The organism is Arenibaculum pallidiluteum, from assembly GCF_017355985.1.
Taxonomy (GTDB): domain Bacteria; phylum Pseudomonadota; class Alphaproteobacteria; order Azospirillales; family Azospirillaceae; genus Arenibaculum; species Arenibaculum pallidiluteum.
In genome coordinates this window covers 1-55,197 of the sequence record NZ_JAFIQU010000021.1, presented here as the reverse complement: position 1 = coordinate 55,197, position 55,197 = coordinate 1, and the positions used below count along the sequence as shown (strand labels likewise).

Below are 55,197 nucleotides of genomic sequence, written 5' to 3'. Positions count from 1 at the left end.
AGCGGTCCCGGATCTCCTGCGCGACGGTCACGCCGTCCCCGTCGGCGGCCAGCCGGATGTCCATCAGGACCAGGTCCGGCCGCTGCTCCTCGGCCAGGGCGACCGCGTCGGCGGCGTTCGCCGCGCCGCCGCAGACCTGATGGCCCAGCGCCTCCAAGAAGCAGATCAAGCCCATCTGCACGAGGATCTCGTCCTCGACAACGAGCACCCGCAGCATCACGCCCCCGCCCTTCCCCTGGCGTCGAGCGAACCAGAAGACGCGCCCCGCGTCGAGACCGCGCGGCTACCAACTTGGTGATAGTTCCTAAGTACTCCGCCCCGCTGGGCTTTCCGCGCGGGCGGCCAGGGGCCCGGACACGGCGGTCCGGGCCCCCGGGGTCACGACTGGCTCCGGCCGTAGCGGTCGATGGATTCCTGGATCACGCGAGCGGCCTCGTCGGCGTCGCCCCAGCGCTTGATCTTCACCCACTTGCCCTTCTCCAGGTCCTTGTAGTGCTGGAAGAAGTGCGCGATCTGGTCGACCAGGATGTCCGGCAGGTCCTTGTAGGACTGGATGTTGGTGTAGAAGGGATGGAGCTTGTCCACGGGAACCGCCAGGACCTTCTCGTCCTCGCCGGACTCGTCCTCCATCAGCAGCACGCCGACCGGCCGCGAGCGCAGGACGGCACCGGGGATCACGGCGTTGCGGCCGACCACCATCACATCGCAGGGGTCGCCGTCGTCGGACAGCGTATGCGGGATGAAGCCGTAGTTGGTGGGGTAATACATGGCCGTGTGCAGGAACCGGTCCACGTAGAGTGCGCCGGACTCCTTGTCGACCTCGTACTTGATGGGCTCGCCGCCGAGCGGAATCTCGATGATGACGTTGACGTCCCAAGGCGGGTTCTTGCCGACCGGGATCTTGCTGATGTCCATGTTCTGAGGTCCTCTGTCACCCTGGGCGGCGGTCGCGTCCGAAGCAGGCATGGCCGGGACCGCCGAAGCGCGGCGCAGTCTAGGGGAAAGGCCCGTTCCCGCCAACGTTCCGCTTGACGCGTCGCAGCAAAGGGAGGCGGCCGCATCCGGCGGCCTGCGATGCCGCCCGCACCCGCCGCCCTGGCTTGCGAACGGACGGGCCCGGCGACATGTTCCCGCGCATGAGACGGCGCTCCTTCCTGGCCGCGATGATCGCGACGCTCGTGCCCGCCGCAGCGCCACGTGCCCGCGCGCCGGGAGCGGACGACCCGCCGCCGCGGCACGGGCTCGCCATGCACGGCGAGCCCGCCTACGGCCCGGGCTTCGCCCATTTCCGCTATGTCGATCCCGAGGCGCCCCAAGGCGGGACGCTGCGCATGGCCGTGACGGCCGGCTTCGACAGCCTGCACCCGCACATCCCGCGCGGCCGGCCCGCGCCGGGCCTGAGCCTGACATACGAGACGCTGCTCGGCCGCAGCCTGGACGAGCCGTTCAGCCTCTACGGCCTTCTGGCCGAGACGCTGCGGACGCCCGAGGACCGCTCCTGGGTCGAGTTCACGCTGCGGCCCGGCGCGCGCTGGCACGACGGCCTGCCGGTGACGGTCGAGGATGTCCTGTTCTCCTGGCGGGTCCTGCGGGACCATGGCCGGCCGGGGCCGCGGCTGAGCTACGCCCGCGTGCGGGACGCCGGGCCCTCGGGCCCGCGCAGCCTGCGCTTCGGCTTCGGCCAGGGCGAGGATCGCGAGCTGCCGCTGATCATGGGGCTGATGCCGATCCTGCCGCGCCACCATTGGGAGGGGCGACGATTCGACGAGACGACGCTCGATCCGCCGCTGGGCAGCGGGCCCTACCGGGTCGAGGCGGCGGAGCCCGGCCGCAGCGTCACCTATGCGCGGGTGCCGGGCTGGTGGGGCCGCGGGCTCGCGATCGGCCGCGGGCAGCACAATTTCGACCGGGTCCGCTACGACGTCTACCGGGACGAGCATGTGGCGCTGGAAGCGTTCCTGGCGGGCCAGGTCGACTTCCGGCGCGAGACGGACCCCGTCCGCTGGGCCGGCGCCTATGAGGGGCCCGCGCTGCGGGCCGGACGCATCCGCCGCGAGGCTCTGCCCCATGGGCGGACCGAGCCTCTGCGCGGCTTCGTCTTCAACACCCGCCGGCCGCTCTTCGGCGACATCCGCCTGCGCGAGGCGCTGGGCTTCGCCTTCGACTTCGAATGGATCAACCGTACGCTGTTCCGGGGCGCCTACCGGCGCACGGCCAGCCTCTTCCCGAATTCGGAGCTTGCCGCCGCCGCGGCTCCGGACGCGGCGGAGCTGCGGCTGCTCGATCCCTGGCGCGCGGTCCTGCCGCCGGACCTGTTCGAGCGGCCCTTCGCACCGCCGCGCACCGACGGCAGCGGCCCCGCGGGACATCGCGCCAACCTGCGCGAGGCGGACCGGCTGCTGCGCGCGGCGGGCTGGGAGGTCCGTGACGGCCGGCGCCTGGACCCGGCGGGCACGCCGCTGTCCTTCGAGATCCTTCTGGCCGATCCCGCGGACGAGAAGGTCGCGCTGGAATTCGCCCGCGGCCTGGACCGGCTTGGCGTCGCCGCCCGGGTGCGCACCGTCGACAGCGCCCAGTACCAGGCCCGGGCGGCAGCCTTCGACTTCGACATGACCATCGGCCGGTGGGGCTCCACCCTGTCGCCGGGCAACGAGCAGCTTTCCTACTGGTCGGCCGCGGCGGCCGATGCGCCCGGAGGCCGGAACCTCGCGGGGATCCGCAGCCCTGCCGTCGACGCGCTGGCGGCCGGGCTCGCGACGGCACGCACCCGCGCCGAGCTGGTCGCTGGCGCCCGCGCCCTCGACAGGGCCGTGATGTGGGGCCATTACTTGATCCCGCTGTATCACCTGCCCGAGGACCGCGTGGCCTATCGCGACAGCCTCCGCCGCCCGCGGACCGTGCCGCTCTACGGATTCGCGGTCGAGACCTGGTGGTCCCGGCCATGATCGTCCTTCCGATCCCGTTCCGCGACCCCGCCGACGCCTTCCTGCCCTTCGCGGGACGGCCATGGTCCATGCTGCTGGACGGCGCCGTCCCCGAGGCGGGGCGCGGACGCTGGGCCTATCTCTGCACCGATCCCAGGCACCGCGTCACGGCGGAGGACGACCGGGTCCTGCTGGACGGCGAGGCCGTGGCCGGCGACCCCTTCGCCGCGCTCGAGGCCGCGCTGGCCCGGCTGGGCCCCCTGGAAGGCGATTGCCCGGCCCCCTTCCGCGGCGGCGCCGTGGGCTTCCTGGGATACGAGCTCGGCCGCTGGCTCGAGCGGCTGCCCGCGCGCCACGGGGGCGCCGCGGGCCTGCCCGACATGGCGGTCGGCCTCTACGACACGATCGCGGCCTTCGACGTGGTGGAGCGCCGCGCCTGGGTCGTCTCGGACGATGCCGGAAGGGCGCGGCGCCTGGCCGATGCGCTGGAGAGCGCGGGATCCCGGGCGGCGCCCCCGGATGCGGATCCGGGCGCCCTGCCCCGGTCGTCCTGGCGCCCGGACCTGACGCGGGACGAATACGCGGCCCGGCTGCGCCGGGTGCTCGGCTACATCGCGGCAGGCGACATCTACCAGGCCAACTTCACCCAGCGCTTCACCGCGCCGCGCGCGCCCGACCTCGACGCCTATGCCCTGTACCGGCGGCTGCGCGGGCTCAGCCCCGCGCCCTTCGCGGCCTTCCTGAACCTCGGGCCCGGACTGCAGGTCGCCAGCGCCTCGCCCGAGCGGTTCCTGCGCCTGGATGCCGGCGGGCGGATCGAGACCCGGCCCATCAAGGGCACGCGCCCGCGCCGCCGCGATCCCGCGGAGGACCGCGCCGAGGCCGAGGCCCTGGCCGCATCGGTCAAGGACCGGGCCGAGAACCTGATGATCGTCGATCTCCTGCGCAACGACCTGTCGCGAGTGGCCGAGCCCGGCAGCGTGCGGGTTCCCGAGCTGTGCCGAATCGAGAGCTTCGCGAGCGTTCACCACCTGGTCTCCTCGGTCGAGGCCCGGCTGCGCGCCGGGCTGGGGCCGGTGGACCTGCTGCGGGCGAGCTTTCCCGGCGGGTCGATCACCGGCGCGCCGAAGATCCGGGCCATGGAGATCATCGACGAGCTGGAGGCCTCGCGCCGCGGCCCCTATTGCGGGTCGGTGCTCTGGATCGGGCGCGACGGCGCCATGGACAGCAGCATCGTGATCCGCACGCTGGTGCTGACCGCCGGGACCGTGACGGCCCAGGCGGGCGGAGGCATCGTCGCCGATTCGGACCCCGGGGCCGAATGGGAGGAGATGCTGACCAAGCTGCGGCCGCTGCTGGCGACCCTGGGCGGTTGGCCGTGACGCCGGTCTGGCTCGACGGCGCGCTGCTGGATGCCGCCGCGGCGCGCATCGACCCTGCCGACCGCGGCTTTCTGCTGGGCGACGGGCTCTTCGAGACGATCCGGGTGCTGGACGGCCGCCCCGACCGTCTGGCGGCCCATCTGGCGCGGCTGCGCGCCGGCGCCGCGGTGCTGGAGATCCCCCTGCCCTATGGCGACGACGCCCTGGCCTCGGCGCTGGCCGGCCTCGCCGGCGCGGCCCGGATCGGCAGCGGGTCGCTGCGGCTGACGCTGACCCGCGGGCCGGGTCCGCGCGGCCTGCTGCCCCCGGGCACCCCGCGGCCGACGGTGCTCGCCACGGCGGCACCGGCGGGCCCGTCCCTGCCGCCGGCCCGGGTTGTGGTCGCCACCGTGACCCGCCGGAACGAGCGCTCGCCGCTCTCGCGCCTGAAGACGCTGAACTACCTCGACGGCGTCATGGCCCGGCAGGAGGCCGCGCGGCGCGGCGCCGACGACGCGCTGATGCTGAACGGGGCGGGCCGGCTGGCCGAGGCGACGGCCGCCAACCTTTTCGCCGTGATCGACGGCCGCCCCGTGACGCCGCCGGTCGAGGAGGGCGCGCTGCCCGGCATCGCGCGGGCCGAGGCGATCGCACGGCTCGGTGCCGTGGAGCGGCCGGTCGCGCTTTCGGACCTCGCGCGCGCCACCGAGATCGTGCTGACCAGCAGCCTGTCGATTCGCCCTGTCGTGGCGGTGGACGGCCGCCCCGTGGGCGACGGCGGCCCGGGCTCCATGGCGGCCGCGCTGGCGACGTGACGCGCTAACCGGGGAAGGGATCGGGCGCTGCGGCGGGATCCCAGCCGAGGGCGGCGAAGCTCTGCGCCATGTGGGGCGGCAGCGGCGCGCGGACGGTCACGGGGCCGGACTCCGGCCGGAGCCGCAGGCGAACGGCCCTGGCATGGAGGTGCAGCGGACATGGCGCCGGGCGTTCGGGCCCGTAGATGGGATCTCCCAGGATCGGCGTGCCCATGGCGCGGCAATGGGCGCGGAGCTGGTGGGTGCGGCCGGTGCCGGGCCGCAGCTCCAGCCAGGCGCGACCCCCGCTCCTGGCCAGCACGCGGTAGTCCGTGACCGCCGCCCGGCCCTCCGGCCGCACCTCGACCATGGCGCCGGTGGGCCCCGCGACCTTCAGCAGCGGCAGGTCGATCCGCCCCTCGGCCTGCGGCGGATCGCCCAGGACGAGGGCCCAGTAGACCTTCTCGACCCGGTTGCCCTTGAAAAGGCGGCCGAGTGCGGACAGCGCCGCGTCGGTGCGTCCGAGGACGAGGCAGCCGCTGGTGTCCTTGTCCAGCCGGTGGGCGAGGCGCGGCGGCGCCTCAAGGCCGAAGCGGACGAGGTCCAGCAGCTCCTCGAGGTGCTGCTGGATCTTCGTGCCGGCATGGACGGGCAGGCCCGAGGGCTTGTCCAGGACCAGCATGTCCGCGTCCAGGTGAAGGACGCGGTCCCGGATGTCCTCGGGCGTCAGGGGCAAGGGTGGCTGCGGCCCGCGCTCAGCCGAGCCGCGCGCGGACGAGCTCCGCCAGCGAGGCGTCCGGCCGCGCGCCGATGTGGGAGATCACCTCGGCGGCCGCGATGGCGCCGATGCGGGCGCAGGTCGCCAGGTCGCGCCCCGTGGTGTAGCCGTGCAGGAACCCGGCTGCGAAGAGGTCGCCCGCCCCCGTCGTGTCGACGAGCTTGCTCACCGGCTCGGCCGGGATCGCCTGCACGGCATCGCGGGTGACCACCACCGATCCCTTCTCGCTGCGCGTCAGCACGGCGATCTCGCAGCGTCCACGCACGGCGGCCACCGCCGCGTCGAAGTCGTCGACCTGGTAGAGCGACTTCACCTCGTGCTCGTTGCCGAACAGGATATCGATCCGGCGGTCGACGAGATCGGCGAACTCGTCCCGGTAGCGCCCGACGCAGAAGCTGTCGGACAGGGTGAGCGAGACCTTGCGCCCGGCGGCATGGGCCAGGTCCGCGGCCTTGCGGAAGGCCTCCTTCGCGCGCGGCGGATCGAACAGGTAGCCTTCCATGTAGGTGACCTGGGCCGACTGGATCAGCGCGGCGTCGATGTCCTCGGGGCCGAGCTCGACGCAGGCACCGAGATAGGTGTTCATGCTGCGCTGGGCATCCGGCGTGACGAGGATCAGGCAGCGCGCCGTGGGCGCCCCGGAATTCGAGGCCGGCGTTTCGAACCGAACGCCGATCGCGCTGATGTCGTGGCGGAACACGGTACCGAGCTGGTCGTCGCGCACCTTGCCGATATAGGCCCCCTTGCCGCCCAGCGAGGCGATGCCCGCCATCGTGTTGGCGGCGGAGCCGCCCGACATCTCGATGCCGGGACCCATGCGGCCGTAGAGCTCCTCGGCGCGGGCCGTGTCGATCAGGGTCATGGCGCCCTTCTCGATGCCGTTCGCCGCCAGGAAGGCGTCGTCCGCTTTGGCGATCACGTCGACGATGGCGTTGCCGATGCCGACGACGTCGAGGGCGGCCTGGGTCATGAAGCGGTTCCGTTCAAGGTGGGGGCGCGCGGGACTATAGCCGCGCCGTCCGGGCCGACAAGCCACGATTCTGGCAGATGCGGCCGGGCGAAGCCCGGAAGGGCTGCCGGATGGCGGCCCATGCGCTACAAAGAGGGATGATCAGAGCGCTCTTTCTCGCCTTCGCGCAGCTCTCCGACGGCGCCGTCCGCCGCGTCCTCTGGCTGGGGATCCTGGGCGCGCTGCTGCTTTTCCTCGCGGTCGCCACGGGGCTGGGCTGGACCTTCGCCCATATCGGGATCACCGGCATCGGCTGGCTCGACGCCCTGATCGAGGTGCTGGGCGGGGTCGGCGTCCTGGTGCTGGCCTGGATCCTGTTTCCGGCCGTGGTGGTCTCGATCTCGGGCCTGCTGGTGGACGGCATCGTCACGGCGGTGGAGCGGCGGCACTATCCCGGCCTGCCGCCCCCGCGCGAGCAGGGGCTGGGCGAGCAGGCCTGGCTGGCCCTGCGCTTCTTCCTGGTGGTCGCGGCGCTGAACCTCGTGGCGCTGCCCGTCTATCTGGCGATGCCGCCCCTGGCGCCCTTCGTCTTCTACCTCCTGAACGGCTACCTGCTGGGGCGCGAGTACTTCGAGGCCGTGGCCTTCCGGCGCCTGGAACCGGCGCGCGCAAGGCTGATGCGGCGGGCATACGGGGTCAGGCTGCTGCTGGGCGGCATGGCCGTCGCCTTCCTGTCGACGCTGCCCCTGCTGAACCTGCTGGTTCCCGTCGTGGGCACTGCCTTCATGACCCATGTTTTCCACGGCCTAAAGGAGCGGCAAAGGGCTTCGGGTTCATGGTAAGTGTGCGTTAACCATGGCGGCCTAATGTACTCGTCGCCGCAGCCGCACCGAATGGAGGCCTGAGCCGATGTTGTTCCGCAAGAACCCGCCTGCCGGGCCGTCAGTCGGGCCCGACCGTCCGGGGCCGATCGATATGCCCATCAAGACCGATAGCCTGGCCTCCGAGCCGACGCCGCGCAGCCCGTTCGCCGACAAGGGACCCGAGATGAACCCGATCAGCAAGCCGCCCGCCCCGCCTGCCCCGACCGCCCCGAGCAGCCTGAAGCAGCCGGAGGTTCCCCGCCGCGTGGTGGACATCCCCGGCACGCCGCCGCGCCGGGCCGGCCTTGACGGCCCGGGCTCGCTGCCGGGCCAGGCCACGGACACGCGCAAGCTGATCGTCGGCCGCGACATCTCGCTGTCCGGCGAGATCGCCGCCTGCGACGTGCTGGTGGTCGAGGGCACCGTCGAGGCGCGCCTCAAGGACGGCCGCAGCATCGAGATCGCCGAGACCGGCCTCTTCAAGGGCAGCGTCGAGATCGACGAGGCGGACATCGCCGGCCGGTTCGAGGGCGACATCACCGTGCGCGGCCGCCTGAGGGTCCGCAGCAGCGGCCGGATCAACGGCTCGATCCGCTATGGCGAGCTCGAGGTCGAGGCCGGCGGCCGCCTCAAGGGCGACATCCAGGTGATCGAGGCCGGCTCGGCCCCCAAGGCGGTCCCGGCCGCCCCGGCCGCGGCTCCGGCCGCGCCCTTCGTGTCGGTTCTGGCGGACGGCACCAACGCCTGACCGCGCTCGCCGCCGGCGGTCCCGCTCCTGGGCCGCCGGAGGAACGAGGACCAATGATCCCCGCCCGGCCCGCCGGGCGGGGATCGTCTTTTCGGGGCCGGTCAGAGGACCGGGACGGGACCTGCCGGCGCCGGAGGGCCCGGTGTCTTGTCGGGATAGGCGCAGAGGTCGTGCACCGGGCATCGGAAGCAATCCGGGCGGCGTGCCTTGCAGATGTAGCGGCCGTGCAGGATCAGCCAGTGATGGGCGTGCAGCCGCCATGCCTCGGGGACCACCTGCAGCAGGCCGCGCTCGACCTCCTCGGGGGTGCGGCCCGGCGCCATGCCCGTCCGGTTGGCGACCCTGAAGATGTGCGTGTCGACGGCGATCGTCGGCTCGCCGAAGGCGACGTTCAGCACGACGTTGGCGGTCTTGCGCCCGACGCCGGGCAGGCGCTCCAGGCTCTCGCGGTCGCGCGGCACCGCGCCGCCATGCTCGCGCACCAGGATCTCGGACAGCGCCATCACGTTCTTGGCCTTGGTGTTGAATAGGCCGATCGTCTTGATGTGCTCACGCAGCGCCTCCTCGCCCAGGGCCAGCATCCCGGCGGGCGTCGTGACCTTGGCGAAGAGCGGCCCCGTCGCCCGGTTCACGCCGGCATCCGTCGCCTGGGCGGACAGCACCACGGCGACCAGAAGCGTGTAGGGGTTCACGTAGGACAGCTCTGACCGCGGCTCGGGATCGCGGGCGGCCAAGCGGGCGAAGAAGGCGTCGATGTCCTGGGGCGTCATGGGACCGTCGTGGGGGCGTCGCGTCCGGGACGGTAGCAGCGCCGGCGGCGCCGAGAAAGGCCCGGGAACGGCCAGGCAACGGCGCGACGCTTGCTGCCGGGCCGGGACGTACTTAGCTTATTCGGATGATCGAGCCCGTCCCAGCCGCCGGCGAGGACCCGGTCCTCTTCGATGCCGTGCTGCACCCCAACCGGAGCCTGAGCCCGCGCGGCTTCGGGATCCTGATGGCGTGCCTCGGCGGCGTCTCGCTGGTGCTGGGCAGCGCCTTCCTGATGATCGGAGCCTGGCCGGTCTTCGGCCTCCTGGGGCTGGACGTCCTGCTGGTCTGGCTGGCCTTCCGCATCAATTACGGCCGCGCACGCCTGCACGAGCGCGTGCGCCTGACCGAGCGGGCGCTGACGGTCCAGCGCATCGATCACCGGGGCCATGGGCGCACCTGGCAGTTCCAGCCCCATTGGCTGCGCGTCAGCATGGACGACCCGCCCGAGCACGACAGCCAGGTCCTGCTGAGCAGCCACGGCCGCCACCTGGTGGTGGGGTCCTTCCTGTCGCCGGAGGAGCGGCTGGACTTCGCCCGCGCGCTGCGCGCTGCGCTCGACCGCATGCGCAGCCCGCTCCTGACCTGAGCCGCGGGCCGGCGGTCGCGCCGGCCCACCGCCCCGAATGCCCGCAAGAAACGGGTTGGGCGGCCGCGCGCGCAGCGGCAAGCTGGCGGCCGACCATTTGCGAGGACAGCCATCATGGCCGCAGAGACCCTTCCCTTCGAGCCCGACCAGGCCTCGTCCTACCGTGCCATCGGCCGCGCGCTGCGCTACCTCGTCGAGCATGCCGAGGACCAGCCGTCCCTCGACGACGCGGCCTCGGCCGCCGGGCTCAGCCCTTTCCACTTCCAGCGGCTCTTCACGCGCTGGGCCGGCGTCAGCCCGAAGCGCTTCGGCCAGTTCGTGACGCTCGGCCGCGCCAAGACGATGCTGGACGAGCAGGCGAGCCTGCTCGACACCGCGCTCGAGGTCGGCCTGTCGGGGCCAGGCCGGCTCCACGACCTGTTCGTGACCTGGGAGGCCATGACCCCCGGGGACTACAAGGCGGCCGGGGCCGGGCTGACGATCCGCTGGGGCGTCCAGGACAGCCCCTTCGGCCCGGCGCTGATCGGGCTCACCGAGCGCGGTCTGTGCTGGCTGGCCTTCCTCGGCGAGGCGGGCACCGGCCGCGCCCTGGCGGAGATGGCCGGGCAGTACCCGGCGGCTCGCCTGGTCGAGGATCCCGGCGCGGTGGCCGAGGCGGCGGCAAGGGCCTTCGCGCTGCAGGGCGCCCCGGGCCCCCTGCCCGTCCTGCTGCGCGGCACGCCGTTCCAGCTGAAGGTCTGGGAGGCACTGCTGCGGATCCCGCCGGGGAGTTGCACGAGCTACGGCGCCCTCGCCCGCGAGATCGGAAGCCCGCAGGCGGGCCGCGCCGTCGGCGCCGCCGTGGGCCGCAACCCGGTGTCCTGGCTGATCCCCTGCCACCGCGTGATCCTGCAGAGCGGCGCCGTTCACAACTACCGCTGGGGCGCCGGGACCAAGCGGGCGATGCTGGCCCTGGAGGCCGCCCGCCGCGCCTGACCCGGCGCGTCCTTCAGGTCGTCATGCAGCGCGGTCGATGCGGCAGGCATAGCATCCGTACCGCGCCCAGTGGGCGTGCATGTAGGCGGTGCGCGGGTCGGCGAGAAGCCGGGCGATCAACGTCTCGACCCGCGCCCCCTCCACCACGTCGGCGTCGATGATCCAGTCGCGCCCGTCATAGGCCCGCAGCGATACGAGGCGCCGGCGCATCTGCTCGGGAACCGCGTTCACGCGGTCGTAGGTCTCGCGCGCGGCCTCGCGCACGAAGATCGGCCCCGAGGCCCGGTAGGGCGAGGCCGCGGGCTGGTGCTGGTAGGGCAGCAGGATCAGGGTCTCCCCGGGCGCGGCGTCGCGCAGGCTGATCCGGCAGGGGTAGCCGCGGCTATCCTCGGCGGTGACGCGTTGCGCCCCCATTTCGGCGAGGCGCACCTCGTCCAGGGCGAAGAGCGGCAGGAAGGGGCCGGCCTGCAGCCCCCTGATGCGGAAGTCCATGGATGTCCTCCGGCGTTGCTGGCCGGAGGATCCTGCGGCGGAGAGGAGCGGCGCGGACACCCGCTTCTTGCTGTCCGCCCGTCCTGCCGGTCCTCAGAGGCCGAGCACGTCGCGCATGCCGTACAGCCCGGCGGGCTGGGTGCGCGCCCAGAGCGCCGCGCGCACGGCGCCGGATGCGTAGATCTGCCGGCCGCCGGCGCGGTGCGCGATCTCGATCCGCTCGCCCTCGCCGGCGAAGGTGACCACGTGGTCGCCCACGACGTCGCCCCCGCGCAGCGTGGCGAAGCCGATGTCGCCGGGCCGGCGAGCGCCGGTATGCCCGTCGCGCACGCGCTGGGACACCGCGTCGAGATCGACACCGCGACCGGCCGCCGCGGCCCGGCCGAGCGCCAGCGCCGTGCCCGACGGGGCATCGACCTTGTTCCGGTGGTGCATCTCGAGGATTTCGACGTCGAACTCGGGCCCGAGGGTGCGCGAGACCTGCTCGACCAGCGCGAGGACCAGGTTCACCCCGAGGCTCATATTCGCGGACTGCACGATGGCGGTGTGCTGGGCGGCCACCGCGATGGCGTCGAGCTGCGTCCGGTTCAGCCCGGTGGTCCCGATCACCAGCGCCGTCGTCGCCTGGGCCGCCAGGGCGGCGTGGCGCTCGGTCGCCTCGGGCGTGGTGAAGTCGATCACCGCCTCGGCCTCGGCGAACAGGGGCACCGGGTCCTCGGTCACCGTCACGCCCAGGCTGTCCTGACCCGCGAGAAGGCCGAGGTCGCGCCCCAGCACCGGGCTGCCGGGCCGGTCGGTGCCGCCCACGAGGGTGCAGCCGGGGGTCGCCAGGACCTCGCGCAGGAGCATCTGGCCCATTCTTCCCGAGCAGCCGACGATACCGACCTTCATGCCGTCCTCCGAGTCTTGGCGGGGATCCCGGCTTAGCACAGCACCGCTGCCGACGGCACCCCGGCTGGGTAAGCCGCACGGCTGCAACTGTGTTGCTTCGATGCATCACCGCCCCGCAGAATTGGTCCCAAGGGGCACAAAACGGCGGAAAACCTCGTTCTATCAGGGATTCCGTACACCGATAGGACGGCTGGCCGGCTTGTGGCAGTACGGGGTTCTGATATAACGAAACGCAACTCCGGGGTCCAAGCCACGGAGATTCGGCTTGTGGCTGTGCCTTCGGATGTGGGTTTAGGTCTGGTCGGATACGGTTCGGATGCGGGGATCAAGACCCCGCTTCGGACATCCGGGCGGAAAGGGTTCTACGCTCCATCCGGCGCGTACCGACACTGTTCTTCCACTGATGGGGGGTCACCTCGTGCAGCGCAACTTCAACCTCGCTTCTTCCGCCTTCGCCCTGGTGGCGCTCGCGACGGCCTTCGGCGCCGCGCCGGCCAGTGCGCAGACCGCCGCGACGGTCTGCAACCCCTTGCTCGACAGCAGCAGCAACCCGGTCTTCCCCGGTTCGGCCACACCCGGCCCGGTGATCCACAGCTTCACCGTCCCCTGCCCGCCCGTCGCCGCCGCCGTCGCCCCGGCGCCCGCCCCGGCCCCGGCGCCGCAGCAGCGCGTCCAGGATTCGGTCTACTTCGTGTTCTTCGACTTCGACCGGTCGAACATCACCCCGGCCGCCCAGGACATCATCAACACGGTCATCGCCGACTTCCGCCGCAACAACGCGGCCGGCGTGAACGTGGTCGGCCACACCGACACCTCGGGCTCGACCCGCTACAACCAGCGTCTGTCCGAGCGCCGCGCGTCCTCGGTCCGTGACTCGCTGGTCCGCGGCGGCGTTCCGACCGGCGTGATCGCCACCTCGGGCCGCGGCGAGTCGCAGCCGCTGATCGCCACCGGCGACGGCGTGCGCGAGCCGTCCAACCGCCGCGCGGAAATCCGCTTCCGCTAAGGCGGAGCCGGTCGGGAGGGGGCCCGCCCCCTCCCTGCCGGGCGACAAGGGAAAAGGCGCCCGGACCTTGGGGTCCGCGGCGCCTTTCTTCTGTCCGCAGGAAGCCGTGACGGGCTGCGGAGGACCGTATCATACGCAAGGCGCTTGATGGCTTCCATCAAGCGCCTTGCGTTCAAACCCGACAGCTCCTTGCGCAGCAAGGAGCGAAATGGTGATGCCGGCGGCAGATCATGACCTCTTCATGCGCCGCCGGTATCAGTCCTTCAGGTCCTCCCAGAGCTCCCGCACCTTGGCGAAGAAGCCCTCGCTCTCCGGGTGGGTGCCTTCCTTGTTGCCGGCCTTCTCGAACTCGCGCAGCAGCTCCTGCTGGCGCTTGGTCAGGTTGACCGGCGTCTCGATCACCGCCTGGATGTAGAGATCGCCGCGATTCGGGCTGCGCAGGACCGACATGCCCTTGCCCTTCAGGCGGAACTGGTGGCCCGACTGGGTTCCCGCGGGCACGTTCAGCTTGGCCCGGTTGCCCTCGATGGTCGGGACCTCGACCGTGCCGCCCAGCGCCGCGGTGGTCATGGGAATCGGCACCCGGCAGTGGAGGTTTGCGCCCTCGCGCTGGAAGAACCGGTGCGGCGCGATCGCCAGGAAGATGTAGAGGTCGCCCGGGGCCGAGCCCCGCAGCCCCGCCTCGCCCTCGCCGGCCAGGCGGATGCGCGTGCCGTCCTCCACCCCCGCGGGGATGTTGACCTGGAGGTTCTTCTCCTTGCGGACGCGGCCCGCGCCGCCGCAGGCCTTGCAGGGATCCTTGATGACGCGGCCGGCGCCGCTGCAGGACGGGCAGGCCCGCTCGATCGTGAAGAATCCCTGCTGGGCGCGCACCTTGCCGACGCCGTTGCAGGTGGGGCAGGTGATCGGCTGGGTGCCGGGCTCGGCGCCGGTGCCCGAGCAGGGCTCGCACATCACCGAGGTCGGCACGCGGATCGTCGCGGTGGAGCCCTTGAAGGCGTCCTCCAGCGAGATCTCGAGGTTGAAGCGAAGATCGGCGCCCCGGCTGCCGCCGCCGCCACCGCGCCGGCCGCCCATGAACTCGCCGAACATCTCGTCGAAGATGTCCGCGAAGCCCGTCGCGAAGTTGAAGTCGAAGCCGCCCGCCCCCGCGCGTCCGCCGCCCTGCTCGAAGGCCGCGTGGCCAAAGCGGTCGTAGGCCGCCCGCTTCTGCTCGTCCTTCAGGACGTCATAGGCCTCGCTGATCTCCTTGAACTTGGCCTCGGCTTCCTTGTCGCCGGGGTTGCGGTCCGGATGGTACTGCATGGCCATCTTGCGATAGGCCCGCTTGAGCTCGTCGGCGCTCGCCCCGCGCGCGACGCCCAACAGCTCGTAATAGTCCTGCTTCGCCATCAGGCTCCGAGTCCCTGCCCATGCCGGCCGCAAACAGCCCCGGCGCGTCCCCCGAGGAGGGCGCGCCGGGGCCTCGGCCCGATCCGATCAGTCAGCGTAGCCGACAAGCGTTTACGCGGACTTGCTCTTCTTGTCGTCGTCGACCTCCTCGAAGTCGGCGTCGACGACCGACGGATCGCCGGACTGCTGAGCCCCGCCGGCCGCACCGGCCGCGCCCTCGTCCTGCCCCGCCTTGTAGAGCGCCTCGCCGAGCTTCATGGAAGCCTGGGCCAGGGCGTCGGTCTTGGCCTTGATCGCAGCCACGTCCTCGCCGTTCAGCGCCTCCTTCAGCTCGGCGACGGCGGTCTCGACGGCGGACCGGTCCGCGGCCGACACCTTGTCGCCGGCATCCTTGATCGTACGCTCGGAGGTGTGGATCAGGGCGTCGGCCTGGTTCCGCGCCTCGACCAGCTCCTTGCGCTTCTTGTCGTCGGCCGCATGGGCCTCGGCATCCTTGACCATGCGGTCGATGTCGGCATCGCTGAGGCCGCCGGAGGCCTGGATGCGGATCGACTGCTCCTTGTTGGTCGCCTTGTCCTTGGCCGAGACGTGGACGATGCCGTTGGCGTCGATGTCGAAGGTCACCTCGATCTGCGGGACCCCGCGCGGCGCCGCCGGGATGCCCACCAGGTCGAACTGGCCGAGCAGCTTGTTGTCAGCCGCCATCTCGCGCTCGCCCTGGAAGACGCGGATGGTCACCGCGTTCTGGTTGTCCTCGGCGGTCGAGAAGACCTGGCTCTTGCGGGTCGGGATCGTGGTGTTGCGGTCGATCAGCCGGGTGAACACGCCGCCCAGGGTCTCGATGCCCAGGGACAGGGGCGTCACGTCCAGCAGCAGGACGTCCTTCACCTCGCCCTTGAGGACGGCGCCCTGGATGGCGGCGCCCACCGCCACGACCTCGTCGGGGTTCACGCCCCGGTGCGGCTCGCGGCCGAAGAACTGCTTCACGGTCTCGATGATCTTGGGCATGCGGGTCATGCCGCCGACCAGGATCACCTCGTCGATCTCGGACGCCTTCAGCCCGGCGTCGCGCAGCGCCGCCTTGCAGGGCTCGATCGTCCGCTGCACCAGGTCGTCCACCAGCGCCTCGAGCTTCGCCCGGGTCAGCTTGATGTTCAGGTGCTTCGGGCCGCTCTGGTCGGCCGTGATGAAGGGCAGGTTGACCTCGGTCTGGGTCGTCGAGCTCAGCTCGATCTTAGCCTTTTCCGCGGCCTCCTTCAGGCGCTGCAGCGCGAGGCGATCCTTGCGCAGGTCGATGCCCTGCTCCTTCTGGAACTCGTCCGCGAGATAATCGATGATCCGCTTGTCGAAATCCTCGCCGCCCAGGAAGGTGTCGCCGTTCGTGGCCTTCACCTCGAAGACGCCATCGCCGATCTCCAGGACCGACACGTCGAAGGTGCCGCCGCCGAGGTCATAGACCGCGATGGTGCCGGTCGCCTTCTTCTCCATGCCGTAGGCGAGCGCCGCGGCAGTCGGCTCGTTGATGATGCGCAGGACCTCGAGTCCGGCGATCTTGCCGGCGTCCTTGGTGGCCTGGCGCTGGGCGTCGTTGAAGTAGGCCGGCACCGTGATCACCGCCTGGGTGACCTTCTCGCCGAGGTAGTTCTCCGCGGTTTCCTTCATCTTCTGCAAGATGAAGGCGCTGATCTGGCTCGGGGAGTACTTCTTGCCGAAGCTCTCGACCCAGGCGTCGCCGTTGTCGCCGCCGACGATCTTGTAGGGGACCAGATCCTTGTCCTTCTGGACGATCGGGTCCTCGGCGCGACGGCCGATCAGTCGCTTGATCGCGAAAAGCGTGCTTTCGGGGTTCGTCACCGCCTGGCGCTTGGCCGGCTGGCCGACGAGGCGCTCGCCGCCCTGCGTGAAGGCGACCATCGACGGCGTGGTGCGCGTGCCCTCGGCATTCTCGATCACCTTCGCCGTGGTGCCCTCCATCACGGCGACGCAGGAGTTCGTCGTGCCAAGGTCGATCCCGATGACTTTGCTCATTTCAAGCCTCTTCGTTGCGGCAGGCCGGCGTCGGCCCGCTGTCGCGGCACCGCCACGGCCCCCATGGTTCCGGGAGGAGGATTTCCGTCTCGACGCAGATATAGGCAGGTCCCGGGGGGGCTGCAACCGCCCTGCCTGTCGCGAATCGGCGAGAGCAGGCCGCGGCGGCCCCCGGGGCATGGCCCCGCAGCCGCAGAGTTCGCATATGCCGCGATGCAGTAAACCGAGTCTCCGGCGCCCGGGATCTTCGAATCTTCCTTCAAGATGCGCGGTGGATGCAAGCTATGGCAGGAGCGCCGGCAACAGGCGCGCGCACAATGACTGTTCGCCCCGGAGCGTTCTACGGCCGCGCGTCTCTCTATGTATGCAAGCAATTGCCGGTTGCCATGATTCCTGCTTGTGAAGGCTCTTCGCACAGATGATCGCGCCGATCGATCGTGGTATATGTCTTTAGGGCAGGTAAGGGCCTGCCGGCGATGGCCGAAGCCACGCCATCACATGGAGAATTCCGATGTCGGTCCAGCGCCGCGATCTCGCCCTCGCCATCAAATCCTGTCTCGACAGCCTGGCCGAGGACGCCGCCCGCGCCGACCTGGCCGAACTCGCCCATTTCGTGGGGCTCGCGGCGCTGGCCGCCGAGGAGGCCGCGCGCGCCGCCGACCCGCGGGGCGACATGCTGAAGGGCCTGATGTCCGGCAGCGCCGGCCACTGCTGACCGCCGCTTACCCGAGGCGGCAGGCGCGGATCTCGGCATCCAGCATCGACAGCAAGGCCGCGAAATGCGGATCGCCGTCCCGCGCCGCCGGCAGGGAGAAGCTGAACAGCGCGCAGAGCGCGCCCGGATCGGCCGCGACCCCCTTCATCCAGAGATAGAAGGCCGCCGGCGCCCCATCGGCCTCGGCCTGGGCGTGCAGCGTCGCCAGCAGCGCCCCGTCCTCGAGCTGCTCGAGCGTGCGGTCGGCGGCGCGAACATCCCCGGGCTGGAGGAACCGGGTAGCCATCTCCAGCATCCGGACCGCCGCATCGCCTCCGGACAGCGTCTCGAGCAGGATCCTCAGGGCTCCGCCATCCGGCGGATCCGGCGTCCAGCAGGAGACACCGTCCTCCTCGGGCGCCCCGCGCCAGTCGGCGGGCAGCCGCAAGCGCAGCAGGTCGGCATGGACGATCTCCTTCAGGGGCGTCATGGTCGCAGGGCTCCTCCGCGGACATCCCGTCTATAGAGCGCCGCCCGGCACCGGGAAACCGCCATCATGGGGAAAACCGTGATCGCGGGGGAGCCGTGACCATCGAGGAAACGTGATCGTCTCCGCGAGCTACCGGACCGACATCCCTGCCCATTACGGCCGCTGGTTCCTGAACCGGCTGGAAGCCGGCCACTGCATGGTGCCGAACCCCTATGGCGGGCCGCCGGCGCGGGTCGGCCTGAGCCCCGGGGAGGTCGACGGCTTCGTGTTCTGGACCCGCAATCCCGGCCCGTTCGACGCCGCCTTCGAGGTTGTACGCGCGCGGGGCACGCCTTTCTTCGTCCAGATGACGATCACGGGCTATCCCCGCGCTGTCGAGCCGCACGTCCCCGGGCCCGAGGCCGCCGTCGCCATGCTTCGGCACCTCGCGGCGCGCCACGGGCCGCGCGCCGTGGTGTGGCGCTACGATCCCATCCTGGTGACGGCGGAGATGGATGCGGCCTGGCACCGCGAGGGCTTCGCCCGGCTGGCGCGGGCGCTGAGGGGGGCAACGGACGAGGTCGTGGCCTCGTTCGTCGCCCCATACCGCAAGACGGCGCGGAACCTGGCCCAGGCCGGCCTGGCCTGGCGCGACCCCGAGGAGCCCGAGAAGCGGGAGCTGATGGCGGAGCTCGCGGCGATCGCGGGGGAGCACGGCATGCGGCTGAGCCTGTGCGCCCAGCCCGCGCTGGCCGACACGCCCGGGACGGCGCCCGCGCGCTGCGTCGACGCGGCCCGCCTGTCGGACGTCGCGGGCCGGCCGCTGCGCGCGCGGGAGCGAGGCAACCGGCCCGGCTGCCTGTGCGCCGAGAGCCGCGACATCGGCGCCTACGACACCTGCCTGCAGGGCTGCGCCTATTGCTATGCCGTGTCCGGCCGCTCAGCCGCGCTGCGCCGCAGGGCCGCCCACGATCCCGCCGCCGAGGCGCTGGCGCCTCGGGGCTAGGCCAGGCGCTGGCGCCGCGGGGTTAGGCCAGGCGCTGGCGCCGCGGGGCTGAGCCCGGAAGGGGCGACGACCCCGACCAGCCCGGCCCGGGATCAGGCGTGCGTGTCGAGATGCCCCGGGGCTTCCGACCCGTCGCGCTTGGCGACGCCGACCATGGCCTCGCGCAGGAGGCGGCCGCTGATCGTGTAGCCGTCCTGCAGCACCTGGACGATGGTGCCGCCGGGCTTGCCGCTGTTCTCGACCTCGAACATGACCTGGTGGAAGTTCGGATCGAAGGGCTGGCCCAGCGCCTCCATGCGCTGGATCCCGGCGCGCTCCAGGGCCGCGGAGAGCTGGCGCTCGGTGGCCTCGATCCCGACCATGAGGTTCTCCAGCGCCGAGTCCGCCGAGCGCTGCTCGGGCAGCACGGCCTCGAGCGCGCGGCGCAGGTTGTCGGCGACCGAGACCATGTCGCGGGCGAACTTGCCGACGGCGAACTTCGAGGCCTCCTCCCGGTCGCGCTCGGCGCGCCGGCGGACGTTCTCGGTCTCGGCCAGCGCGCGCAGGAGCTGGTCCTTGAGCTGCGAGACCTGTTCCTTCAGGCGGACCGCCTCGTCCGCAGGCGCGCTCTCGACCTGCGGGTCCGGCGCGGCCTGGGTCGCCTCGTCGGGGTGCGGAGCCTCGGTCCCGGCGCCGTTCTTGTTCTCTTCCGCGTGCATGGCTCTTCGATCCGTTGTCTGTGTGGCGTCAGTGGTGTCGTCGCGTCCCGCAGGGCTCAGCCGAGCAGGCGGCTGATCACCTTGGCGGTGTAGTCGACCATGGGGATGATGCGGGCGTAGTTAATGCGCGTCGGGCCGATCACGCCGATGGCGCCGACGATCTGCTCGCGGCTGTTCTGGTAGGGCGCGATCACCAGCGAGCAGCCGGCATGGTTGAAGAGCTGGTTCTCGGCCCCGATGAAGATCTGCACGCCGTCGGCGCGGCCGGTCGCCTCGATCAGGCGCAGCATCGCCTCCTTGGTCTCCAGCGCCTCGAAGAGCGAGCGGATGCGCTCGAGGTCCGAGAGCGCCGTCACATCCTCCAGGAGGCGCGCCTGGCCGCGCACGATGAGCTGCCCGGTCGAGCCCGACCAGGTGGCGAGGCCGGCCTCGACCACCTTGGAGGAGAGCGCGTCGAGCTGGCTCTTCTGCGCCTCCATCTCGCGCAGCACCTCGGAGCGCACCTCGTCCAGCGTGCGGCCCACCAGCTTCGCGTTCAGGTAGTTGGAAGCCATCTGCAGCGTCGAGGCGGGCAGGCCCATCGGCACGTCCATGACGCGGTTCTCGACCAGCCCGTCGGCGGTGACCATCACCACCAGGGCCCGTCCGGGCGCCAGGTTCACGAATTCCATGTGGCGCAGCGGCTGGTCCGTCTTGGGCGCGAGCACGAGGCCGGCGCAGCTCGACAGGCCCGAGAGCATGGTCGTGGCCTCGTCCAGCACGTCGCGCAGCGAGCGGCCCGAGGCCTGGCACTTCAGCTCGATGCTCTCGCGCTCCTTGTCGGTCAGCCCGCCGAGCTCCAGCAGGCCGTGCACGAACAGGCGCAGCCCCGCCTCGGTGGGCAAGCGGCCCGCCGAGGTGTGGGGCGCGTAGAGGAGACCCTGCTCCTCCAGATCCGCCATGACGTTGCGGATGGTCGCGGGCGAGAGCGTGATCCCGAGACGCCGCGAGATCGTGCGCGAGCCAATGGGCTCGCCGGTCTCGACATAGGCGTCGACGATGGTCCTGAAGATCTCGCGCGACCGTTGGTTCAGTTCGCTGATCATGTCCTTCGGCGTAGAGAACCGGCTGCGACGGCGCTTCGAATGTAGTCAGGCCAAGGCGGCATATCAACGCCACCACCCGTGGCTCCCCTCCTGGCTCCCCCCTGGCTCCCCCCCTGGCTCTTCCCGCCCCGCCCCGCGCCCCGATCCGTGCTGGACGGGAGAGGGACCCCCCGCTAGCCTGCTGCCCCCCGAGGAAAGCGGAGTGAACGACACCATGCGCCCGTCCGGCCGTGCCCCCGACGCCTTGCGCCCCATCAGCCTGGAGCCGGGCTTTGCCAAGCATGCCGAGGGGTCGTGCCTCGTCCGCTTCGGCGACACGCACGTGCTGTGCACGGCCAGCGTCGACGAGAAGGTGCCCCCGTTCCTGCGCAACACCGGCCTCGGCTGGGTGACTGCGGAATACGGCATGCTGCCGCGCTCGACCCATACCCGCACCGACCGCGAGGCGGCCAAGGGCAAGCAGTCCGGTCGCACGCAGGAGATCCAGCGCCTGATCGGCCGGGCGCTGCGCGCCGTGACCGACCGCCAGGGCATGGGCGAGCTGCAGATCAAGGTCGACTGCGACGTGCTGCAGGCCGACGGCGGCACCCGCACCGCCGCCATCACCGGCAGCTACGTGGCGCTCCATCAGGCCTTCCGGCACTTGGTGCGGATCGGCAAGCTGCAGCGGATCCCGCTGGTCGATTCCGTGGCGGCCGTGAGCTGCGGCCTCTACAACGGCGCCGCCGTGCTCGACCTCGACTATGCCGAGGACAGCGCCTGTCAGGCCGACACCAACTTCGTGCTGACGGGCTCCGGCGGGATCGTCGAGGTCCAGGGCACCGCCGAGGAGCGGCCCTTCTCCGAGGAGCAGTTCATGGAGCTGCTGCGCCTCGCCCGCAAGGGCGTGACCGAGCTGACGGCGCTGCAGAAGGCCGTGGTCGAGGGCTGATGCCGCCTGCGCACCTGCCGGGTTACGCCGGCGGGCGCGCGGCCCCATATGCCTGCTGAGAGACCACGCCTCCAGGCCCCACCTCCAGGAACGCCCTGGTTCGGACGGACATTCCGAGATGACCCGCAAGTTCAAGGGCGACACGCTGGTGATCGCCAGCCACAACCCCGGCAAGGTCCGCGAGATCGCGGAGCTGCTGCGGTCCCACGTCGCCAGCTTCCGCTCGGCGGCCGAGGCGGGCCTGCCGGAGCCCGAGGAGACCGGGACCACCTTCCGCGCCAATGCCGAGCTGAAGGCCCTGGCCGCGGCCGAGGGATCCGGAACGATCGCCCTGGCGGACGACAGCGGCCTGGTGGTGCCCGCCATCGGCGGCGAGCCCGGCATCTATTCCGCACGCTGGGCCGGTCCCGCCAAGGACTTCCGGAGCGCCATGGAGCGCGTGAACGCGCGCCTCGGTTCGGCAGACCGGCGGGCCCATTTCGTCTGTGCCCTGACGCTCGCCTGGCCCGACGGCCATGTCGAGACGGTCGAGGGCAAGGTGCACGGCACGCTGGTCTGGCCGCCGCGGGGCAGCCGCGGCTTCGGCTACGATCCCATGTTCCTGCCCGACGGGCACGAGCAGACCTTCGGCGAGATGGATCCCGACGCCAAGCACGCGATCAGCCACCGGGCCGACGCCTTCCGCCAGCTCGTGGAGCGGTGCTTCCGGTGACCGAGATCGAGGCCACGGCGGCAGAGGCCGCGGTGCCGGAGGCTGTAGGCGCGGAGGCTGCGGGCGCGGAGGCTGGGGCGCCGGGCTTCGGGGTCTACGTCCACTGGCCGTTCTGTCTGTCGAAGTGCCCCTACTGCGACTTCAACAGCCATGTCCGCGAGCGGGTCGACCAGGCGGACTGGCGGCAGGGGCTGCTGCGCGAGATCGACCACTACGCCGCGCTGACGCCCGGCCGCACGGTGACCTCCGTCTTCTTCGGCGGGGGCACGCCATCGCTGATGGACCCCGCGACCGCCGCCGCCGTGCTGGAGCGCATCGCCGCGCGCTGGACGCTGGCGCCCGGCGCCGAGGTGACGCTGGAGGCCAATCCGACATCCACCGAGGCGCAGAGCCTGGCCGGGTTCCGGGCCGCCGGGGTCAACCGGCTGTCGCTGGGGATCCAGGCGCTGGACGACCGGGCCCTGCGCTTTCTCGGCCGCGGCCACGACGTGGCCGAGGCCTGCGCGGCGGTGGAGCTCGCCGCGCGCAGCTTCGACCGCTTCTCCTTCGACCTCATCTACGCGCGGCCGGAGCAGACGGTGGCGGCCTGGCGCGACGAGCTCAGGCGCGCCCTGGCCATGGCCGTGGGCCATCTCTCGGTCTACCAGCTCACCATCGAGGAGGGGACGCAGTTCCACGCGCTGCACCGGCGCGGCGCCTTCGCGATGCCCGACGACGACCTGGCCGGCGCGCTCTACGAGGCGACTCAGGAGGAGCTCGAGGCCGCGGGCCTGCCGGCCTACGAGATCTCGAACCATGCCCGCCCGGGCGAGGAGGGACGCCACAACCTGACCTATTGGCGCTACGGCGACTATGTGGGGATCGGGCCCGGTGCCCATGGCCGGCTGACGCTGGACGGAACCAAATGGGCCACGCGCGCCCACCGCGCCCCCGAGGTCTGGCTGGAGCGCACGGCCCGCGGGGGCCACGGCGCCCATCCCCACGAGCCCGTCCCGGCCGAGGCGCGCGCGACCGAGCTGCTGATGATGGGCCTGCGCCTTGCCGAGGGCGTGCCGCTTGCCCGCATCTCGGAGGAGGCGGGCACGCCGCTGGCCGAGCTGGTGGAGCCCGCGGCGCTGGACCGGCTGGTCGCCGGCGGTTTCCTGGAGATCACCCCGGCCCGCCTGCGGGCGACCCTCGCCGGGCGACAGCGACTGAACGCCGTGCTGGCGGCCCTGCTGCCCTGAGGCGCGCGCCGCGATTGGGCTCCAAGCCTCATCCGACCCAGGATGCCCGCCCGAGCAGGAACAGCCCTGCCAGGATGAGGATCGCGCCGATCGCCCGCGCGACCTGCGCCCCGCCCGGCGCGAGACGCTCGGCCGTGACGGCCAGCGTCACGACGGTCATCGCGCGCAGGTCCATGACCCCCCAAACGAGAAGGACGGCCACTGGCCCGGCACAGCTGCAGCCGCAGCGGATCCCGAGGCCCAGCCCGTGACGCCAGGCCGCCCAGGCGCCGGCTGGCGACGCAGGATCGGGGTCCGGCGCCTCGCGGCAGGCGGCCAGATGACGCGCCTTCCATGCCGTGAACTGGAGCGCGCCGGCGGCAAGGACGACCGCAACGACGGCGCCCGGAACGGCCCGCGACAGCGCCGGCAGCTGCATCGAGACCGTGGCCAGCGCGCTTCCCAGGACGAAGACGGCGAGGCCGATGAGGGTCCACACGCAGAAATACCCTGCGCCCACGAAAGCCGTCAGCGGCTCCGCGCGTGCCCCGGCCGTGCAGTCGAGGGCCCGCCGGTAGCGCCACAGCATCGGCACGAGAGACGGCAGCATCATCGCCGTCATCATTACGACCCACATGCCGAGGAACGACGCCGCGGCGCCGGGCCAGGTCTGCCCGCACATCCGTATCCACGCCATGGACATCGTCCAGCCGCCCGGCATGGGCATCCCGCCCATCGCGGACATGGATGCGGACCAGGCGAAGGTCGCGGCGGCGCTGGCGCCGAACAGAACCGCCTGGACGGCGAAGAAGGCCCGGGAGGCTCGGGCGGACACGATCCGCCCGGAACCCTTTCCTTCCCAGGCCGCACCGAGGGCCGGGCTCAGGCGCAGCACGGAGCGTCCCGGCCCTTTCCGCCTTTGCCGTACTCGTCGCGGCGGAGCCACCAGATGCCGGTCTCGTTACGTCCGCGAGGAGCGCGATCGAGCCACTGGTACATGCCCCAGAGGGCGTCCAGCCCGCGCGAATAGGCGGAATAGGTGTGATAGACGACGCCGTCCTCGAGCGCGAACGCGCTCATGCCGGGCCTGTCGCGATGGTACGTGGCCGTGTCGGTTCCGCACATGGTGGCGAGCAGGGATTCCGCCTTCTCGCCGCCACCCTCCTGGCCGGCGCGCCAACGGGGCTCGGCCTCGGCCCGGTAGTTGTATTCGACCTGTCCCTCGCGCTCCTGCTCTTCCGTGAACGCGATGTTGAAGTCGAAATTGAAGTCGCCCGGGGCGGAGGATGCCCAGGGGAAGGACCAGCCCATCCGCCGCCTGTACGCCTGCAGCTTCGGGAGCGGTGCCCGCGAGACGGCCCACAGCGCCACGTCATGATTGGCGAGATGGACGGAGAAGCCGTCGAAGCCATCCGCGATCGTCGAGCAGGACGGACACCCCGCCTCGTAGTCGGGCCCGAACATGAAGTGGTAGACGAGGAGCTGCGAACGCCCCCCGAACAGATCCGCCAGCGATGCTTCGCCCTCCTCCGTTTCGAAGCGGTACGCCTTGTCGATCCGGACCCATGGCAGCTCCTGGCGCCGCCGGGCCAGTTCGTCGCTGCGCCGCGTCAGCTCCTTCTCCGCCTCCAGGAGCTCTAGGCGTGCAGCCAGCCATTCCTTGCGTGTCCCGGTCACGTGCCCCACCATCCTTCGTCTCTCCTTGCTGCGCTTCGCCGGCCGGTCCGTAATCGGCACGACGTGCTGGTTGCGTGCTGGAATGGCTTAGTGCCGGCCGTCGGAGAGCGGGGAGTTACAAGTGTGGCGGGATTCGGATGACGCGCTGATCACGTCGGCGGCCCGCGCGCTCGCGGCAGGGGATCCCCTCGGCGCGCTGAACCGGGTCGCCTTGCGCGACGACGCGCCTTCGCTCGCGCTTCGGGGCATCGCGATGGCGCAGCTCGGCGACCTCGTTCGCGCGAAGGTCCTCTTGCGGAACGCGGTGCGCGCCTTCGGCCCCGATGCAGCCGTCGCCCGCGCACGATGCATCGTGGCCGAGGCCGAGATCGCGCTCGTCTCGCGTGACCTGGGCTGGTCTCCGAAGGCGCTCGACGCGGCGCGGACGACGCTCGAGAAGCATGGCGACCGGTTGAACGCAGCGCATGCGCGGCATCTCGAAGTGCGGCGCCTGCTCCTGATCGGGCAGCTCGATGAGGCAGAGCGCAGGCTCGCCGAGATCGAGCCCGAGCCCTTGCCGCCCGCATGGAGGGCTGCCCACGAGCTGGTCGTCGCGGGAATAGCGGTCAGACGCCTGCGCGCGAAGGTGGCGCGCGCGGCGCTGGCCAGGGCTGAACGGGCCGCGCACCGCGCCGGCATCCCCGCGCTCGCGGCGGAGGTCGAAAGCGCATCCCGCATGCTGGACGCGCCCGCGGCACGCCTGGTCACGAGGGGCGGGGAGCAACCTCTCCTGCTTGAGGACGTCGAGGCGCTGCAGACCGCGCCGGCGCTGGTCGTGGATGCATGCCGACATGCCGTGCGGGGACAGGGCGTGATGGTCCCGCTCGCGACGCGCCCGGTTCTGTTCGCGCTCGTGCGCGTGCTGGCGGAGGCCTGGCCCGACGACGTGCCGAGGGACAGGCTCGTGGCACGGGCTTTCGGTGCCAGGCATGCCGACGAGTCCCATCGTGCCCGGCTGCGGGTCGAGATCGGCCGCCTCCGCGCGGCGCTGCGGCCGCTGGCCGGCGTGTGCGCGACGAAGGGCGGCTTCGTGCTGGCGCCGCGCGAGACGGCCGAGGTGATCGTTCTGGCGCGGCCCGTCGAGGGGCCGCACGCGGCGGTGTCGGCCCTGCTCGCCGATGGCGAGGCATGGTCGAGCTCGGCCCTGGCGCTTGCGCTGGGAACCAGCCAGCGCACTGTCCAGCGGGCACTCGACGCATTGGCATCGGCGGGCAAGGTGCAGTCGTTCGGTCGCGGGCGGGCACGGCGCTGGATGATGCCGCCCGATCCGGGATTCACGACAGCCTTGTTGCTCCCGGCTCCCCTGCCGGGCGGCTAGGATCGACCCATGACCCGATCACCGGCAGAAATTCTTCGCGAATATGGGCCCTTCCCGGGCGCCGACCACGTGCATGGCGTCACCTATGACGGCCGGCATGTCTGGTTCGCCTCCGGAGACAGGCTGAACGCCATCGACCCCGAAAGCGGGAGGATGGTTCGTTCCATCGAGGTCGCGGCCGAGGCGGGGACGGCTTTCGACGGTCTGCACCTGTTCCAGATCGCCGGCGACCGCATCCAGAAGATCGATCCGCAGACCGGCCAGGTGCTCTCGACGATCCCCGTGCCTGCCGGCAACGGCGTCTCGGGGCTTGCCTGGGCCGACGGGTCGCTATGGGTGGGGCAATATCGCGAGCGGAAGATCCATCAGCTCGATCCCGAAACCGGGGTAGTTCTCCGCAGCCTCGAATCCAGTCGCGTCGTCACCGGCGTCACCTGGATCGATGGAGAACTCTGGCACGGCAGCTGGGAGGGCGAGGAAAGCGATCTGCGCCGCGTCGATCCCCGGACCGGAGAGGTCCTCGAGCGGCTCGAGATGCCGCCCGGAACCGGCGTGTCGGGGCTCGAGTCCGATGGTGGCGGCCGGTTCTTCTGCGGTGGCGGATCCAGCGGGAAAGTCAGGGTCGTCCGGCGAGCCGCGGGAAAATCCTAGGAGGATGGCGGCTCCGGGATCCCCGTCACTGCCATAGGCCGATGATCGAAACGGCCTCTCCTCGCGGTTCGTGGCGATCCGAACCGCCTTCCAGCCGGATCCGTCAGGAACGCATGATCCGTCGCGTCCCGGCCTAGAAGCCGATGGCCTGGAAGGTCTCCGGCGCGGGGTCGACGACGCGCGGACCCGAGGGCTGGATCTCCAGCACGGCGAGGCCGCGCTCGACCAGCCCGTTCGGCAGCAGGCGGAAGATGCCGTCGGCGCCGGCGAAGCCGTTGGGGTTCGTCAGGTTCGCATCGCCAAAGGGCGCAGGCCCGGCATTGCGCGCGAGGACGGCCGACAGGGCCGCCGCGTCGTAGGCAAGGGTGGCCAGGCGCGGCGGCCGGCGGCCGAAGAACTCTTGATAGCGCTGCTCGAAATCCGCCCGCGCCTCGGGATCCGGGGCCGCATACCAGCCGCCGGCGAGCTGCGGCTCGCGCCAGGTGGCGGGCTCGTCCCACAGGCCGGTCCCCAGCAGGCGCACCCGGCGGGGATCGATCTCGTAGAAGGGCAGCATGGGGGCGAGCACGCGCAGCCGATCGCCGCCCTCGGCCAGCACCACCCCGTCGAAGGCGGAGGTTCCGCCCGAGGCCAGCGCCCGGACGGCCGAGGACGGGTCCGGCGCCGCGGGATCGTAGCGCTCGACCCGGACCAGCGTCGAGCCGCCCGGCTGCGTCGCGTCCTGCAGCGCGCGCATGACCGCATCGCCATAGGCCGAGCGGGGCACGAGCCCGCCCAGCCGGGAGATGCCCTGGGACCGCGCATAGCCCGTGACGCGGCGCACCTGCTCCATGGGGACGAGGCCCATGGTCCAGGTGCCCTGGCCCGCCAGGGACCAGTCGTTTGAGAACGCCAGCATACGCAGGTTCGCGGACTGGGCGACCGGCTTCACCGCCGACACCTCGGCCGCGAAGAGCGGCCCCAGGATCAGATCGGCACCAGCGGCGACCGCGTCGTTCGCGGCGGCGACAGCCCCCTGGGGCGTGCCCTTGGTGTCGCGCGGCAGCAGCTCGAACTGGTCGCCGGCCACGTCGAAGAGGGCGAGCTGCGCCGCGTTCAGCATGCCCTGGCCGATCTCCGCGGCGGACCCGCTCAGGGGCAGCAGCAGCGCCACCTGGACCCGCCCGTCGGCAGTCCCGGGCCCGAGCGGTTCGGTGATCACCGAGGGCGGCGGCTCCACCGCGAAGGGCGGCGGCTCCTGGGGCGCTTGCGCGGTCGTCGGCGGCGCCGCTACGGTGGGCGCGCAGGCCGGGAGGGCCAGGACCGCGAGGATCCGCACCCAGGAAGGAACAGCCAAACGTGCCACCGGGGATCTCCGTGTCCGATCCAGCGAAGGAAGGCGACGAAGGTAGCGGCGCCGCAGCCTCAAGTAAACCGACCCCACGGGCACCGGGTCCTGACCGGCCGAGGCCCGGGCTCTATCTCGTGGCGACCCCCATCGGCAATGCGGCCGACCTGACCCTGCGCGCCCTGTCGGTCCTCGGCGGGGTGGATGCCATCGTCTGCGAGGACACGCGGGTCACGCGGCGTCTCCTGACGATCCACGGCATCGACCGGCCGCTGCTGACCTATCACGAGCACAACGCGGCGCGCATGCGCCCCGTGCTGCTGGAGCGCCTCCGCGGCGGGCAGAGCCTGGCGCTGGTCACGGATGCCGGGACGCCGCTGGTCTCGGACCCCGGCTACAAGCTCGTGCGCGAGGCGGTGGCCGAGGGGCTGGCCGTCACCGCGCTGCCCGGGCCCAGCGCGCCCATGGCGGCGCTGGTGCTTTCGGGGCTGCCGACGGACCGGTTCCTGTTCGCGGGCTTCCTGCCGCCCAAGGCGGGCGCCCGGGCGACCGCCCTGGCCGAGCTGAGGCCGGTGCGGGCGACGCTTGTCCTGTTCGAATCGGCCCAGCGCCTGCCCGAGATGCTGGCCCAGGCGGCCGAGCTGCTGGGCCCGCGCGAGGCCGCCGTGGCGCGCGAGCTGACCAAGCTGTTCGAGGAGGTCCGGCGCGGGCCGCTGGACGCGCTGGCGGCCCATTACGCCGCGGCCGGCCCGCCCAAAGGCGAAGTGGTCGTGGTGATCGGCCCGCCCGGCGAGGAGGCCGCGGCGCCCGGCGACATGGAGGCGGCGCTGCGCGACGCGCTCGGGCGGCTCAGCGTGAAGGATGCCGCCGCCGAGGTGGCGGCGGCGCTGGGCCTGCCGCGGCGCGAGGTCTATGCGCGGGCGCTGGAGCTGGCGAAGGGGAATGGGGGTGGCGGGCGGTAGGACTGCGCAGGGAAGGGACGGGCGCCGGACGGACCGCGACAGGGTGGACCGTGGCAGGGCGGACCGCGGCCGGGCGGCGCGCCTGCGCGGGCGCTGGGCCGAGGCCCTTTGCCGGCTGGCGCTGAGGCTCCGCGGCTACCGGATCGTCGCGGCCGGGCTGCGCTCGCCCTGGGGCGAGATCGACATCCTGGCGCGGCGCGGCGGCGTCCTGGCGGTGGTCGAGGTGAAGGCCCGTCCGGATGCCGAGCTGGCCCACGGCGCCGTCTCCGCCCACCAGCGCCGCCGCCTGGAAAGGGCGGCCCGGCAGGCCGTGGCCGCCCGGCCGGAGCTCCAGGAGCTGGACCTTCGCTTCGATGCCATGCTCGTGCTGCCCTGGCGTTGGCCGCGGCACCTTCGGGGTGCGTGGACCCCCACCGATGGCTGAGGTGCTTTTCCGGATCGACTTGGGCCGGAAAGATGGGCTATTCCGGCGCGAGCCGAGAACGGAGCAGAACGACCCGTGACAACGCGCCAGCAAGCCCAGGACCTCCTGCGCCGCATCGGCACCCAGCCCGACGAGGCGATCGACCTCGCCGAGGCGGCGCTGGCGCTTGCGGTGCTGGAACGTCCGGACGCGGACGCCGAGGTCTGCCGCCGGCACCTGGCCGAGCTCGCCGAGGCCGTCGGCGCCGAGGCCGGCGATGCGCCCGCCCTGGAGGCGCGGACCGGCGCGCTGCGCACGGTGCTGGTGGAGCGCTACGGCTATCGCGGCGACCAGCTGACTTATGACGACATCCGGAACGCGAACCTGATCAGCGTGGTGGAGCGCCGCAAGGGACTGCCGGTCGCGATCGGGATCCTGTTCATCCATGCCGCGCGGGCCCAGGGCTGGGAGGTGGAGGGGCTGAATTTCCCGGGCCATTTCCTGATCCGGCTGGAGGCCATGGGCGAGCGCGCCATCATCGACCCCTTCGACGAGGGGCGTCCGCGCGGCCCGCACGAGCTGCGCGACCTGCTGAAGGTCGCGGCGGGGCTGGACGCCGAGCTGACGCCCGAGCACTACCAGCCCGTCGGCAACCGCGACATCCTGCTGCGGCTCCAGAACAACCTGAAGCTCCGCTTCATGAAGGGCGAGCGCGTCGACAAGGCCGCCGAGATCGTCGACGGCATGCTCCTGTTCGCCCCGGACGAGCCGACGCTGTGGCGCGAGGCAGGCCTGCTGCATGCCCATGCGGGAAACCTCGATGCCGCCGTCACCGCGCTTGAGACCTTCATCGCGCTGAGCCAGAACGAGACGCTGAAGCACCAGACCGCGCTGCTGCTGCAGCAGCTCCGCTCCAAGCTGAACTGAACCAAGCCGAACCGAACGAACGAGACCCGGGAAGGGAACCGCCATGCCGCTCGCCGTCGCGATCCAGATGGATCCCATGGAGTCCATCAACATCGACGGGGACAGCAGCTTCATGATGGCGCTGGAGGCCCAGCGCCGGGGCCATGCGCTGTTCCACTACATGCCGAAGGAGATGAGCCTCCGGCACGGCCGGCTGGTGGCCCGGGCGCGCCCGCTGACGGTGCGGCGCGAGTACGGCAACCACCACAGCTTCGGGCCCGAGGAGGTGCTGGACCTGTCGACGGTGGACGTGATCCTGATGCGCCAGGACCCGCCCTTCGACATGGCCTACATCACGGCGACCCACCTCCTGGAGCACGTGCAGCCGCGCGTGCTGGTGGTCAACGACCCGGCCGAGGTGCGCAACGCGCCCGAGAAGCTGTTCGTGACCCGCTTTCCGGACCTGATGCCGCCCACGCTGATCACCAGCGACAAGCAGGAGGTCCTGGCGTTCCGGGCCGAGCACCGGGACATCATCGTGAAGCCGCTCTACGGAAACGGCGGCGCCGGCATCTTCCACCTGAAGCCCGACGACGAGAACCTGGGCTCGCTGCTCGAGCTGTTCACCCAGCTCTACCGCGAGCCGCTGATCGTGCAGCGCTACCTTCCCGAGATCCGCCAGGGCGACAAGCGCATCATCCTCGTCGAGGGCGAGCCCGTTGGCGCGGTCAGCCGCATGCCGCAGGAGGGCGAGGCGCGGGCCAACTTCCACGCCGGCGGAGCCGCGCAACGGACGACCCTGACCGCCCGCGAGCGCGACATCTGCGCCGCGATCGGCCCGACGCTGCGCGAGAAGGGCCTGATCTTCGTCGGCATCGACGTGATCGGCGACTGGCTGACCGAGATCAACGTCACCAGCCCGACGGGCATCCAGGAGATCAACCGCCTGGACGGCGTGCAGATCGAGGTGACCCTCTGGGACGCCATCGAGCGCCGCGTCTCGGCGCTGCGCGGCGCCTGAGCGCGGCCCCGCGGCCGCCACGGCGCGCCGGCACCGGGGCGGCCTCTGCTCCGTCCCGGGGCTCAGGGCTCCGACAGGAACTCGGCCCAGCCTTCGGAGATCGCCGCCACGGCGGCGTCCATCAGCCGCTTTCCGTGCTCGGGCCGGGCGAGCGAGGGATCCGAGCCGATCCGCCCGTCGGGGAAGCGGCGCCGGAAGTCCCGATGGTCGTGGAAGGCGCCGCGCGGCGCGGTGCCCAGCGCGGCCGGCACGGGCTTGATGGCGTCGGGGAACAGGTGCTGGGTCACCGCGACCTCGGACGGGGTCGCGTGGCTGCCCTCGCGGTCGCCGAAGAGCTCGCGCGAGAGGCGGCCGACGGCCTCGTTCTCCCACCAGCTCACGACCTTCAGCCGCAGGTCCGGCGCCGCCGCGCCGCGCGTCGTGCGCAGCTCGTCGTGGATCTCGTAGAAGGCCGCGCGCACCGTCGCGATGTTGCCGCCATGGCCGTTCACGAACAGGATCCGGGTGAAGCCGTGCTCGGCCAGGGACAGCACCGTGTCGCGGATCACGGCGACCAGGGTCGACGGGCGCAGCGTCAGGCTTCCCGCGAAGGCCATGTGGTGGGCGGCCATGCCGACGGCGATGACCGGCGCGACCATGGCGCCGGTCCGCTCGCCGATGCCGCGGGCGATCGCCTCGGCGCAGATGGCGTCGGTCCCGATCAGGCCGGTGGGGCCGTGCTGCTCGGTCGAGCCGATGGGCACAATGATCCCGGTCGACGTCTTCAGATAGGCCTCGACCTCGGGCCAGGTGCACAGGGACAGGAGCATGGCATGTTCCAGCGGTAGGATCCGGCCGCCATGGGAGCACATCGGCGGCCCGCCGGTAAACCGCCGAACACCGAGAGCGGCACCACCCGCATCAGGCGGCGTCGCGGCAGCCGGCGGGCTTCAGGACACGCCGGGAGGAGGGCGGGTTCGCGGCGAGCTTGTCCGCCGGGCGGACGGGGCGCTTCACCAGCTCGCCCCCGCAGTTCGGGCAGCGCCCGCCCAGCACGCCGTCACGGCAGTCCCGGCAGAAGGTACACTCGAAGGAGCAGATCACCGCGTCCTCGGCCTCGGGCGGCAGGTCCCTGTCGCAGCACTCGCAGTTGGGTCTGAGCTCCAGCACGGCATCGCTCTCCTCGCGGTGGGACCGCGCCGCCGCGGTCCGGCGAGGCCAGCATACAGCGAGTCCGGGTCGAGCGTGCAGAGCCTGCAGAGGCGTACGGGACCTTGGCCCCGGGGGAATCGCCGGAGGCGATTCCAGCCGAACCGGGAAGGCTCTAGAAGGTATAGGTCAGCCCCATCAAGGCGATGGGGTGGGTCTGCTGCTCGACGAGCGGGCTATCCGCGGCGACATCGAGCAGATGCACGATGCCGACGGATCCGCGCAGGCTTATGTCGTCCGTGACGCGATAGCTGACGCCGATGCGGAAAGTGACGTCCTTAAAGCCGCTCGAGGGATCGTACCGCTCCAGCCCGGACGCCGCGGCCTCGCCTGGGCTCACGCCGAAATAGCTGCGCGCGTATTTCGCGCTGGCCCATGTCGTGCCGATGCCGGGCGTGATCGAAAGGCGTTCGGTCGCCTCGACGGGATAGGCGAAGCTCAGACCGGCGATCAGGCCCCGGTCGTCCTCGGTGACGGCCTGGGTGGCGGAGAGCGTCGCAACCGCTCCCCAGTGTCGTGCCGAAACGAAGATCCGCGCTCCCAGAGCATCGTCCACGCCGCCGATGCCCTCGGGCACGTCGTCCCCGTCGTATCCCTGCATCCAGGTGACGCTCGCCCCGAGCGTGAGGCTCGAGGTCCTGAGGATATCGACGCCGATTCCGTCCGCGGTCCTGGCGAAGAAGCGCCCCCACTGCACATCGAAGAGGGGGAGCGGCTGGATCCGATACTCGTCTGAGCCCTCGAAACGCGGCGTTACTCCGGCGCCGGCGCCGAGCGTCACATGATCCGGATCCGGCTCCGAATCCGCGTGTGCCGGCGCCGCCGCGCAGAACGCGATCGAGACGAGAACAAGCCGAGCGCTTGCCAGCAGCGATCGGTGCGGGGCGGTCATTGCCATCACGGGGACCTCACATATAAAGTGCATTGATGCATCTTTAGAGGCCGCACAGGGCGCGAGTCAAGATGCATGAATGTATCTTATTTGGGTGGATGACATGAAGCGACGGCGGCGCGGCGCCGATCTCGAGCGGGCGATCCTGGAAGCGGCCTGGGAGGTGCTTGCGGAACGCGGCTATGCCGGCCTGACGATGGAGGCCGTGGCCGAGCGGGCCGGCACGAGCAGGCCGGTGCTCGCACGGCGATGGAGCCGCAGGGCCGATCTCGCCATCGCGGCGATCGCGGCGATCCGACAGGAGATGACGAATCACCCGCTGGAGGTGCCGGATCTCGGCGATGTCCGCACGGAGCTGCTCGCGTATCTCGACCGCATGGCAGACCGGGCCCAGGCAATGGCAGCCGTCATCACCCTGTTCTCAAGCGAGTTCCAGCGGGAGTTTCCGTCCTCGGCACAGGATCTGCGCAGCGCCCTGCTTGCCAACCGGTCGAGCGCCCTGGATCAGATCCTGGAACGGGCGGTCGGAAGGGGCGAAATCCTGGCCGAGAAGCTGATCCCTCCGGTTGCGTCGCTTCTGACGGATCTCTTCCGCCACCACGCCGTCATGAGCTTCTCGTATGTGGACATGACCGTCGCGGCCCCGCCACCCGAGCTGCGGACCGCATGGGTCGACGCCATCTTTCTGCCGCTGGTCCGCAGCCGATAGGTCTCTGCGTATTCGGCCGCAATCCGTCCCGGCTGACCCGGGCACGGACGCGCTGAAGGAGGAGCCGGCGCCCGAGAGTCAGCCTGTGCTGGCGACATAGCCCCGCATAAGATGCGTTGGTGCATCTTGACAGCGGGCCCGACCAGGATAAGGTGCATCACCGCATCTTGTTTGGAGATGTCCGATGCCAGGCGCCTTAAAGATCACCGCCGCGATGCCACGTCCCCCGTCGCCGGTTGCCCGCCACGTCCGAAGCACCACGGTGGTCCTTCTCCTGGCCCTTCCGGGGTGTGCGCAAGTCCCGACTGACCCGGTGGCGCGCGCGGCCTATGAGGAGGCGAACGATCCCGCCGAACCGGTGAACCGGGTCATCTTCGCCGGTAACCAATGGGTCGACCGCAACCTCCTGCAGCCGCCGATCCGGGCGTACGAGGAATACGTTCCGGACCGCGTCCGTAACAGCGTGCGCAACTTCGGACGCAATCTGGAGGCGCCCAGCATCGCCGTGAACGATGTGCTTCAAGCCAATTTCGACCGCGCCTGGACAACGACGCAGCGATTTGTCGTCAACACCACCCTCGGCGGCGCGGGCTTGTTCGATGTCGCGACCGACTGGGACCTTCCGCATCACGACGCCGATTTCGGGCAGACCTTCGGCGTCTGGGGAATCGGCACTGGACCCAGCATCCAGTTGCCGCTGCTGGGACCATCGAACGTTCGCGATACCGTCGGCACCGTGGCCGGAATTCTGGGCAACCCGCTCGGCTTCGTGCAGGCCGATGCCGTGCAGACCGCTCAGATGGTCGGCTCGGGCACCGACCTGGTGAGCCAGCGCGCCGACATGCTGAAGGTGACCGACGACCTCGAGAAGAACTCGATGGACTACTACGTCGCGTTGCGCAGCATGTACGCCCAGCGCCGCGCGGCCCTGGTCGACGAAGGCCGCTCCGGAGGGCCGACTGCCTCCGAGGAGTTCGAGGTCATCGAGGATATCGGGCCCGTGACACCCGCCGAGCCGTCGATCCAGGACGAGCCCTGAACAGGACGAGCCCCGGGAAGCGGCCAGCTATTCGCCATAGGGCACCCAGATGTTCTTCACCTGGGTCGCGCGCCGCAGGTATTCGCGGCCCTGGCCCTCCACCGGGTCGGCCCAGCGGACCACGCGGCCGTGGTTCACCCAGGTCGCCTTGAGGTTTCCGGCTGAAGCCCGCTCGACCTCCGCGCTGCCCTCGGCCGTGCCGGCATACCAGAGCGCCGCCACGTCGTCGTGCTCGGCCAGGGTCCTAGCCAGCGGCTCGCGGTCGCCGGTCACGATGTTGACGACGCCCGCCGGGACGTCGCTGGTATCCAGCACCTGGTAGAAGTCGGTCGCGACCAGCGGGTGGACGGGCGAGGGCGTCGCGACGACCCGGTTGCCCATGGCAATGGCCGGCACCACCAGCGAGACGAAGGCCAGCAGCGGCGCCTCGTCGGGGCAGCAGACCCCCATCACGCCCCAGGGCTCGTTCATGGCGAGGGTGACGTGCCGCGCACGGGTGGAATGCACCTGGCCGTCGTACTTGTCGGCATGGGCCGCATAGAAGGCGATGCGCCGGATTGCCTGCGCGACCTCGGCCTCCGCGGCCCCAACATCGCCGTCGACCAGCGAGGCGAGGCGGTCGCGGAACTCGGCCGCGCGCGCCTCCAGGTTCTCGGCCAGGTAATAGAGGACCTGGGCCCGGATGTGCCCGCTGGCCGCCGACCAGCCTCCGGCCTTGTGGGCCGCCTCGACGGCGTTGCGGATGTCCTTGCGGCTGCCGAGGCCGGCCTGGCCCGCGGGGCGGCCGTCCACCCCAAGGACCGTATAGCTGTTGCCGGAATCGGAGCGCGCCTGCTTGCCCCCCACATAGAGCTTGGCCGTGCGGTCCAGGCGCACCGGGTCCCCGGTTTGCGGCGCGGTCGGCTCGACCTGGGCCGGGACGGGGTCGGGAACGGGGGCGGGGGCCGCGGAGAAGTCCGCCTTGCGCTCCGCGGGCGCGGGCTGCGCATCCGTCCACACCCGGGACGGCGACAGGTATTCGTGCATGCCCTCGCGCCCGCCCTCGCGGCCGAAGCCGCTCTCGCGGTAGCCGCCGAAGCCTGCGGCGGCGTCGAACAGGTTCGTCGCGTTCACCCAGACGACGCCCGCCTTGACCCGCGCCGCCGCGTCCAGCGCGACGTTGATGCTTTCCGACCAGACCGAGGCCGCGAGCCCGTAGCGCGAGTTGTTGGCGAGCGCCACGGCCTCGTCGGGCGTGCGGAAGCTCATGCTGACCAGCACGGGGCCGAAGATCTCCTCCTGGGCGATGCGCGAGGCCGGCGCCACGCCGGTGAACAGCGTCGGCGGGAAGAACAGCCCGGCCGGGGGCAGCGGGGCACTCGGCTGCCAGCAGGCGGCGCCCTCGCCGCGGCCGTGCTCGACGAGCTCGCGGATCCGGGCCAGTTGGGATTCGGCCACGATCGCGCCGATGTCGGTCGACTTGTCCAGCGGGTCGCCGACGCGCAGCGTGTCCATACGGGCGCGCAGCCTGTCGTGGAAGCGCTCGGCCACGGCCTCCTGGACCAGCAGGCGCGAGCCCGCGCAGCAGACCTGGCCCTGATTGAACCAGATGGCGTCGACGATCCCCTCGACCGCGCCGTCCAGGTCGGCGTCGTCGAAGACGATAAAGGGCGACTTGCCGCCGAGCTCCAGCGAGAGCTTCTTGCCGGTGCCGGCCGTGGCCCGGCGGATCAGGCGCCCGACCTCGGTGGAGCCCGTGAAGGCGACCTTGTCGACCTGCGGGTGGGCGGCGATCAGCGCGCCCGTGCCCCCGTCGCCGGTGACGATGTTCACGACGCCCGGCGGCAGGCCGGCCTCGCGGCAGAGCTCCGCGAAGGCGAGGGCCGAGAGCGGCGTGTGCTCGGCCGGCTTCAGGACGACGGTGTTCCCGGCGGCCAGCGCCGGCGCCACCTTCCAGGCCAGCATCAGCAGCGGGAAGTTCCAGGGGATGATCTGGCCGCAAACGCCGACCGGCCCATGGCCCGGGAACTCCGTCTCGGCCAGCTCGGCCCACCCGGCATGGTGGTAGAAGTGGCGCACGGCGAGCGGAACGTCGATGTCGCGGCTCTCGCGGATCGGCTTGCCGTTGTCCATGGTCTCGAGGACCGAGAAGAAGCGCTCGCGCTTCTGCAGCAGCCGGGCGATCGCGTAGAGGTGGCGGGCACGCACATGCCCCGGCAGCGCGGACCAGGCCGGGAAGGCCCGGCGCGCGGCGGCCACCGCGGCATCGACGTCGCCGGCGCCGCCCTGCGCGCAGGTGGCGAGGCGCGTCCCGCGGGCGGGGTCCACGACCTCGAAGCTCCCGCCCTCGGCAGGCTCGGCGAAGCTGCCGTCGATGAAGTGGCGGAACCGGCCCTCGTGCCGCCGGAGCCAAGCCAGCACGTGGTCATTGGCTTCCGGGGCGACGCCGTAGTCCATGGTCCCGAGGATCTCCTTGACGCTGGGCATGGGGCTTCCTTATCCGAGGGCGTGGTGGGCGTCGGACGCGTAGCGGCCCGTGACGAAATGCTCGAGCTGGCGGTCGATGTCGCCGAGCAGCGAGCTCGCGCCGAGCCGGAAAAGGTCCGGCTGCAGCCAGTCGTTGCCGAGCTCCTCCTTCATCAGGATCTGCCAGGCCAGCGCATCCTTCGCGGCCTTGATGCCGCCCGCGGGCTTGAAGCCGACCACGGCCCCGGTCAGGGACCGGTACTCGCGGATCGCGCGCGCCATCACCAGGCCGACCGGCAGGATCGCGTTCACCTCCTCCTTGCCGGTGGAGGTCTTGATGAAGTCCGCCCCGGCCATCATGGCGACCATGCTGGCCCGGTGGACGTTGCGCAGGGTCCTGAGATCGCCTGTCGCGAGGATGGCCTTCATGTGCGCCTCGCCGCAGGCCTCGCGCATGGCCCGCAGCTCGTCGTAGAGCGCGCCCCAGTTCTGGTCGAGGACGTGGGCGCGGGTGATCACGATGTCGATCTCCCGCGCGCCCTCGCCGACCGCGTAGCGGATCTCGGCAAGGCGCAGGGGCAGGGGCATCAGCCCGGCCGGAAAGCCCGTGGCGACCGAGGCTACCGGAATGCCGGAGCCCTCCAGCGCCTTCACGGCCGGCGCCACCATGGTGGGATAGACGCAGACGGCGCCGACCAGCGGCATGGCGTCGAGGCCGAGCGCTCCGACCAGGTCCTCGCGCAGGGGGCTGCGCGCCTTGGCGCAGAGGCGCTGCACGCGCGCGGGCGTGTCGTCCCCGGCCAGCGTCGTCAGGTCGATGCAGGTGATCGCCTTGACCAGCCAGGCGGCCTGCCATTCCTTCTTCACGCTGCGCCGGGTGGTCAGCGTCGCGGCCCGGCGCTCGACGGCGCTGAGGTTCACGCGGCCGGCCTCGACCCAGTCTGTGCGCAGGGGGATACCCTCGTTGCGCGGCCGTCCGGACACGGCGTGCCCGCCAAGCCGGGGGACGGCACCCTCGCCGGGGGTTGGCTGCACCTTCAGGACGGGTTCAGCTGGCATGGCTGTGCTCCATCGATGGGTTGCGCTCCCGTCTAACGGGCAACGGCGCACTGACGTAGCCGGCGCGAACACGGCTCCGGCGGCTCGCCGGAACCTCCCGGTCGCGCGCATGGACGGACCGCGCGCATGGGCGGCGCCAGCCGGATCGTGGCGTTGCGGGAGCGTCCTAGCATATTCGCGGAGCGGACGCGCAGTGGGATCGCAGCGGGGATCGCCATCTCCGCGGAGAGCATCCTTCCCGCTAGCGGTCCAGCCGGCGGTGCTGGCCGGGCGGGAGCTGCTCCAGCACCGCGAGCAGGACGCAGAGCAGCGCCGCGAGCATCAGGATGGCCGCGCCGGCATGGGACAGCTCCCACTGGAGGCGCAACCTCTCCCAGTCCGCAGGCTGGTGGGTCCAGTTGCCTGTCGCCCGGTTGGCGGGAAAGGTCCAGGCAAAGAAGACCGCGAGGTTCGCCGCCACCAGCAGCCCGCCAGCCAGGGCCCAGCCGGAAGGACGCCCATGCCGGCGCAGCACCAGCGCCAAGGCCAGGTTCGCCGCGAGGGCGGCGAACAGGACGATGCCGAACAGGTTCCAGCCGGCATAGATCTGCTGGGCGGTGAAGTAGTCCGCCCGGTCCAGACCGATCTTGTTGGGAAGCGCCGCCAGATGGGCACCGCCGGGCACGAGGGCGAGCGCTGTCAGCAGAACGGCCAGGAACAGGGCAATCCGCGGGGTCATGACGTCGCTTCTCCGATGCCGCGCGGCGCCGGCCGCTTGAAGCCCGTCGGCCGCACGCCAAGATCCCCCTACGTGCCGTGCTTTCGTCAAGGCACCGGAAGGAAGAAGGCACCGGAAGGAGGCGCACCATGTGGATGCCGAGCACGTTCCCGGACGGCACGCCGGCAGGAGGCTACTTCCTGCTGAGCGGCTCCTGGAGGGCGGACGTCAGGCCCGAGGCGAACGGGTTCAAGTGGCAGGTCACCGGAGAGGACGAGACCAAGGAAGGCCGCTCCGCCACCCTCGAGGCGGCCAAGGCGGCCGCCATGCACGCCATGCTGGAGCTGGAGTCGCCAGGCTTCGGCTGAGGCCGCCCAGGGCAAGGCAGAGGGTGCGGGGCAGAGGGGGCGGGCAAGGGGCTCAGGAAGGCCGGAACAGGTCCGTGACGTCCTCCTCGCCCGGCAGGGCCAGGATCCTCACGGAGACGTATTCGGATTCGAGCCCGTCATTCGCGAGTTCGCGCACCATGTCCTCGACCTCGTGGCCGAACAGGCCGGCGACGGTGACGGGGCCGCCGCCGCCTTTCATGGCGAGGACGACGGCATAGACCCCGCCCGCGCCGCGGCGCTCGCCGCGTCGTGCGGGCCGGCCGCGTGGCGCTCGGTCGACGACGGGCCCGACGCTCTCCGCGCGCGCCAGCGCCGTCCGCACGATGTCCACCAGCGCGTCCGCCGCGAAGGGCTTGAGCACGACGACGGCGCCGGCGGCCGAGAGCCGGGCGAGGGAGGCCCGGACGTCGTCCCGGTCGGGATGGCCCGTCATCACCACGGCTGGAATGCCGGGCCGGCGCGCACGCAGCGCGTCGAATAGGGCAGAGCCGTCCATCTCGGGCATCAGCACGTCGGTCAGCAGCAGGTCCACCGGCTCCTGCTCGGCGAAGGCCAGCGCCTCGGCCCCGTTGCTTCGCGTCGTCACCGCGAAACCGGCATCCGAGAGCATGTTCTCGAGCACGAACGCCAGCCGCGGCTCGTCCTCGGCCAACAGGATGTGCGGCATCGCCCACTCCGATGAAGCAGCCTCGGCTCCGCAGATTATCGTTTCCGCCGCCGGGCGAAATCGGCCATTCGGCAAATCGCGGCCCTATGCATGGGTGCGGATTGCCGCCGGCGCTCCGCCCGGAAGGAGGCGAAGCGAAGGGAGAAGAGGCGGCCCCGCGCTGTGCGCGGAGCCAGTTTCACAGGGAGGAATGCTGCGGCGCGACGGCGGACCCCGCTGGGCGGTGGCCGCCGTCGCGCACTTCCTAGGACAACCCAGAATGCGGTCCTTGGGCCATGGGCCATTAGAACAAGACCGACGTCGGCGATCCGCTGAACCTCCGCCGGAAGATCCTCCGTGCCAGCCTCAGCCGAACCTGCGCCACCAGGGCAGTCGTGCGCGCGCCAGCTCCGCTGCAAGGCGGTCGCGCTCGGCGCGGAGCTGCAGGTGCTCCTCGATCTCGGCCTCGCGCTCGCGGTGCAGGGCGTCGCGGCCCGCGCGCTCGCGCTCCAGCCGGTCGGACTGGTCGCGCGCCAGACGCTCGGCGGCCTCGGCGCGGCGCTGCAGGTCGGCCACCGCCTGCGACGCCTCGGCGCGGACCTCCTCCAGCTCGGCGCGCAGGCGCGCGATCTCCTCGCCATGAGCCTCGCGCTCACGCGCGGCCTCGTCCGCGGCGGCGGCCATGTAGCGCTCCACCAGCTCGGTCAGCAGGCGCAGCTTGTCCGCATGGGACTGCCGCTCGGCGGCACGGTCGCGCCGCTCATGGTCCAACGCCTCGCGCAGGGCAGCGACCGCGGCCGACGGGCTCAGCGCGAAGCCCGGTTCGGCCTGTCCGCCCCGTCCGAAGCGTTCGTCCGGCCCGGCCTGTTCGAGGCCGAGGGCCGCGAACGTTTCGCCCCGCACGCCGCCCGGCGCGTGTTCGATCTGCGCCAGGGGCACCAGGATACGCGCCCGCCCCTCGGCGTCGTTGCTCTTGAGCCACCCGGCACGCTTCGCCTTCATGCGCGCGCCGTCGACGGATACGCCCAGGCGCTCGGCCAGGGCGGCATAGGTCATCCAGACATGTTCGGGCGCAGCCATGCCCAACCCCGCACGGTTCGGCCCGAACGGCACGCGGCCGGGGTTCGGCCGCCCGAACGCCGGTCGGACGGCATTATCAATCCCGTGCGCCCGCGTGCCGGTCAAGTCCGGCACGCGTGACGCGTGCATCGGGCCATGCGGAGGAGGTCGGGACAGCACCCCCTGCCGGAGCTACACCGTCGGCACCGTCCCGCCGTCGATGACGTGCTCCGCGCCGTGGATCGCCGAGGCCCGGTCCGAGGCCAGGAAGGCGATGAGCTCCGCGACCTCCTCGGGCCGGGACGGGCGTCCTAGGGGGATGCCGCCGAGCGCGTCGAGGATGCTCTGGCGCGCGTCCTCGATCGTTCCGCCGGTGCTGGCGGCGATCCGTTCCATCAGGGCGTCCGAGGCTTCCGTATGGATCCAGCCCGGCGAGACGACGTTGACCCGCACACCCCTGGGACCGAGCTCCTTGGACAGCGCCTTGCTGTAGGTCGTCAGGGCGGCCTTCGCGGCGGCATAGGCGGTCGTCGATTCGTGCAGCGGGAGCCGCCGCTGGATGGACGAGACGTGGACGACGGCGCCATGGCGGCGCTCGATCATCTGCGGCAGCAGGGCCCGGTCGAGCCGCACCGCCGCAAGCAGGTTCAGGTCGAGCTCGGCGTGCCAGTGATCGTCCGTCAGGGCCGCGAAGCCGCCGCCCGGCGAGGCCGAGCCGCCCAGCACGTGGACCAGCACGTCCACGCCGCCGAGCTGCTCCATCGCCGCCTCGGCGAGCCTCCTGGTCCCCTCCGGGGTGCTCAGGTCCGCCTCCACGAGCCGGGCGCCCGGCATGCCGTCGCCACCGCGGCGCGCGGCCGTCATGACATCGGCCCCGCCCGCGACGAATCGCCGGACGGTGGCGAGGCCTGCACCCCTGGTGCCGCCGGTGACGACGACGCGGCGGCCCTGGAACTCGACTGGATCGATGCGGGCGGACATCATGCGATCTCCAGCGCGGCGATCGCCCCGTCCTCGAGCCTGAACCGGAAGGCAACGCGGATCGGGCTGCCGCGGAAATCGCCAGCGGTCGGGCCCTCCACCACGATGCGGCCGTCCTCTTCGCGCCAGGCTTCGGGGCTGAAGACCGCCCGGTTGGCGAGAATCGCCGTCCGGATCCAGGCCCCGAGCTCCGCGCGGCCCTCGTGCCGCCCGCCGTCGTCGAGGACCACCGCTTCCAGCGCGAAGGCCGCGAGCATTCCATCCGCGTCGAGCCGGGCGTTCGCCTCGACATAGGCGGCGATCGGGGGTGGCAGGTTCTTTTCCATGATCTTTCCCTCCGGGATTGCGTTGTGCCGGAGAGAAGCTGCGGATAGGCTCACGAAATGACAAGAACCGACAAAAAAGTAAGGGACTTACCCGAAGGTAAGCGTACATCCTACACGCCGCACTCGGCCGCCGAGGGCGTGCAGAACGTGCTCCGGGTCCTCGAGGGCCGGTGGAAGCTCGTGATCCTGTTCCAGCTGTTCGGCGGCAAGGTGCGGCGCTTCTCCGACCTCGAGCGCGCCATCCCGGGCATCAGCCAGAAGATGCTGATCCAGCAGCTGCGCCAGCTCGAGAACGACGGGGTGGTCGGACGCATCGTCCACCATCAGGTCCCGCCGAAGGTCGAATATCACCTGACGGAATGGGGCCAGTCCTTGTGCCCGGCGCTGGACGCCCTGCTGATCTGGGCGGAGGGAGCCCCCGCCGGGATCCGGTCGCGGCTGATCGACGATGCTCCGGGCTACGAGGCGCAGAGCACGGAAGCAGGCGGCGCGTAAATACCCGGAGCCTCAGGCCGTGGCGCTTTCGGCCTGCGCGGCTCCAAAGGGTCGAGGCCCCTGGCAGCGGGCCGTGATCCCGCGTACCATCGCGTGCATCGGACCACGGGTGGGGTGCGCCTTGGTTGCACGGGTGAACACGGTCGCCTTCGACGGGATCTCCGTGACCGAGGTCGAGGTCCAGGTGCTGGTCTCCAGCGGGCTGGTCGCCTTCACCCTGGTGGGCCTGCCCGACAAGGCCGTGGCCGAGAGCCGGGAGCGCGTGCGCGCGGCCCTGCACGCGCTGGGCCTGTCGCTGCCGGCCAAGCGGATCACGGTGAACCTGGCGCCTGCCGACGTGCTGAAGGAGGGTCGGCATTCTACGGCATGCGCGACATATCATACCCGTAAGTCATTGAATCCGCGTTCATTTCTCAGACCCGTCGCCGAATATGATATCCACAGAGGAGCGGTGCGCTAGCACATCCAAAGGACGAATAGACTCGGCGCCTACGTACGCGCAAGCTGTATCGAGGTGACGCGGCGGGAGCGACCTTGATGCTCGAGGCGGCCATGGTGAACGGCAAAGCCCCAGTGGCTGAGCTCTTCGGTCGGACCTACTCCTTTGCCGATCTGGTCCCGCTCTATGGAAGAGTCTTCGCGACGGACCTTGCCCGCGCTTGGCAGCAGCACTGTGCATTGCACGGCCGGCAAGTCACCGAGAAGCGGCTGGCGGCGGTAAAGCGCATTCTCAATTGGCTGGCTGCCCAGGATCTTGAGCATCCAGGGTCAGCGGCGGGTCAAGCCTTTCGCGACCTACGGGATGGGCGGGGGCGTCTCATAGACCCGGTCGACTGGCGAGATACAGTGAATGCATTCTGCGATCGGCTCAGGGATACCTCTTGCACCGAGGTCATTGAGTCGCCGAATGTCCTGACCCGTCGAAGCATCATTCACTTCCTGTCCGCCGGTCTCAGGGCGCTGGCAGACGAGGGGCTGATGCCCCATGTAGGGCCTCTTAGGAGCTTCGGTAAGGGCAAGCTCTCCGGGGGGAACATCCCGTCGCTTGCCGAACTCACACCGGGCCGAAGGGGACGACAGACATTCCCGACGCCGCTCCCGAACAAGTCCATCAACGAACTGGCCGAACTTAATAGGAAGCGGCTCGCCGCGTTGCGCGGCTGCGCTGTGCGTCAACTGGTGGATGAGTACCAAGTGTTTAAGCGAGGCCAGGAGTTGATGGCGAGGGACGACTTGCCAGAACCGGCCGACTTCGAGACGGCACTAGCGACCCGGAAGCTAGCCAAGCTGATCCAGATCCTTCCTCGTGACACTGACGGTCAACTCGGTGGCTTGCTTCGATTCGTGAAGACTCGCCGGGATAACTGCCTTTTCGTGCGGATCGAAAAATACCCGATGCAGCAATTGGTTGCTCGGCTCGGCGGGGCAACCAACGTTGTCAGGCATCTCGAGAGCACGGTGACGGCGCTCCTGGCCGCCTACACCATCGCGATGATCGACACTGGCTTCGATATCGGAGCCTGCGACGACCTAGCGGCCAATCCGTTCGCAGGCAGCGTCAATCGCGGCAGGCAGCGCGTCACCACCGTCTCCGCCATCAAGCTGAGGGCTGGGGGCAAAATCGCAGAGGCGACGCTGGTCGAGGGAGAAGCGGATCTGATGGTGAAGGTCCCGGGCCAGGACGTATCCGGCGTGGCGGCGATCAAAATGTGGCAGGAGATGGTCGCCCCGCTTAGGGAGCGGGCTGAACGCGCCGCCAACCCGGCTGCCGGCAAACTGTGGCTGATGGCCGGAGACTCCCTCAATCAGGGCCCGATCAGAGTGTGTGACCCGGTCGCCTTTAAGGGCGAGTGGAACCGCTTCCTGAAGAGGATTGAGGACGACAAGGTGATCGGAGGATTGCCAATCCAACGCAGGATGATCCGCCCGACGGTGCTCCAAGTGCTCTCGGCGGACAATGACTTCGACCATACTTTGGCCCAGGCTAAAGCCAACCACTCCGGCTCTGGGATGACCATGCGCTACCTGAGTGCGCCGTGGTTCCGCGCCGAACTCGCCAGACGGATCCGCGAATTCCAGGTCCTGTACGAGGCGGCAGCTCTTGGCGAAATCCAGGACGTCGCTTCGAAGCTAGGCATCTCAGCGGCCGCTCTTGAGAGGCGCCAGCGCACGGCCCTGGACACGGGCCTCGGCTTCATTTGCTTGGACCCCACTCAGGGCATCCAGCCGGGCGTCTCGCCAGGTGAGCAATGCCTTCAGGTGGACGCATGCGCCACCTGTTCGTTGCGTAGGTTCGTGCCCACCGACGAGGGCTTGGTTTCACTGGTCCTGTTCAACCGTGCCATCAAGTCCCAGGAGGAGTCGTTTAGGTCGCGAAATCCGGAGCGCTGGGAGGCTGTCTGGCTCCCTTACCTCGCCCTGACGGAGGCGATAATCGGCAAACTGATGGACGGGCCCTACAGGGTCAAATTCCGCCGAGCGGAAGCGGAAGCCATGAAGCGCACCGTCGAAAGGACCGCAGCAATGATCCGGATCTGGTGAGGACCCGAGAAATGCCGAGCGCCCGCGATGCACATCCGAATTGGCAGCCGCCTGGGCAGCCCGATGACGTGCTGGCTAGACTGCCGCACCCGGTCTGGCTGGTGAATGGATCTGTGCTCGATAATGCCTGGACCATTCGGACAGACGATCACCGGTTGAAGCGAAGCGCTACAGTCACCATCCGATTCGATGTACCATTAGCGCCGGGCCCGGTGCTGCTAACCGATCCAAGTTTCGGGCGAGATCTTCTCACCGCCAAGCTCTATGCGTACTGGGGTCTCTCAGCTTCAGACGGATGGCGCAGTGAGGCGCTCGTGACCCTTATCGATGTAAACGCACTGTTCACCCTCGTTCGATGGCGGGTGAGTCGAGGCGTTGCATGCATGGCCGATCTAGGCCGCGAATGGTACGAGGATTTCTGCCAGAGCCTGCAGCGCAGAGGACTGGAAGGATTAGTCGACTCTGAAGGTCGCATGCGCGCCTATCTGGCAGAAATAGACGCGGGCTATGAGGAACTCCCCGTGCGGCTCAAGGGAAGGAAGCGCTTCCTCTATTTGGATGAGGTCTACCGCCGGATCGGGTTCGTGAACAGTCGGCAGGTTTCGGATGAGGCTCGATTGGCATTGCTCACCGCCGCGCGCTCGCGAGGCCTCGGATTTTTTGAGCCCTCCAGGGCGCTTGACGAGAGCGACCAAGCTGAAGGTGATGGTCGGCTATCCTGCATGCGGATGGCCCCCCTAATCGCCGTTTGGGAGCGCCTATACTCGGTCCGCCATCGCATGCCGCATGATCCGATGGAATTTGATGCCTTCGAGGGGGGCGGATCTCCCTTCCGGGTTGCGGTTGCGCTAGGTTCACCACTTTCAGGGCGAACAAAGACAATACCTGCTGAGCAAGCCTGCTTCCTTATCGACAGAGCGCTGCGCTGGGTACTGCTTTACTCAGAAGACCTTGAGAAGGTTCTGACATCATTCAAGAATAATTTTAGATCATTTTCGCGTTATAGCTACGAAACTCGTTTATCTGCGAGCTTGGACGCTTCGTTTTCCGGATTTTTCCCCAGGCACCTAGGCCCGGCTGCGGTGGGCGCGCCATGGCCACTCAACTCGACCGCGATTGGTCCAATGCGGATGACGAACCGTCAGAAGGGTGTCGGGCTCCGTGCCGCAATCCTGGAACTCCTGCCGGCGGCCGCTGCAATCGTTATAGCCACTTTTTCCGCCAGACGTAGCGAGGAGATCGCATCCCTGAGGGCTGGGTGCCTGACCCGTGGAGAAGATGGCGAGGCTTGGCTTGGGACATGGATCGCAAAGACCAAGCGGGACTCCGACCTGATCCCCGTGCCGGAAGTCGTCGCAAAGGCCGTAGGGATACTCGAGCGCCTCAGTTCTGTGGCGCGCGAACGAGAGGCGGTCCCCTGGATTTTCAATCTGACGGAGATTCTGCGGGATGACCGCCATGTGAAGTTCGACCTGCCTCGGAAGCTGATGGACTTTGCGCGTTTCATCCACGTACCGCTGCTCGCAAACGGTACCGAATGGGTCTTTAGTCCCCATCAGTTCCGCAGGTTCTTCGCAATCACCTATTATTACCGGTTTAGAAACCCCTCGCTCACTGCCCTATCGGATTTTATGCGCCACCACGATCCGGACATGACGCGCCGCTATATCACTGAGGCCGCCGGCGGAGGCCTTATCCGGATGGCCGAGGAGCGACGGATCGCAGCCGTATCGTCAACTGACCGACGTACACTGGCAGAGAAGCAAAGAGCATTCAGTGACTTCCAGGAGGTTGGGGCCGAATTCCGGGCGGATCGGTACAAAGCAGTAGCCTGCGGGCGCGAGACGCTTGGAGGGTTCGGCGGCGAACGACTAAAGACAGAGCTACAAGAACTCGTGCGTCAGGCCAAACGTATGGTGGAGGTCCGGTCGGCACGGGGAACCGACCTTGAGCAGACATTTGACGAACTCCTGATCGAGTTCGTGAAACCGCGCCGCCTTGAGCCGAACGGAATGGGGCACTCGTATTGCAAGTGCTCTGGGGATCACGGAGACCTCGCAGTGGCCGCCTGCCTCAACGCGAGGCAAGCGGCGGGTGGCGACGTGACGGGCGCAAGCGGCCCAGACCATGCATATGCCGCCGACATGACCTGCTCCTCTTGCCCACACAATGTGCAGTTCACAGAGAACCGCGCCTACTGGGACGACCAGGTTACGGCAGACGAGGCGACGGCTGCATCGGCCTCGGGCTTGCTCGCTACGGTGGCAGCGGCCCGTGCAAAGGCAGGAAGATGCCATATCCAACGTTGCTTCCTCGATGTGAGGCCGATCGTGGACCCGCTAACCTTGGATTGGACGCTTGATGCCGAGTCCCTCTGAGCGGGCTGCGATGACCAGGGCGTCGTTCCAGCGAAAGATCGAGCTCCTGGAGCAATGGGCTGCGGACGGTGTTCCACCGGGTCAGGTCTGGCCTGCAGGCCCGACGTCGCTGGCCCGTTGGCATGACGACGAACTCTGCGTTTACCGGTGGGTCAGTCCCAACGTCGCCTCACCCAAGGGTCGAAACGCCGATCTGCGTGCCCGGTTCGACGCCGCCGTGTCCGCTATTGCTGTCGCGCAGGGCCGAACCAGGGGTATGGCCAAGCTGCGCGCGGAGAATGCCGCGTTAAAGGCGAGGAACCGTCAGCTATCCGCTCAGGTCGTGGAGATGATCGAGCGGTTCATGACGCTTACGAACCTGCTTCAGCAACAATCCTATCTCCGACGACAGCAGGAAGCCGGCCGTCAGGCACCCAACGTGACGCCCCTCTGGGGTTCGGCCATGGGCGCCGAGAGTACGAAGGACCGAAAGAGGTGAGGATGAACGGACAGCCGTCCCACCCGCATTCCATTGCCGGCGAGATTGTGCCGGTCGGGATCACGCGGTGCCCGGACGGATTCCGTCTCGGCGAGAGGGACTTGTCTCGTTTCCCGGTCGTCACCGGCGCCGATGGGCGTGTGTCCGAACCGATCGTAGCGTACCTGATCGAGCGGCGGCTTTGGCAGAACGCGAGCCAAGGCACGCTGCTGCAGGAAGCTTATGTGCTCAAGGACTGGTGGTCCTGGCTCGCGGCCTGCGGGCTGGACTGGCAGTCGGCGAGCGACGAGGACCTCCGGAAATGGGCCATGGAACGGGAAGGCCGGGTTTCCGTCAGAAGAAACCAGGATTGTCTGGACGTGCTGGCCCGGTTCTACAGGTTCGTCAGGACAGGCCTGCGCCTGTTCGCAGTGGGCCTGTCTGATGATCCCACACGCCGGGGCATCGTGACGTCGATCGAGCCGATAGAATTGGTATCGACCTCCTCGCGAGGCCGCGTGGTGCGTAGGTTCCGCACGCGCTTTCGCTACGCGACGGTTCCCGCTCGCGTGCGCGGCAGCCGCCCGACACCGAGCCCCGAGGAAGTCGTCCGGGTGCTCGACGAACTCGCCGATCAGGCGTGCTCGTACGTCGCCGCCAGAGACTATCTTTGCGCCCGATGGATGAGCGAGGCGGGCCTCCGCCGGCAAGGTGTTGCGGGCTTGACGCTCCGTTCGTTGGAGACAGCGCTGGCCGAAGTGGGATGGCGTGCGCCGGCTGGTGGCCTCAATTCACTTTCCGGCAATGCGGATGCGCGCCGGTCACTCGCCACCCATCTCGACAGAATAGAGGAAAGCGGTCGCAGGCTGCTGTTCGTCATCGTCACCGAAAAGAGCAAGACTCGCTCCGCCCCGGTGAGCTTTGGGCTGCTGTCCGCGACGCTCGACTTCGTCTGGGACCAGCGTGCCACTCTTCTCAATGATTTTAGGAAAATTGGTAAGAATCCTGCTGACGGCCTTTGGCTTTCCAGGCGCTCCGGGTGCCCCCTGTCCGCCGGCGCGATCTCGGACAAAATTAAGGACGCCTTTAATCGTGCCGGCGTCTTAGGAAGCGGGCACCGCCTTCGGGCCAGATTCGCGCAAGACAGCGTCCGCCGCCGCTACCTTCTGACCCGAGCCCGCCTAGGAAAAGCTTGGCGGCCTGAGGAGGTTCTAATTCCCGTTGCGGACGAGCTCGGCCACAGCGGTCTCTCTTCACTTCAGCACTACCTGAACGGTGCGTTGCGCGAGCTTGGCGCTTTGGATGGGCAGCCGGTAGTGGTGAACGACAAGTCGCAGGTTCCCTTGGTAGAGGAACTTATTGCAAGACTCGATGACGGAGAAAACGGGCTGGTGAATGAGCTTCGAAGGCTGCTTGAAAAGCACGGCTCCTGACGGGGTGCGCTGCACTTAATTTGGCACCGCCCCCTTTTTAAAGAGGCTAATATCCGCAACGTCTGAGAACTGCATCACCATGGAGTTCGGTTTTGATCCCCGAGACTGTGTCTGGTGATCTCCTCATCGCGGGGAGGTGGAGCGGGATCTGGGACGCCGCAGCAGAGACCAGAACGGGTGGTGGCAGACCGCACCTACTCGCAGGCGGTAATCTGGGTCTACCTGTGCCGGCGCCAGCGCTGCGAGCGCGGCTCGGTCATCCTGACCAGCAACCCGGGCTTCGGCAGCTGGGACCAGGCCTTCGTCGGCGCCGCCGTGTTCACGGCCGCCATGCTCGACCGGCTGCTGCACCACTCCACGATCGTGCAGATCGGCGGCGAGAGCTTTTGCCTGAAGGACAAGCGCCGCGCCGGCATCGTCGCCCGGCCGAAGGAGATGGCCTGAATGCGTCGCCGCCCAGGGCGGGGCTCGCCCCGCCCTGGGGCAAAGGAGGGTGGGTCATTTTACAACCGGCGACACCCCCCAACCTGGGTCAGATTTCAACCGGCGTTGACACGCTCGCGATTGGCTGCGCAGTCCGCCAAGGTTCGCGGGCCGCTGGGACCTCGGCTGCGGAATAATCGCGCCGATGACCGGTTGCAGGTGGCCGCTCTCGGCGTCCAGCCGCTCCGCCGGCACCGCGCCGGTCGTCCCATGCACACGCTCGTTGGCGGCGTCGCGATCGACGGCCAGCCCGTCCTGGGCGTGGCGGCTGGCCAGCGGGCACCCAGAGGCTGGCGCGCAGATAACGGATGAAGCGCTCCACCTTGCCCTTGCTCTGCGCTCGGTACGGCCGGCACAGCCGTGGCCGGAAGCCATGGTAGCCCGCGAAGTCAAGGAAGGCCGGATGGAAGCGATGGCGTCCCCCGGCCTTAGGCGTCGCGCCCGATCACCACCGTCTTGATGTTGTCGTAGAGAACCTCGCGCGGCACCCCGCCGAAGGCCAGGATGGCGCGCTCGTGGCAGACATCAGCGTCTCGACCCGCTCGACGCCCACGAACTCGACATAGGCCGCCCGGCTCCAGCCCAATGTCGCCACGAACACCGACAGCCGATCAGCGCCGCGCCGGATGACCGCCCAATCCACCTGCATCTGCCGGCCGGGATCGGTCTCGAAGCGAACCACCGGCTCGGGCGGCGCAGCGGGCCTGAGTGAAGCGACGAACAACTTGAGCGTCGTGTAACCGCCCGCATAGCCACGCTCGCGGCATTCGGCCAGCAGCACGCTGACCGGGATCGCGTCCGGCGCCGCGGCCGCCATCCGGCCCGCGATGTAGTCTTTGTGCCCGTCGAGTTTGCTGGGCCGAGGCGGACGCGGCTGGTAGCGCCCCGCCTCGGGCTTGCGCAGATAGCGCCACACCGTGTTGCGCGACAGCCCCAGTTACCGGGCGATCTCCCGAACGCCCTTCTCGTGCTTGACCAGCACCCGGATCTCCAGCGACATCTCACCTCCGATCATCCGGCCCCCCTGCTCTCCGTACGAAGAGCCCAATCTATCGGTGAGTCAGGTGTCAGTCGGCGACTGGGTCAGTTTTCCATCGGCGGCTACAAACGCAACCAGATCAAGTGCCTGTTCGGCCGGATCGAGTACTTCCGCCGCTTCGCGACCACTATGTGAAGCTCGCGGCCAACTACCTGGCCGTAGTCAAGCTGGCGACCCTCCGCCTCCGGCATAGGCTTTGAGAGCAGACTTCACGCGCCAGACCGGCGGCCAAGCGCCCGGCGGTCCATGTGCGGGCTCAGCCCGAGTGGTCCAAGTCGACGGATATGCCCGCTACTGGGTGCTGGCTGAGATAGGCGCAGTGCGTCTGGCATGTGCTGGGCCATTGTACGCTGACGCACCTATACGATCCGCACGGCCAGCGCCATGGCAGTCGCGATGGAGGCGCTGGTCCGCATTGCATAGCTGGACGAGATCGCGGCTGAGATCAGCGGGCGCCCGGACCGAAAGGGCTTGGGCGAGCACCGGGGCCGCGTGATGCCGCTGGTACGAGATCTGGGATTTGCCTCAAGCCGCGCTTCGCCGCAGAGATCTCAGCTTGATGACGTTGAGGCTAGCAGGCAGAGTGTGACGGCCCACTCTCGAACGGATTACTAGACATTGCGCATCTTCGTCCAAGGTCCGACCCGTCGTCCGGAGCCCGTCCCCGAATTGGATGCGTGGCTGCTGGTTGAAAATACGTGGAATGATTTCGGTTATCGGACGCTTTATGACGTCTACCAGATGTCCAAGAAGAAGCGTCTTATCGAAATCGGCGGAATTAAAATCTTGAAGATGGGGCAGTCAAAAGCGGAGCTTCCACTCCAACGGGGCGAACTTCGGTCCGGCAGGCTCCCGGATGATTGCGGATCTCTCGGCTCTGACCTTGATTATTACGCAGGCTTAAGCAAATTGGGTATCGTCGAAGCGCATGAAATATTACGGCGTTTCAACGACTTAGCAGCGGATAGTAACAGACGGATTCGCTTTGAGGACCAAGACGGCTTCGGAACTTCACTGCACAGGGACCGAAGCGATGTAAATACTTATTACGACGACGCTATGTCCGTAATCGAAAGTGGGGGGCTTCCTCCAGAGCCCAGAGGGTGGGAATTTTCCTTCGCGCCCAGTCTTGATGCACCTCCCATCCGGTTTCGATTTGGTCGCCCGGATGGTAAGGAGATGCCTCGATTTGGCGCACAGCCGCCGCGGCGGATGGTCGTGTTGGTTGGTGCCAACGGCGTCGGCAAGACCCATTTACTCGCATCGCTAGCAAGGCTCGCCTACGCGCCACCTGGAGAGCGCGATGAACTTGCGAATGAAGGTCGTTTCGTGGGCTCCCCGGCGTTTCCAGGTATATTGGCCGTAGCGTACAGCGCTTTTGACACATTTCTGCCCCCAAAACTGCGGGGTGATGATCTGGAGGAGGTTGCGCAACAGCTCGAAACCGGAACTGGACGTTACGTCTACTGTGGCATGCGTGACGTCGCTGCAATGATCCGCTCTCCTAATGCCGCCCAGAGGCTATTAGACCAGAGAGCATTGGAGCGGCTGTTTGTAGATCGTGTTGAGCGGATTCAGACGAACGGCCGGATGGGTCTTTTCGCAGCAGCGATGGAGCCGGTCCTTAAAGAAGCATCAATGGAGCATCGGCTGCCGCCGAAGGAAGCAGAGGACGACCGCAACCTCACTAATGCGAACTTCGCTGAAGAAGATCAAGACGATTTGAATGGATACTCGGACTCGACGAAAGAGGAGGTCGAGCGCGTTAAAAGATTCCTTGGCGACAATCCTGCCGCGGCATTCCATCCACTCTCAAGCGGCCATAAAATTGTTCTTCTTATACTGGCAAACATGGCAGCGTCTCTCCACCGTAGAGGTTTGGCACTCATAGACGAGCCGGAAACCCACCTTCATCCGCCGCTTTTGGCAGCGCTGATGACGGGCATTCGCCGCTTGTTGGACCGGCTGCAGGCATACGCGATTGTTGCAACTCACTCGCCGGTTGTGGCGCAAGAGACGCTTTCGAGCCAAGTGATCATCGTCGAAGGACACGGGATTACTCGGCAACCGGAAGCTCAGACGTTCGGCGAGAACGTCGGCGCCCTTACACGAGAGATCTTTGGCCTCCACACCGGCGCGACTGACTATCGCAATGTTCTTGATAAAATGCTGAGACAACATCGAGAAGTAAGCGCTCTCGAAAATGCTATTGGCGAGCCACTGTCATCTCAAGCCTTGGCGTACGTTATGTCCGCACTGCGCAAAAAGAGCTGATGAGCGAGTTGCAAAGATGCGGTCTATCAGATTTCCTGCTGAAAAAGCGCCGGACGCTATCGAGGTGATCCGTGCTGCTTTCGGAGTTGGCCGGGAGCTCACCACGGTGGAGGAGGCGCGTCTACGTGAGGCTTTTGCTCGGTATGAGGAGGAGCACGGACGGGGCGACCTGCTATCACCGTCAGAGTATTTCGTAGGGGAGCTGGGGGACGATTTTCGAAATGCTTACATCCAGACATATGAAAATAGGCGCCTCGAGAGCCTGCGGACAACATTGAAGTCCCTTGCCGCTAACCGGTGTCCGAGATGCGGCGGATCACGTCCCGGCACCCTTGACCACCATCTTCCAAAGAAGGAGTATGCGGAATTCTCTGTTTACCCGAAGAACCTGGTTGCTTGCTGCCAAGAATGCAATGGCAAGAAAGGGGCGACAGTAGGCGGGAATCCTGAGGAGACCTTCCTTCACCCCTATTTTGATAGTATTCCACCCGTTGCCTTCATCAAAGTGGATTTGGACGTACAGGAAACTCACGTCACCGCAACAGTCAGCTTTGACCCAGATGCCCCCATCGCTGACACACTACTCAAAGCAAGAATGAAGTATCAGTTTGAGAAAATTGACGTTAATGCGAGGATTGAGTCAGAAATTATCGAGTACATAACGGAGCGATCCGCGAATATCAGTCAAATGGTGGAAGCGCCAAACCCAACTAATGTGGCGGATTACCTGAGACAATATGCCATTACAACTGATAGTCTCTATACATGTGGGTCGTGGCAGTCTGCACTACTCAGGAAGTTAGCTGAAAATCATGATTTCTGTTCCGGAGGATATAAGGTCATGTTGCCGCAGTCGCTTGAAGATGCCCCAGCATAGCTAGCACTACCTTGGCAGTTCCTGCGTAATTAGGCGAGGCAAGACCTGTTGTCCTGCCCAGGAGATGGCCGGAGCCGGAGGCGGTCATG

Annotated in this window: 54 protein-coding genes and 3 pseudogenes (1 of these 57 only partly in view); 31 read left to right on the top strand and 26 right to left on the bottom strand. The window is 69.3% G+C overall.

The genetic code is table 11. The features are described 5' to 3' along the window. Together JUB13_RS27515 and ppa are read right to left on the bottom strand one after the other, a co-directional pair. Nucleotides 1-217, bottom strand: the 5' portion of a protein-coding gene (locus tag JUB13_RS27515) for a response regulator (protein ID WP_236025273.1). Its footprint begins 152 nt before the window's first position; only the first 217 of its 369 coding nucleotides appear in the window; the start codon lies at nt 215-217; its stop codon lies off the left edge, out of view. A 161-nt stretch (nt 218-378) separates the two neighbouring features. Further along, nucleotides 379-915 carry an inorganic diphosphatase gene (ppa, locus tag JUB13_RS27510; protein WP_207485047.1) on the bottom strand — a complete coding sequence of 179 codons (537 nt, stop codon included), beginning with the start codon at nt 913-915 and terminating at the stop codon, nt 379-381. Between the two features lie 221 nt (nt 916-1,136). Between ppa and JUB13_RS27505 the strand changes: the two genes are divergently transcribed. From JUB13_RS27505 to JUB13_RS27495, 3 genes are read left to right on the top strand one after another with little or no spacing between them, the layout of a single operon-like run. Then, on the top strand, nt 1,137-2,945 hold the full coding sequence (locus JUB13_RS27505; protein ID WP_236025262.1) for an extracellular solute-binding protein: 1,809 nt from the start codon (nt 1,137-1,139) through the stop codon (nt 2,943-2,945). Then, a complete protein-coding gene (gene pabB, locus JUB13_RS27500) occupies nt 2,942-4,306 on the top strand; it encodes an aminodeoxychorismate synthase component I (RefSeq protein ID WP_207485045.1) in 1,365 nt (454 codons plus the stop codon). The genes JUB13_RS27505 and pabB overlap by 4 nt, the downstream gene beginning before the upstream one ends. Further along, nucleotides 4,303-5,100, top strand: coding sequence for an aminotransferase class IV (locus JUB13_RS27495; RefSeq protein ID WP_328703041.1), 798 nt, complete (start codon nt 4,303-4,305; stop codon nt 5,098-5,100). The genes pabB and JUB13_RS27495 overlap by 4 nt, the downstream gene beginning before the upstream one ends. 4 nt (nt 5,101-5,104) lie before the next feature. Here the strand turns inward: JUB13_RS27495 and JUB13_RS27490 are convergent, their stop codons facing one another. Next, nucleotides 5,105-5,815, bottom strand: coding sequence for an RluA family pseudouridine synthase (locus tag JUB13_RS27490; RefSeq protein WP_328703040.1), 711 nt, complete (start codon nt 5,813-5,815; stop codon nt 5,105-5,107). 19 nt (nt 5,816-5,834) lie between these two features. After that, complete coding sequence (locus tag JUB13_RS27485; protein WP_207485041.1) at nt 5,835-6,827, bottom strand: adenosine kinase; 993 nt, start codon at nt 6,825-6,827, stop codon at nt 5,835-5,837. 137 nt (nt 6,828-6,964) lie between these two features. On the opposite strand from JUB13_RS27485, the gene JUB13_RS27480 reads away from it, so the two are divergent. After that, the gene (locus JUB13_RS27480) at nt 6,965-7,648 is read left to right on the top strand and encodes an EI24 domain-containing protein (protein WP_207485039.1); all 684 of its coding nucleotides are present in this window, start codon (nt 6,965-6,967) and stop codon (nt 7,646-7,648) included. A 133-nt stretch (nt 7,649-7,781) separates the two neighbouring features. Next, on the top strand, nt 7,782-8,417 hold the full coding sequence (locus JUB13_RS27475) for a bactofilin family protein (protein WP_236025261.1): 636 nt from the start codon (nt 7,782-7,784) through the stop codon (nt 8,415-8,417). 101 nt (nt 8,418-8,518) lie between these two features. On the opposite strand, the gene nth is transcribed toward JUB13_RS27475, so the two are convergent. Continuing rightward, a complete protein-coding gene (gene nth, locus JUB13_RS27470; RefSeq protein WP_207485035.1) occupies nt 8,519-9,187 on the bottom strand; it encodes an endonuclease III in 669 nt (222 codons plus the stop codon). A 125-nt stretch (nt 9,188-9,312) separates the two neighbouring features. On the opposite strand from nth, the gene JUB13_RS27465 reads away from it, so the two are divergent. Together JUB13_RS27465 and JUB13_RS27460 are read left to right on the top strand one after the other, a co-directional pair. Then, on the top strand, nt 9,313-9,813 hold the full coding sequence (locus JUB13_RS27465; protein WP_207485033.1) for a DUF2244 domain-containing protein: 501 nt from the start codon (nt 9,313-9,315) through the stop codon (nt 9,811-9,813). 114 nt (nt 9,814-9,927) lie between these two features. Further along, on the top strand, nt 9,928-10,788 hold the full coding sequence (locus tag JUB13_RS27460; RefSeq protein ID WP_207485031.1) for a methylated-DNA--[protein]-cysteine S-methyltransferase: 861 nt from the start codon (nt 9,928-9,930) through the stop codon (nt 10,786-10,788). Nucleotides 10,789-10,809: 21 nt separating this feature from the next. On the opposite strand, the gene JUB13_RS27455 is transcribed toward JUB13_RS27460, so the two are convergent. Both JUB13_RS27455 and dapB read right to left on the bottom strand, forming a co-directional pair. After that, nucleotides 10,810-11,280 carry a DUF1203 domain-containing protein gene (locus JUB13_RS27455; RefSeq protein WP_207485029.1) on the bottom strand — a complete coding sequence of 157 codons (471 nt, stop codon included), beginning with the start codon at nt 11,278-11,280 and terminating at the stop codon, nt 10,810-10,812. Nucleotides 11,281-11,373: 93 nt separating this feature from the next. Continuing rightward, the gene (dapB, locus tag JUB13_RS27450; RefSeq protein WP_207485027.1) at nt 11,374-12,171 is read right to left on the bottom strand and encodes a 4-hydroxy-tetrahydrodipicolinate reductase; all 798 of its coding nucleotides are present in this window, start codon (nt 12,169-12,171) and stop codon (nt 11,374-11,376) included. A gap of 418 nt (nt 12,172-12,589) precedes the next feature. On the opposite strand from dapB, the gene JUB13_RS27445 reads away from it, so the two are divergent. Continuing rightward, nucleotides 12,590-13,177: an OmpA family protein gene (locus JUB13_RS27445; RefSeq protein WP_328703039.1), complete on the top strand. Its 588-nt coding sequence runs from the start codon at nt 12,590-12,592 to the stop codon at nt 13,175-13,177. A 255-nt stretch (nt 13,178-13,432) separates the two neighbouring features. Here JUB13_RS27445 and dnaJ read toward each other — a convergent pair whose 3' ends face one another. Together dnaJ and dnaK are read right to left on the bottom strand one after the other, a co-directional pair. Next, nucleotides 13,433-14,569, bottom strand: a complete 1,137-nt coding sequence (gene dnaJ, locus JUB13_RS27440; protein ID WP_207485023.1) for a molecular chaperone DnaJ — start codon at nt 14,567-14,569, stop codon at nt 13,433-13,435. Nucleotides 14,570-14,680: 111 nt separating this feature from the next. Continuing rightward, nucleotides 14,681-16,597, bottom strand: a complete 1,917-nt coding sequence (dnaK, locus tag JUB13_RS27435; RefSeq protein WP_207485021.1) for a molecular chaperone DnaK — start codon at nt 16,595-16,597, stop codon at nt 14,681-14,683. Between the two features lie 511 nt (nt 16,598-17,108). On the opposite strand from dnaK, the gene JUB13_RS27430 reads away from it, so the two are divergent. Further along, a complete protein-coding gene (locus tag JUB13_RS27430; protein ID WP_207485019.1) occupies nt 17,109-17,312 on the top strand; it encodes a hypothetical protein in 204 nt (67 codons plus the stop codon). 7 nt (nt 17,313-17,319) lie between these two features. Here the strand turns inward: JUB13_RS27430 and JUB13_RS27425 are convergent, their stop codons facing one another. Further along, nucleotides 17,320-17,781 carry a hypothetical protein gene (locus JUB13_RS27425; RefSeq protein ID WP_207485017.1) on the bottom strand — a complete coding sequence of 154 codons (462 nt, stop codon included), beginning with the start codon at nt 17,779-17,781 and terminating at the stop codon, nt 17,320-17,322. 112 nt (nt 17,782-17,893) lie between these two features. On the opposite strand from JUB13_RS27425, the gene JUB13_RS27420 reads away from it, so the two are divergent. Continuing rightward, entirely contained in the window at nt 17,894-18,766 is an 873-nt protein-coding gene (locus JUB13_RS27420) for a DUF1848 domain-containing protein (protein ID WP_207485015.1), read from the top strand. Nucleotides 18,767-18,858: 92 nt separating this feature from the next. On the opposite strand, the gene grpE is transcribed toward JUB13_RS27420, so the two are convergent. Together grpE and hrcA are read right to left on the bottom strand one after the other, a co-directional pair. Then, nucleotides 18,859-19,464: a nucleotide exchange factor GrpE gene (grpE, locus tag JUB13_RS27415; protein WP_207485013.1), complete on the bottom strand. Its 606-nt coding sequence runs from the start codon at nt 19,462-19,464 to the stop codon at nt 18,859-18,861. A gap of 56 nt (nt 19,465-19,520) precedes the next feature. Next, nucleotides 19,521-20,549, bottom strand: a complete 1,029-nt coding sequence (gene hrcA / locus JUB13_RS27410) for a heat-inducible transcriptional repressor HrcA (protein ID WP_207485011.1) — start codon at nt 20,547-20,549, stop codon at nt 19,521-19,523. Nucleotides 20,550-20,763: 214 nt separating this feature from the next. On the opposite strand from hrcA, the gene rph reads away from it, so the two are divergent. From rph to hemW, 3 genes are all read left to right on the top strand, one after another. Continuing rightward, nucleotides 20,764-21,480: a ribonuclease PH gene (gene rph, locus JUB13_RS27405; RefSeq protein ID WP_207485142.1), complete on the top strand. Its 717-nt coding sequence runs from the start codon at nt 20,764-20,766 to the stop codon at nt 21,478-21,480. 118 nt (nt 21,481-21,598) lie between these two features. Further along, nucleotides 21,599-22,192 (top strand): RdgB/HAM1 family non-canonical purine NTP pyrophosphatase, encoded by a 594-nt coding sequence (gene rdgB / locus JUB13_RS27400; protein ID WP_207485009.1) that lies wholly within the window; start codon nt 21,599-21,601, stop codon nt 22,190-22,192. A 32-nt stretch (nt 22,193-22,224) separates the two neighbouring features. After that, a complete protein-coding gene (gene hemW / locus JUB13_RS27395; RefSeq protein ID WP_207485140.1) occupies nt 22,225-23,418 on the top strand; it encodes a radical SAM family heme chaperone HemW in 1,194 nt (397 codons plus the stop codon). Between the two features lie 28 nt (nt 23,419-23,446). On the opposite strand, the gene JUB13_RS27390 is transcribed toward hemW, so the two are convergent. Both JUB13_RS27390 and JUB13_RS27385 read right to left on the bottom strand, forming a co-directional pair. Continuing rightward, on the bottom strand, nt 23,447-24,292 hold the full coding sequence (locus JUB13_RS27390; RefSeq protein WP_207485007.1) for a DUF2182 domain-containing protein: 846 nt from the start codon (nt 24,290-24,292) through the stop codon (nt 23,447-23,449). Continuing rightward, nucleotides 24,280-25,074: a DUF899 domain-containing protein gene (locus tag JUB13_RS27385; protein WP_328703038.1), complete on the bottom strand. Its 795-nt coding sequence runs from the start codon at nt 25,072-25,074 to the stop codon at nt 24,280-24,282. The genes JUB13_RS27390 and JUB13_RS27385 overlap by 13 nt, the downstream gene beginning before the upstream one ends. A gap of 121 nt (nt 25,075-25,195) precedes the next feature. Between JUB13_RS27385 and JUB13_RS27380 the strand changes: the two genes are divergently transcribed. Continuing rightward, the gene (locus tag JUB13_RS27380; RefSeq protein ID WP_207485003.1) at nt 25,196-26,431 is read left to right on the top strand and encodes a helix-turn-helix domain-containing protein; all 1,236 of its coding nucleotides are present in this window, start codon (nt 25,196-25,198) and stop codon (nt 26,429-26,431) included. A gap of 9 nt (nt 26,432-26,440) precedes the next feature. Further along, on the top strand, nt 26,441-27,082 hold the full coding sequence (locus JUB13_RS27375) for a Vgb family protein (RefSeq protein ID WP_207485001.1): 642 nt from the start codon (nt 26,441-26,443) through the stop codon (nt 27,080-27,082). Between the two features lie 133 nt (nt 27,083-27,215). On the opposite strand, the gene JUB13_RS27370 is transcribed toward JUB13_RS27375, so the two are convergent. After that, a complete protein-coding gene (locus JUB13_RS27370; protein WP_328703037.1) occupies nt 27,216-28,427 on the bottom strand; it encodes a penicillin-binding protein activator in 1,212 nt (403 codons plus the stop codon). A 119-nt stretch (nt 28,428-28,546) separates the two neighbouring features. Between JUB13_RS27370 and rsmI the strand changes: the two genes are divergently transcribed. The 4 genes from rsmI (at nt 28,547) to gshB (ending at nt 31,701) form a co-directional block, all read left to right on the top strand. After that, the gene (gene rsmI, locus JUB13_RS27365; RefSeq protein WP_328703036.1) at nt 28,547-29,371 is read left to right on the top strand and encodes a 16S rRNA (cytidine(1402)-2'-O)-methyltransferase; all 825 of its coding nucleotides are present in this window, start codon (nt 28,547-28,549) and stop codon (nt 29,369-29,371) included. 43 nt (nt 29,372-29,414) lie between these two features. After that, nucleotides 29,415-29,795: a YraN family protein gene (locus JUB13_RS27360; RefSeq protein ID WP_328703035.1), complete on the top strand. Its 381-nt coding sequence runs from the start codon at nt 29,415-29,417 to the stop codon at nt 29,793-29,795. A 75-nt stretch (nt 29,796-29,870) separates the two neighbouring features. After that, nucleotides 29,871-30,701: a SirB1 family protein gene (locus JUB13_RS27355; protein WP_207484995.1), complete on the top strand. Its 831-nt coding sequence runs from the start codon at nt 29,871-29,873 to the stop codon at nt 30,699-30,701. 43 nt (nt 30,702-30,744) lie between these two features. Then, entirely contained in the window at nt 30,745-31,701 is a 957-nt protein-coding gene (gene gshB / locus JUB13_RS27350; RefSeq protein WP_207484993.1) for a glutathione synthase, read from the top strand. Nucleotides 31,702-31,763: 62 nt separating this feature from the next. On the opposite strand, the gene JUB13_RS27345 is transcribed toward gshB, so the two are convergent. The 3 genes from JUB13_RS27345 to JUB13_RS27335 form a co-directional block, all read right to left on the bottom strand. Then, nucleotides 31,764-32,510 (bottom strand): creatininase family protein, encoded by a 747-nt coding sequence (locus tag JUB13_RS27345; protein WP_207484991.1) that lies wholly within the window; start codon nt 32,508-32,510, stop codon nt 31,764-31,766. A 91-nt stretch (nt 32,511-32,601) separates the two neighbouring features. After that, nucleotides 32,602-32,850: a DUF1272 domain-containing protein gene (locus tag JUB13_RS27340; protein WP_207484988.1), complete on the bottom strand. Its 249-nt coding sequence runs from the start codon at nt 32,848-32,850 to the stop codon at nt 32,602-32,604. Between the two features lie 154 nt (nt 32,851-33,004). Then, a complete protein-coding gene (locus tag JUB13_RS27335) occupies nt 33,005-33,787 on the bottom strand; it encodes a MipA/OmpV family protein (RefSeq protein WP_207484986.1) in 783 nt (260 codons plus the stop codon). A gap of 97 nt (nt 33,788-33,884) precedes the next feature. On the opposite strand from JUB13_RS27335, the gene JUB13_RS27330 reads away from it, so the two are divergent. Beyond that, nucleotides 33,885-34,490, top strand: coding sequence for a TetR/AcrR family transcriptional regulator (locus JUB13_RS27330; RefSeq protein WP_207484984.1), 606 nt, complete (start codon nt 33,885-33,887; stop codon nt 34,488-34,490). 262 nt (nt 34,491-34,752) lie between these two features. After that, nucleotides 34,753-35,529: an MlaA family lipoprotein gene (locus JUB13_RS27325; RefSeq protein ID WP_207484982.1), complete on the top strand. Its 777-nt coding sequence runs from the start codon at nt 34,753-34,755 to the stop codon at nt 35,527-35,529. 27 nt (nt 35,530-35,556) lie between these two features. Here the strand turns inward: JUB13_RS27325 and JUB13_RS27320 are convergent, their stop codons facing one another. The 3 genes from JUB13_RS27320 to JUB13_RS27310 all read right to left on the bottom strand — a co-directional run bounded on the left by JUB13_RS27320 (nt 35,557) and on the right by JUB13_RS27310 (nt 39,751). After that, nucleotides 35,557-37,995, bottom strand: a complete 2,439-nt coding sequence (locus tag JUB13_RS27320; RefSeq protein WP_207484980.1) for an aldehyde dehydrogenase family protein — start codon at nt 37,993-37,995, stop codon at nt 35,557-35,559. Nucleotides 37,996-38,004: 9 nt separating this feature from the next. Beyond that, nucleotides 38,005-39,033: a deoxyribose-phosphate aldolase gene (gene deoC / locus JUB13_RS27315; RefSeq protein WP_207484978.1), complete on the bottom strand. Its 1,029-nt coding sequence runs from the start codon at nt 39,031-39,033 to the stop codon at nt 38,005-38,007. Between the two features lie 241 nt (nt 39,034-39,274). Further along, on the bottom strand, nt 39,275-39,751 hold the full coding sequence (locus tag JUB13_RS27310) for a DUF1772 domain-containing protein (protein WP_207484976.1): 477 nt from the start codon (nt 39,749-39,751) through the stop codon (nt 39,275-39,277). Between the two features lie 134 nt (nt 39,752-39,885). On the opposite strand from JUB13_RS27310, the gene JUB13_RS27305 reads away from it, so the two are divergent. Continuing rightward, on the top strand, nt 39,886-40,098 hold the full coding sequence (locus tag JUB13_RS27305; protein ID WP_207484974.1) for a hypothetical protein: 213 nt from the start codon (nt 39,886-39,888) through the stop codon (nt 40,096-40,098). A 52-nt stretch (nt 40,099-40,150) separates the two neighbouring features. Here JUB13_RS27305 and JUB13_RS27300 read toward each other — a convergent pair whose 3' ends face one another. The 4 genes from JUB13_RS27300 to JUB13_RS27285 form a co-directional block, all read right to left on the bottom strand. Then, entirely contained in the window at nt 40,151-40,786 is a 636-nt protein-coding gene (locus JUB13_RS27300) for a response regulator (protein ID WP_207484971.1), read from the bottom strand. A gap of 345 nt (nt 40,787-41,131) precedes the next feature. Further along, nucleotides 41,132-41,845, bottom strand: coding sequence for a hypothetical protein (locus JUB13_RS27295; protein WP_207484968.1), 714 nt, complete (start codon nt 41,843-41,845; stop codon nt 41,132-41,134). Between the two features lie 171 nt (nt 41,846-42,016). Continuing rightward, nucleotides 42,017-42,808, bottom strand: coding sequence for an SDR family oxidoreductase (locus JUB13_RS27290; RefSeq protein ID WP_207484966.1), 792 nt, complete (start codon nt 42,806-42,808; stop codon nt 42,017-42,019). Then, entirely contained in the window at nt 42,805-43,131 is a 327-nt protein-coding gene (locus JUB13_RS27285) for a nuclear transport factor 2 family protein (protein WP_207484964.1), read from the bottom strand. Before JUB13_RS27285 ends, JUB13_RS27290 begins: the two co-directional genes overlap by 4 nt. A 138-nt stretch (nt 43,132-43,269) precedes the next feature. On the opposite strand from JUB13_RS27285, the gene JUB13_RS27280 reads away from it, so the two are divergent. From JUB13_RS27280 to JUB13_RS27250, 7 genes and pseudogenes are all read left to right on the top strand, one after another. Next, nucleotides 43,270-43,626, top strand: a complete 357-nt coding sequence (locus JUB13_RS27280) for a winged helix-turn-helix transcriptional regulator (RefSeq protein ID WP_207484962.1) — start codon at nt 43,270-43,272, stop codon at nt 43,624-43,626. Nucleotides 43,627-43,747: 121 nt separating this feature from the next. Next, nucleotides 43,748-43,984: pseudogene (locus tag JUB13_RS27275) on the top strand (magnesium chelatase domain-containing protein); the annotation flags it as partial. Between the two features lie 179 nt (nt 43,985-44,163). Continuing rightward, nucleotides 44,164-46,167: a hypothetical protein gene (locus JUB13_RS27270; RefSeq protein ID WP_207484960.1), complete on the top strand. Its 2,004-nt coding sequence runs from the start codon at nt 44,164-44,166 to the stop codon at nt 46,165-46,167. An 11-nt stretch (nt 46,168-46,178) separates the two neighbouring features. Continuing rightward, nucleotides 46,179-48,545 carry a site-specific integrase gene (locus JUB13_RS27265; RefSeq protein ID WP_207484957.1) on the top strand — a complete coding sequence of 789 codons (2,367 nt, stop codon included), beginning with the start codon at nt 46,179-46,181 and terminating at the stop codon, nt 48,543-48,545. Nucleotides 48,546-48,555: 10 nt separating this feature from the next. Next, nucleotides 48,556-49,023, top strand: a complete 468-nt coding sequence (locus tag JUB13_RS27260; RefSeq protein WP_207484955.1) for a hypothetical protein — start codon at nt 48,556-48,558, stop codon at nt 49,021-49,023. A gap of 2 nt (nt 49,024-49,025) precedes the next feature. Further along, complete coding sequence (locus JUB13_RS27255; protein WP_207484952.1) at nt 49,026-50,435, top strand: site-specific integrase; 1,410 nt, start codon at nt 49,026-49,028, stop codon at nt 50,433-50,435. Between the two features lie 234 nt (nt 50,436-50,669). Further along, nucleotides 50,670-50,879, top strand: a pseudogene (locus JUB13_RS27250) (ATP-binding protein); the annotation flags it as partial. Nucleotides 50,880-50,933: 54 nt separating this feature from the next. On the opposite strand, the pseudogene istA reads toward JUB13_RS27250, so the two are convergent. Further along, nucleotides 50,934-51,933: pseudogene (gene istA, locus JUB13_RS31640) on the bottom strand (IS21 family transposase). A 642-nt stretch (nt 51,934-52,575) separates the two neighbouring features. On the opposite strand from istA, the gene JUB13_RS27235 reads away from it, so the two are divergent. Together JUB13_RS27235 and JUB13_RS27230 are read left to right on the top strand one after the other, a co-directional pair. Beyond that, nucleotides 52,576-54,231, top strand: a complete 1,656-nt coding sequence (locus JUB13_RS27235; protein WP_207484944.1) for an ATP-binding protein — start codon at nt 52,576-52,578, stop codon at nt 54,229-54,231. Between the two features lie 16 nt (nt 54,232-54,247). Beyond that, the gene (locus tag JUB13_RS27230) at nt 54,248-55,108 is read left to right on the top strand and encodes an HNH endonuclease (RefSeq protein WP_207484941.1); all 861 of its coding nucleotides are present in this window, start codon (nt 54,248-54,250) and stop codon (nt 55,106-55,108) included. Nucleotides 55,109-55,197 lie beyond the last annotated feature (89 nt).

Excerpts from the sequence above, each read along its gene's own strand:
- ppa (WP_207485047.1), bottom strand. The coding sequence starts at position 915 with ATGGACATCAGCAAGATCCCGGTCGGCAAGAACCCGCCTTGGGACGTC.
- JUB13_RS27505 (WP_236025262.1), top strand. The coding sequence starts at position 1,137 with ATGAGACGGCGCTCCTTCCTGGCCGCGATGATCGCGACGCTCGTGCCC.
- pabB (WP_207485045.1), top strand. The coding sequence starts at position 2,942 with ATGATCGTCCTTCCGATCCCGTTCCGCGACCCCGCCGACGCCTTCCTG.
- JUB13_RS27485 (WP_207485041.1), bottom strand. The coding sequence starts at position 6,827 with ATGACCCAGGCCGCCCTCGACGTCGTCGGCATCGGCAACGCCATCGTC.
- JUB13_RS27480 (WP_207485039.1), top strand. The coding sequence starts at position 6,965 with ATGATCAGAGCGCTCTTTCTCGCCTTCGCGCAGCTCTCCGACGGCGCC.
- JUB13_RS27475 (WP_236025261.1), top strand. The coding sequence starts at position 7,782 with ATGCCCATCAAGACCGATAGCCTGGCCTCCGAGCCGACGCCGCGCAGC.
- nth (WP_207485035.1), bottom strand. The coding sequence starts at position 9,187 with ATGACGCCCCAGGACATCGACGCCTTCTTCGCCCGCTTGGCCGCCCGC.
- JUB13_RS27465 (WP_207485033.1), top strand. The coding sequence starts at position 9,313 with ATGATCGAGCCCGTCCCAGCCGCCGGCGAGGACCCGGTCCTCTTCGAT.
- JUB13_RS27460 (WP_207485031.1), top strand. The coding sequence starts at position 9,928 with ATGGCCGCAGAGACCCTTCCCTTCGAGCCCGACCAGGCCTCGTCCTAC.
- JUB13_RS27455 (WP_207485029.1), bottom strand. The coding sequence starts at position 11,280 with ATGGACTTCCGCATCAGGGGGCTGCAGGCCGGCCCCTTCCTGCCGCTC.
- dapB (WP_207485027.1), bottom strand. The coding sequence starts at position 12,171 with ATGAAGGTCGGTATCGTCGGCTGCTCGGGAAGAATGGGCCAGATGCTC.
- dnaJ (WP_207485023.1), bottom strand. The coding sequence starts at position 14,569 with ATGGCGAAGCAGGACTATTACGAGCTGTTGGGCGTCGCGCGCGGGGCG.
- dnaK (WP_207485021.1), bottom strand. The coding sequence starts at position 16,597 with ATGAGCAAAGTCATCGGGATCGACCTTGGCACGACGAACTCCTGCGTC.
- JUB13_RS27430 (WP_207485019.1), top strand. The coding sequence starts at position 17,109 with ATGTCGGTCCAGCGCCGCGATCTCGCCCTCGCCATCAAATCCTGTCTC.
- JUB13_RS27425 (WP_207485017.1), bottom strand. The coding sequence starts at position 17,781 with ATGACGCCCCTGAAGGAGATCGTCCATGCCGACCTGCTGCGCTTGCGG.
- grpE (WP_207485013.1), bottom strand. The coding sequence starts at position 19,464 with ATGCACGCGGAAGAGAACAAGAACGGCGCCGGGACCGAGGCTCCGCAC.
- hrcA (WP_207485011.1), bottom strand. The coding sequence starts at position 20,549 with ATGATCAGCGAACTGAACCAACGGTCGCGCGAGATCTTCAGGACCATC.
- rph (WP_207485142.1), top strand. The coding sequence starts at position 20,764 with ATGCGCCCGTCCGGCCGTGCCCCCGACGCCTTGCGCCCCATCAGCCTG.
- rdgB (WP_207485009.1), top strand. The coding sequence starts at position 21,599 with ATGACCCGCAAGTTCAAGGGCGACACGCTGGTGATCGCCAGCCACAAC.
- JUB13_RS27375 (WP_207485001.1), top strand. The coding sequence starts at position 26,441 with ATGACCCGATCACCGGCAGAAATTCTTCGCGAATATGGGCCCTTCCCG.
- gshB (WP_207484993.1), top strand. The coding sequence starts at position 30,745 with ATGCCGCTCGCCGTCGCGATCCAGATGGATCCCATGGAGTCCATCAAC.
- JUB13_RS27345 (WP_207484991.1), bottom strand. The coding sequence starts at position 32,510 with ATGCTCCTGTCCCTGTGCACCTGGCCCGAGGTCGAGGCCTATCTGAAG.
- JUB13_RS27335 (WP_207484986.1), bottom strand. The coding sequence starts at position 33,787 with ATGGCAATGACCGCCCCGCACCGATCGCTGCTGGCAAGCGCTCGGCTT.
- JUB13_RS27330 (WP_207484984.1), top strand. The coding sequence starts at position 33,885 with ATGAAGCGACGGCGGCGCGGCGCCGATCTCGAGCGGGCGATCCTGGAA.
- JUB13_RS27320 (WP_207484980.1), bottom strand. The coding sequence starts at position 37,995 with ATGCCCAGCGTCAAGGAGATCCTCGGGACCATGGACTACGGCGTCGCC.
- deoC (WP_207484978.1), bottom strand. The coding sequence starts at position 39,033 with ATGCCAGCTGAACCCGTCCTGAAGGTGCAGCCAACCCCCGGCGAGGGT.
- JUB13_RS27310 (WP_207484976.1), bottom strand. The coding sequence starts at position 39,751 with ATGACCCCGCGGATTGCCCTGTTCCTGGCCGTTCTGCTGACAGCGCTC.
- JUB13_RS27305 (WP_207484974.1), top strand. The coding sequence starts at position 39,886 with ATGCCGAGCACGTTCCCGGACGGCACGCCGGCAGGAGGCTACTTCCTG.
- JUB13_RS27300 (WP_207484971.1), bottom strand. The coding sequence starts at position 40,786 with ATGCCGCACATCCTGTTGGCCGAGGACGAGCCGCGGCTGGCGTTCGTG.
- JUB13_RS27295 (WP_207484968.1), bottom strand. The coding sequence starts at position 41,845 with ATGGCTGCGCCCGAACATGTCTGGATGACCTATGCCGCCCTGGCCGAG.
- JUB13_RS27290 (WP_207484966.1), bottom strand. The coding sequence starts at position 42,808 with ATGATGTCCGCCCGCATCGATCCAGTCGAGTTCCAGGGCCGCCGCGTC.
- JUB13_RS27285 (WP_207484964.1), bottom strand. The coding sequence starts at position 43,131 with ATGGAAAAGAACCTGCCACCCCCGATCGCCGCCTATGTCGAGGCGAAC.
- JUB13_RS27270 (WP_207484960.1), top strand. The coding sequence starts at position 44,164 with ATGCTCGAGGCGGCCATGGTGAACGGCAAAGCCCCAGTGGCTGAGCTC.
- JUB13_RS27265 (WP_207484957.1), top strand. The coding sequence starts at position 46,179 with ATGCCGAGCGCCCGCGATGCACATCCGAATTGGCAGCCGCCTGGGCAG.
- JUB13_RS27260 (WP_207484955.1), top strand. The coding sequence starts at position 48,556 with ATGACCAGGGCGTCGTTCCAGCGAAAGATCGAGCTCCTGGAGCAATGG.
- JUB13_RS27255 (WP_207484952.1), top strand. The coding sequence starts at position 49,026 with ATGAACGGACAGCCGTCCCACCCGCATTCCATTGCCGGCGAGATTGTG.
- JUB13_RS27230 (WP_207484941.1), top strand. The coding sequence starts at position 54,248 with ATGCGGTCTATCAGATTTCCTGCTGAAAAAGCGCCGGACGCTATCGAG.